54 protein-coding genes (2 of these 54 only partly in view) are annotated in these 55,976 nt (G+C 72.8%); 30 read left to right on the top strand and 24 right to left on the bottom strand.

The window, feature by feature from the left end; genetic code table 11:
- Positions 1-1,090, top strand: partial view of a glycosyltransferase gene (locus AC5R91_RS10860; protein ID WP_495397022.1) — the 3' portion only. It extends 248 nt beyond the left edge of the window; only the last 1,090 of its 1,338 coding nucleotides appear in the window; its start codon lies beyond the left edge, outside the window; it ends in the stop codon at positions 1,088-1,090.
- 17 nt (positions 1,091-1,107) lie between these two features.
- Here the strand turns inward: AC5R91_RS10860 and AC5R91_RS10855 are convergent, their stop codons facing one another.
- The 3 genes from AC5R91_RS10855 to AC5R91_RS10845 all read right to left on the bottom strand — a co-directional run bounded on the left by AC5R91_RS10855 (position 1,108) and on the right by AC5R91_RS10845 (position 5,077).
- Entirely contained in the window at positions 1,108-2,589 is a 1,482-nt protein-coding gene (locus AC5R91_RS10855; RefSeq protein WP_495397021.1) for an ATP-binding protein, read from the bottom strand.
- The gene (locus AC5R91_RS10850; RefSeq protein WP_495397020.1) at positions 2,586-4,304 is read right to left on the bottom strand and encodes an NAD(P)/FAD-dependent oxidoreductase; all 1,719 of its coding nucleotides are present in this window, start codon (positions 4,302-4,304) and stop codon (positions 2,586-2,588) included. Before AC5R91_RS10850 ends, AC5R91_RS10855 begins: the two co-directional genes overlap by 4 nt.
- A gap of 284 nt (positions 4,305-4,588) precedes the next feature.
- Positions 4,589-5,077, bottom strand: a complete 489-nt coding sequence (locus AC5R91_RS10845) for a pyridoxamine 5'-phosphate oxidase family protein (protein ID WP_495397019.1) — start codon at positions 5,075-5,077, stop codon at positions 4,589-4,591.
- Between AC5R91_RS10845 and AC5R91_RS10840 the strand changes: the two genes are divergently transcribed.
- Both AC5R91_RS10840 and AC5R91_RS10835 read left to right on the top strand, forming a co-directional pair.
- Positions 5,076-5,252, top strand: a complete 177-nt coding sequence (locus AC5R91_RS10840) for a hypothetical protein (protein WP_495397018.1) — start codon at positions 5,076-5,078, stop codon at positions 5,250-5,252. The genes AC5R91_RS10845 and AC5R91_RS10840 overlap by 2 nt on opposite strands.
- 135 nt (positions 5,253-5,387) lie before the next feature.
- Positions 5,388-6,416, top strand: a complete 1,029-nt coding sequence (locus AC5R91_RS10835; RefSeq protein WP_495397017.1) for a CE1 family esterase — start codon at positions 5,388-5,390, stop codon at positions 6,414-6,416.
- A 108-nt stretch (positions 6,417-6,524) separates the two neighbouring features.
- On the opposite strand, the gene AC5R91_RS10830 is transcribed toward AC5R91_RS10835, so the two are convergent.
- Entirely contained in the window at positions 6,525-6,821 is a 297-nt protein-coding gene (locus AC5R91_RS10830) for a hypothetical protein (protein WP_495397016.1), read from the bottom strand.
- Positions 6,822-7,042: 221 nt separating this feature from the next.
- Between AC5R91_RS10830 and AC5R91_RS10825 the strand changes: the two genes are divergently transcribed.
- Positions 7,043-9,238 carry a WD40 repeat domain-containing protein gene (locus tag AC5R91_RS10825; RefSeq protein ID WP_495397015.1) on the top strand — a complete coding sequence of 732 codons (2,196 nt, stop codon included), beginning with the start codon at positions 7,043-7,045 and terminating at the stop codon, positions 9,236-9,238.
- A gap of 18 nt (positions 9,239-9,256) precedes the next feature.
- On the opposite strand, the gene AC5R91_RS10820 is transcribed toward AC5R91_RS10825, so the two are convergent.
- On the bottom strand, positions 9,257-9,823 hold the full coding sequence (locus AC5R91_RS10820; protein WP_495397014.1) for a hypothetical protein: 567 nt from the start codon (positions 9,821-9,823) through the stop codon (positions 9,257-9,259).
- Positions 9,824-9,890: 67 nt separating this feature from the next.
- Here AC5R91_RS10820 and AC5R91_RS10815 point away from each other — a divergent pair, with 67 nt between their 5' ends.
- Positions 9,891-10,604 carry an MBL fold metallo-hydrolase gene (locus AC5R91_RS10815; RefSeq protein ID WP_495397013.1) on the top strand — a complete coding sequence of 238 codons (714 nt, stop codon included), beginning with the start codon at positions 9,891-9,893 and terminating at the stop codon, positions 10,602-10,604.
- Between the two features lie 130 nt (positions 10,605-10,734).
- Positions 10,735-11,535: a carbon-nitrogen family hydrolase gene (locus tag AC5R91_RS10810; RefSeq protein WP_495397938.1), complete on the top strand. Its 801-nt coding sequence runs from the start codon at positions 10,735-10,737 to the stop codon at positions 11,533-11,535.
- Positions 11,536-11,587: 52 nt separating this feature from the next.
- On the opposite strand, the gene AC5R91_RS10805 is transcribed toward AC5R91_RS10810, so the two are convergent.
- Positions 11,588-12,835, bottom strand: coding sequence for an ammonium transporter (locus AC5R91_RS10805; protein ID WP_495397012.1), 1,248 nt, complete (start codon positions 12,833-12,835; stop codon positions 11,588-11,590).
- Between the two features lie 226 nt (positions 12,836-13,061).
- Between AC5R91_RS10805 and AC5R91_RS10800 the strand changes: the two genes are divergently transcribed.
- Positions 13,062-13,481 carry a pyridoxamine 5'-phosphate oxidase family protein gene (locus AC5R91_RS10800; RefSeq protein WP_495397011.1) on the top strand — a complete coding sequence of 140 codons (420 nt, stop codon included), beginning with the start codon at positions 13,062-13,064 and terminating at the stop codon, positions 13,479-13,481.
- A gap of 146 nt (positions 13,482-13,627) precedes the next feature.
- On the opposite strand, the gene AC5R91_RS10795 is transcribed toward AC5R91_RS10800, so the two are convergent.
- A complete protein-coding gene (locus AC5R91_RS10795) occupies positions 13,628-14,515 on the bottom strand; it encodes a TetR/AcrR family transcriptional regulator C-terminal domain-containing protein (RefSeq protein WP_495397010.1) in 888 nt (295 codons plus the stop codon).
- 169 nt (positions 14,516-14,684) lie between these two features.
- On the opposite strand from AC5R91_RS10795, the gene AC5R91_RS10790 reads away from it, so the two are divergent.
- On the top strand, positions 14,685-16,253 hold the full coding sequence (locus tag AC5R91_RS10790; protein WP_495397009.1) for a DHA2 family efflux MFS transporter permease subunit: 1,569 nt from the start codon (positions 14,685-14,687) through the stop codon (positions 16,251-16,253).
- Positions 16,254-16,297: 44 nt separating this feature from the next.
- On the opposite strand, the gene AC5R91_RS10785 is transcribed toward AC5R91_RS10790, so the two are convergent.
- Positions 16,298-17,524: a sensor histidine kinase gene (locus tag AC5R91_RS10785; protein WP_495397008.1), complete on the bottom strand. Its 1,227-nt coding sequence runs from the start codon at positions 17,522-17,524 to the stop codon at positions 16,298-16,300.
- Positions 17,525-17,728: 204 nt separating this feature from the next.
- Between AC5R91_RS10785 and AC5R91_RS10780 the strand changes: the two genes are divergently transcribed.
- Positions 17,729-18,142, top strand: a complete 414-nt coding sequence (locus tag AC5R91_RS10780) for a DUF7715 family protein (RefSeq protein WP_495397007.1) — start codon at positions 17,729-17,731, stop codon at positions 18,140-18,142.
- Positions 18,143-18,422: 280 nt separating this feature from the next.
- Here the strand turns inward: AC5R91_RS10780 and AC5R91_RS10775 are convergent, their stop codons facing one another.
- Positions 18,423-19,361, bottom strand: a complete 939-nt coding sequence (locus AC5R91_RS10775; protein WP_495397006.1) for a PAC2 family protein — start codon at positions 19,359-19,361, stop codon at positions 18,423-18,425.
- A 400-nt stretch (positions 19,362-19,761) separates the two neighbouring features.
- Between AC5R91_RS10775 and AC5R91_RS10770 the strand changes: the two genes are divergently transcribed.
- Both AC5R91_RS10770 and AC5R91_RS10765 read left to right on the top strand, forming a co-directional pair.
- Positions 19,762-20,853, top strand: coding sequence for a hypothetical protein (locus tag AC5R91_RS10770; RefSeq protein WP_495397005.1), 1,092 nt, complete (start codon positions 19,762-19,764; stop codon positions 20,851-20,853).
- A 10-nt stretch (positions 20,854-20,863) separates the two neighbouring features.
- Complete coding sequence (locus tag AC5R91_RS10765) at positions 20,864-21,832, top strand: NAD-dependent epimerase/dehydratase family protein (RefSeq protein WP_495397004.1); 969 nt, start codon at positions 20,864-20,866, stop codon at positions 21,830-21,832.
- 107 nt (positions 21,833-21,939) lie between these two features.
- Here AC5R91_RS10765 and AC5R91_RS10760 read toward each other — a convergent pair whose 3' ends face one another.
- Positions 21,940-22,851 (bottom strand): 2-hydroxyacid dehydrogenase, encoded by a 912-nt coding sequence (locus tag AC5R91_RS10760; protein WP_495397003.1) that lies wholly within the window; start codon positions 22,849-22,851, stop codon positions 21,940-21,942.
- A 611-nt stretch (positions 22,852-23,462) separates the two neighbouring features.
- Between AC5R91_RS10760 and AC5R91_RS10755 the strand changes: the two genes are divergently transcribed.
- The gene (locus AC5R91_RS10755; RefSeq protein WP_495397002.1) at positions 23,463-25,025 is read left to right on the top strand and encodes an LCP family protein; all 1,563 of its coding nucleotides are present in this window, start codon (positions 23,463-23,465) and stop codon (positions 25,023-25,025) included.
- 43 nt (positions 25,026-25,068) lie between these two features.
- Here AC5R91_RS10755 and AC5R91_RS10750 read toward each other — a convergent pair whose 3' ends face one another.
- From AC5R91_RS10750 to AC5R91_RS10735, 4 genes are all read right to left on the bottom strand, one after another.
- A complete protein-coding gene (locus AC5R91_RS10750) occupies positions 25,069-26,232 on the bottom strand; it encodes an acyl-CoA dehydrogenase family protein (RefSeq protein WP_495397001.1) in 1,164 nt (387 codons plus the stop codon).
- Between the two features lie 112 nt (positions 26,233-26,344).
- A complete protein-coding gene (locus AC5R91_RS10745; protein WP_495397937.1) occupies positions 26,345-27,232 on the bottom strand; it encodes a 3-hydroxybutyryl-CoA dehydrogenase in 888 nt (295 codons plus the stop codon).
- A gap of 301 nt (positions 27,233-27,533) precedes the next feature.
- Positions 27,534-28,436, bottom strand: a complete 903-nt coding sequence (locus tag AC5R91_RS10740; RefSeq protein ID WP_495397000.1) for an AEC family transporter — start codon at positions 28,434-28,436, stop codon at positions 27,534-27,536.
- Positions 28,437-28,538: 102 nt separating this feature from the next.
- On the bottom strand, positions 28,539-28,763 hold the full coding sequence (locus AC5R91_RS10735; RefSeq protein ID WP_495396999.1) for a hypothetical protein: 225 nt from the start codon (positions 28,761-28,763) through the stop codon (positions 28,539-28,541).
- Between the two features lie 217 nt (positions 28,764-28,980).
- On the opposite strand from AC5R91_RS10735, the gene AC5R91_RS10730 reads away from it, so the two are divergent.
- Positions 28,981-30,144, top strand: coding sequence for an alkane 1-monooxygenase (locus AC5R91_RS10730; protein ID WP_495396998.1), 1,164 nt, complete (start codon positions 28,981-28,983; stop codon positions 30,142-30,144).
- On the opposite strand, the gene AC5R91_RS10725 is transcribed toward AC5R91_RS10730, so the two are convergent.
- The 4 genes from AC5R91_RS10725 to AC5R91_RS10710 all read right to left on the bottom strand — a co-directional run bounded on the left by AC5R91_RS10725 (position 30,141) and on the right by AC5R91_RS10710 (position 33,339).
- Positions 30,141-30,689, bottom strand: coding sequence for a hypothetical protein (locus tag AC5R91_RS10725; RefSeq protein WP_495396997.1), 549 nt, complete (start codon positions 30,687-30,689; stop codon positions 30,141-30,143). The two genes, AC5R91_RS10730 and AC5R91_RS10725, sit on opposite strands and share 4 nt — an antisense overlap.
- Before the next feature lie 129 nt (positions 30,690-30,818).
- Positions 30,819-31,496, bottom strand: coding sequence for a hypothetical protein (locus AC5R91_RS10720; protein WP_495396996.1), 678 nt, complete (start codon positions 31,494-31,496; stop codon positions 30,819-30,821).
- Between the two features lie 257 nt (positions 31,497-31,753).
- A complete protein-coding gene (locus tag AC5R91_RS10715) occupies positions 31,754-32,383 on the bottom strand; it encodes a hypothetical protein (RefSeq protein ID WP_495396995.1) in 630 nt (209 codons plus the stop codon).
- A 224-nt stretch (positions 32,384-32,607) separates the two neighbouring features.
- A complete protein-coding gene (locus AC5R91_RS10710; protein WP_495396994.1) occupies positions 32,608-33,339 on the bottom strand; it encodes a lysophospholipid acyltransferase family protein in 732 nt (243 codons plus the stop codon).
- A gap of 265 nt (positions 33,340-33,604) precedes the next feature.
- Here AC5R91_RS10710 and AC5R91_RS10705 point away from each other — a divergent pair, with 265 nt between their 5' ends.
- The 3 genes from AC5R91_RS10705 (at position 33,605) to AC5R91_RS10695 (ending at position 36,416) form a co-directional block, all read left to right on the top strand.
- Positions 33,605-34,297 carry a M50 family metallopeptidase gene (locus AC5R91_RS10705; RefSeq protein WP_095212088.1) on the top strand — a complete coding sequence of 231 codons (693 nt, stop codon included), beginning with the start codon at positions 33,605-33,607 and terminating at the stop codon, positions 34,295-34,297.
- Between the two features lie 123 nt (positions 34,298-34,420).
- Complete coding sequence (locus tag AC5R91_RS10700) at positions 34,421-35,425, top strand: SOS response-associated peptidase (RefSeq protein ID WP_495396993.1); 1,005 nt, start codon at positions 34,421-34,423, stop codon at positions 35,423-35,425.
- 196 nt (positions 35,426-35,621) lie between these two features.
- On the top strand, positions 35,622-36,416 hold the full coding sequence (locus tag AC5R91_RS10695) for a tyrosine-protein phosphatase (RefSeq protein ID WP_495396992.1): 795 nt from the start codon (positions 35,622-35,624) through the stop codon (positions 36,414-36,416).
- A 109-nt stretch (positions 36,417-36,525) separates the two neighbouring features.
- Here the strand turns inward: AC5R91_RS10695 and AC5R91_RS10690 are convergent, their stop codons facing one another.
- The 3 genes from AC5R91_RS10690 to AC5R91_RS10680 all read right to left on the bottom strand — a co-directional run bounded on the left by AC5R91_RS10690 (position 36,526) and on the right by AC5R91_RS10680 (position 38,090).
- Positions 36,526-37,089 carry an HdeD family acid-resistance protein gene (locus tag AC5R91_RS10690; RefSeq protein ID WP_495396991.1) on the bottom strand — a complete coding sequence of 188 codons (564 nt, stop codon included), beginning with the start codon at positions 37,087-37,089 and terminating at the stop codon, positions 36,526-36,528.
- 119 nt (positions 37,090-37,208) lie between these two features.
- On the bottom strand, positions 37,209-37,403 hold the full coding sequence (locus tag AC5R91_RS10685; protein ID WP_495396990.1) for a ferredoxin: 195 nt from the start codon (positions 37,401-37,403) through the stop codon (positions 37,209-37,211).
- 126 nt (positions 37,404-37,529) lie between these two features.
- Positions 37,530-38,090 (bottom strand): YceI family protein, encoded by a 561-nt coding sequence (locus tag AC5R91_RS10680; RefSeq protein ID WP_495396989.1) that lies wholly within the window; start codon positions 38,088-38,090, stop codon positions 37,530-37,532.
- Positions 38,091-38,384: 294 nt separating this feature from the next.
- Between AC5R91_RS10680 and AC5R91_RS10675 the strand changes: the two genes are divergently transcribed.
- Genes AC5R91_RS10675 through AC5R91_RS10660 form a run of 4 tightly spaced genes read left to right on the top strand, consistent with a single transcriptional unit; the run spans position 38,385 to position 43,575 of the window.
- Positions 38,385-39,584 (top strand): ComEA family DNA-binding protein, encoded by a 1,200-nt coding sequence (locus tag AC5R91_RS10675; protein WP_495396988.1) that lies wholly within the window; start codon positions 38,385-38,387, stop codon positions 39,582-39,584.
- Between the two features lie 7 nt (positions 39,585-39,591).
- A complete protein-coding gene (locus tag AC5R91_RS10670) occupies positions 39,592-42,198 on the top strand; it encodes a ComEC/Rec2 family competence protein (RefSeq protein ID WP_495396987.1) in 2,607 nt (868 codons plus the stop codon).
- Between the two features lies 1 nt (position 42,199).
- Complete coding sequence (holA, locus tag AC5R91_RS10665) at positions 42,200-43,210, top strand: DNA polymerase III subunit delta (protein ID WP_495396986.1); 1,011 nt, start codon at positions 42,200-42,202, stop codon at positions 43,208-43,210.
- Positions 43,207-43,575 (top strand): hypothetical protein, encoded by a 369-nt coding sequence (locus tag AC5R91_RS10660; RefSeq protein WP_495396985.1) that lies wholly within the window; start codon positions 43,207-43,209, stop codon positions 43,573-43,575. The genes holA and AC5R91_RS10660 overlap by 4 nt, the downstream gene beginning before the upstream one ends.
- A 150-nt stretch (positions 43,576-43,725) precedes the next feature.
- Here the strand turns inward: AC5R91_RS10660 and rpsT are convergent, their stop codons facing one another.
- Complete coding sequence (gene rpsT / locus AC5R91_RS10655; RefSeq protein ID WP_495396984.1) at positions 43,726-43,995, bottom strand: 30S ribosomal protein S20; 270 nt, start codon at positions 43,993-43,995, stop codon at positions 43,726-43,728.
- 323 nt (positions 43,996-44,318) lie between these two features.
- On the opposite strand from rpsT, the gene lepA reads away from it, so the two are divergent.
- Complete coding sequence (lepA, locus tag AC5R91_RS10650; RefSeq protein ID WP_495396983.1) at positions 44,319-46,166, top strand: translation elongation factor 4; 1,848 nt, start codon at positions 44,319-44,321, stop codon at positions 46,164-46,166.
- 84 nt (positions 46,167-46,250) lie between these two features.
- On the opposite strand, the gene AC5R91_RS10645 is transcribed toward lepA, so the two are convergent.
- A complete protein-coding gene (locus AC5R91_RS10645; RefSeq protein ID WP_495396982.1) occupies positions 46,251-46,415 on the bottom strand; it encodes a hypothetical protein in 165 nt (54 codons plus the stop codon).
- A gap of 229 nt (positions 46,416-46,644) precedes the next feature.
- Here AC5R91_RS10645 and hemW point away from each other — a divergent pair, with 229 nt between their 5' ends.
- The 9 genes from hemW to era all read left to right on the top strand — a co-directional run bounded on the left by hemW (position 46,645) and on the right by era (position 55,775).
- Complete coding sequence (gene hemW / locus AC5R91_RS10640) at positions 46,645-47,880, top strand: radical SAM family heme chaperone HemW (RefSeq protein WP_495396981.1); 1,236 nt, start codon at positions 46,645-46,647, stop codon at positions 47,878-47,880.
- 302 nt (positions 47,881-48,182) lie between these two features.
- Positions 48,183-49,202: a heat-inducible transcriptional repressor HrcA gene (gene hrcA, locus AC5R91_RS10635; protein ID WP_044882999.1), complete on the top strand. Its 1,020-nt coding sequence runs from the start codon at positions 48,183-48,185 to the stop codon at positions 49,200-49,202.
- Positions 49,202-50,347, top strand: a complete 1,146-nt coding sequence (gene dnaJ, locus AC5R91_RS10630) for a molecular chaperone DnaJ (protein WP_495396980.1) — start codon at positions 49,202-49,204, stop codon at positions 50,345-50,347. The genes hrcA and dnaJ overlap by 1 nt, the downstream gene beginning before the upstream one ends.
- A gap of 70 nt (positions 50,348-50,417) precedes the next feature.
- A complete protein-coding gene (locus tag AC5R91_RS10625) occupies positions 50,418-51,275 on the top strand; it encodes a 16S rRNA (uracil(1498)-N(3))-methyltransferase (RefSeq protein ID WP_495396979.1) in 858 nt (285 codons plus the stop codon).
- A gap of 148 nt (positions 51,276-51,423) precedes the next feature.
- The gene (locus AC5R91_RS10620; RefSeq protein ID WP_495396978.1) at positions 51,424-52,473 is read left to right on the top strand and encodes a PhoH family protein; all 1,050 of its coding nucleotides are present in this window, start codon (positions 51,424-51,426) and stop codon (positions 52,471-52,473) included.
- Between the two features lie 28 nt (positions 52,474-52,501).
- Positions 52,502-53,047, top strand: coding sequence for an rRNA maturation RNase YbeY (gene ybeY, locus AC5R91_RS10615; RefSeq protein ID WP_495396977.1), 546 nt, complete (start codon positions 52,502-52,504; stop codon positions 53,045-53,047).
- A gap of 19 nt (positions 53,048-53,066) precedes the next feature.
- Positions 53,067-54,428, top strand: coding sequence for a hemolysin family protein (locus AC5R91_RS10610; protein ID WP_495396976.1), 1,362 nt, complete (start codon positions 53,067-53,069; stop codon positions 54,426-54,428).
- Positions 54,425-54,829, top strand: coding sequence for a cytidine deaminase-like protein (locus tag AC5R91_RS10605; protein WP_495396975.1), 405 nt, complete (start codon positions 54,425-54,427; stop codon positions 54,827-54,829). Before AC5R91_RS10610 ends, AC5R91_RS10605 begins: the two co-directional genes overlap by 4 nt.
- A 1-nt stretch (position 54,830) precedes the next feature.
- Positions 54,831-55,775 carry a GTPase Era gene (gene era, locus AC5R91_RS10600; protein WP_495396974.1) on the top strand — a complete coding sequence of 315 codons (945 nt, stop codon included), beginning with the start codon at positions 54,831-54,833 and terminating at the stop codon, positions 55,773-55,775.
- A gap of 186 nt (positions 55,776-55,961) precedes the next feature.
- Here era and AC5R91_RS10595 read toward each other — a convergent pair whose 3' ends face one another.
- Positions 55,962-55,976, bottom strand: partial view of an NUDIX domain-containing protein gene (locus tag AC5R91_RS10595; protein ID WP_495396973.1) — the 3' end only. 1,164 nt of this gene lie beyond the right edge of the window; 15 of the gene's 1,179 nt are visible here — the last part of the coding sequence; its start codon lies beyond the right edge, outside the window; it ends in the stop codon at positions 55,962-55,964.

Raw genomic sequence — 55,976 nt, 5'->3', positions numbered from 1 at the left:
GTTCGAGATGGTCCACGGATTCGCCCTTCCCATGCTCGGACACGTCCGGGACCTGCACGCCCTGCTCGAGCTGGAATCCGCGGACGTCATCGTCGGCGACACCGCCTTCATCGCCGCGGCGCTGATCCAGGAACTCGGCGGCCCGGCGTTCGCCGGTTTCGGCATCACCGTGCTCGGCTTCCCGAGCCGGGAGCTGGCGCCCTTCGGCCTCGGGCTGGCCCCGTCCGCCGGCCTGGTCGGACGGCTGCGCAACCGCGCGCTCGACCAGCTCATGCGCCGGGTCGTGTTCCGGCCGATGACCGCCGCGGTCAATGATGTCCGCGGGCAGCTCGGCCTGCCGCCCACCGCCCAGATGGTGTTCGAGTATCCGCTGGTCTGTCAGATGTACCTGCAGTTCAGCCCGCCCAGCTTCGAGTATCCCGTCCCGGATCTGCCGCCCCAGGTGCGCTTCGTCGGGCCGCCGCGCCCGTTGGCCGACCCGACCTGGCAGCCGCCGGCCTGGTGGCACGAACTGACGGCGGGCCGCCGGGTCGTGCTGGTCAACCAGGGCACCGTCGCGACCGACGCGGACCAACTGATCCGCCCCGCGCTGGACGCGCTCGCCGGCGAGGACATCCTGGTGGTCGCCGTGACCGGCGGCGGCGACCCGGCCGAGCTCGGGACGCTGCCGGGCAACGCCCGGGTCGAACGCTTCATCCCCTTCGACGAGCTTCTGCCGCACGTCGACGTCTTCCTCACCAACGGCGGCTATGGCGGGACGCAGCTCGCGCTCTCTCACGGCGTGCCGATCGTCGGCGCCGGCCGCAGCGAGGACAAGAACGAGGTCAACGCCCGGGTGGCCTGGTCCGGCGTGGGCATCGACCTGCGTACCCAGACGCCGACCGCGGAGCAGATCCGTACGGCGGTCCGTCAGGTGCTGGCCGACCCCCGCTACGCGACGCAGGCGCGCCGCCTGCAGGCCGAGATCGCGCGCGCCGGCCGCGAGCAGAAGGCCGCAGACCTGCTGGAGCAGCTCGCGGACGCCACCGGCGCGGGCCAGGCGGCTCCTCCACTCCCGGTTCAGAATTCAAGTTTGGCGCCGAAAACTTGAAATCTTGGTGGACGAATTCAAGTCTGCTTGGACTGCGGCGGGCTGTCGGGCGGGCCCTCGGGTGGGCTGTCGGTGTCGGTGTCGGAGGGGGCTTCGAGGGGGAGGCGGACCTGGAAGCGGGTATCGCCAGGGGCGGAGGTGACCCGCAGGTCGCCGTGGTGCTTCTTCACCACGATCCGCCAGGAGATGTCAAGGCCGAGGCCGGTGCCCTCGCCGACCGCCTTCGTCGTGAAGAACGGTTCGAAGATCCGGTCCCGGATGGCGGGGTCGATGCCGGGGCCGGTGTCGCCGATCTCGACGACGCCGAAGTCGTGGTCCGCGAAGGTCCGCACCGTCAGCGTGCCGCGGTGATCCATCGCGGCGACGGCGTTGTCGATCAGGTTCGTCCAGACCTGGTTGAGCTCGGCGGCGTAGGCGGGGATCGCCGGCAGGGACCGGTCGTAGTCCCGGCGGATCTCGACGTCGTCGCCGATCTTGCGTCCCAGCATGATCAGGGTGCTGTCGAGCAGCTCGTGGATGTCGACGGTCTGGTACGGCGCCCGGTCCATCTGCGAGTACTGCTTGGCGGCGGTGACCAGAGTCGAGATCCGGGTGGTGGAGTCCTCGATCTCCCGCATGAGCAGTTCGCTTTCGACCGTGTAGGTCAGCCAGCGCACGGCGCCGTCGAGCACGCCCGACGGCACCGAGTCGGCCACATGGTCGAGCCAGGCGACGTCCAGGCCGGCCTGCACGAAGATCGGCGCGACGTCCCAGGCGTCGCCGATGTCGCGTTCGTCCAGCCAGTCGCCGATGAGGTCCTCGCGGTCCGAGACCTCGATCGGGGTGAGCGTCGGTGCCTTCGCCACCCGCTCCACCGCCTCTTCCTGCAGGCGGATGAGCACCTCCAGCTCGGTGCGCTCGTACGGACCGGCGGCGATCATGCCGAGCTTGTGTCGCATGCCGGCGACCCGCTCGCGCAGCGCCGAGGTGGCCCGCACGGCCGCGGCCGCCGGGTTGTTCAGCTCGTGGGTCAGCCCCGCGGACAGCGAGCCCAGCGCGAGCAGCCGCTCCCGCTGGCCGACCACCTGCTGGGTGTTCTGCATGCCGAAGAACAGGCCCTCGAGCATGTGCAGGGCCATCGGGAACCACTCGCGCATCACGGTGGCCACGTCGTCGGCGTCGAGGACGAAGAACCGGCTGGGCATGGTCACCCGCATCGAGTTCTTGTAGAGCTGGGGCACCCGGTCGCCGAGGTAGGCGTGCCAGGCGCCGGCGTACACCCCCCGTTGGGAGGAGCGCACGACCTCGACGTCGTCCGCGCCCACCCGGGTGGACATCACCAGCGCGCCGGAGATGAGCACGTAGAAGCAGCTCGCCGGCGCGCCCTCGCTGTAGACCGGGCCGGGTTCGAGCAGTTCGGCGTGCCCGCGTTCGCACAGCCAGTGGAGCTGGTCGTCGGTGAGCTTCTCGAACAGGAACAGGGTGCGCAGCTCGTCGACGTCGCAGGGAACCGGTGTCATCGCTTCTCCAGGTAACGGTGGACGAGCGCGATGGCCATGGCGCCCTCGCCGACCGCCGAGGCCACCCGCTTCACCGACTCCGCGCGGGCGTCGCCGGCGACGAAGACCCCGGGCACCGACGTCTCCAGGTGGTAGGGGTCGCGGTCGAGCGACCAGCCCGGCGGGCGGCGGCCGTCGACGACGAGATCCGGCCCGGCCAGGACGAACCCGCGCTCGTCGCGGGTCAGCACGCCGTCGAGCCAGCCCGTGCGCGGCGCCGCGCCGATGAAGATGAACAGCCACTGGGTGTCGACCGTCTCGGTCTCGCCGCTGGAGTTGTCGCGCAGCGTGAGCCGTTCGAGGTGGCCGTCGCCCTCCGCCGAGATGATCTCGGTGCAGGTCCGCACGGTGATCGCCGGGACCCCGGCGATCTGCTGGATCAGGTAGTGGGACATCGACGCCTCCAGCGACGACCCGCGCACCACCATGCTGACCCGCCGGGCGTGCCGGGCGAAGTGCATCGCCGCCTGGCCGGCGGAGTTCGCCCCCCCGACGATGTAGACGTCCTGCCCGGCGCAGGACGGCGCCTCGGTGAGCGCGGAGCCGTAGAACACCCCGCGGCCGGTGAACTCGTCCAGGCCGGGGGCGGTGAGCTGCCGGTAGGACACGCCGGTGGCGAGGACGACGGCGTGCGCGGAGATCTGCCGGCCGTCGTCGAAGTGGACCGTGCGCGCCGGGCCGCAGACCTCCAGCGCGACGGCGTCGCGGGCGGTGAGGACCTCCGCGCCGAACTTGATCGCCTGCCGGCGGGCCCGGTCGGTGAGCTGGGCGCCGGACACGCCGTCCGGGAAGCCCAGGTAGTTCTCGATCCGCGAGCTCTGGCCGGCCTGCCCGCCGGTGGCCGTGCGTTCGACGAGGACGGTGCGCAGCCCCTCCGAGGCCGCGTACACCGCCGAGCCCAGGCCCGCCGGGCCGCCGCCGATCACCACGACGTCGTAGAAGTCCTCGGCGGGGGAGGTGGTCAGCCCGACCCGGCCGGCGAGCTCGGCGTCGGTGGGATCGGTCAGCGTCACTCCGTCGGGAGTGATGACGACCGGCAGCGTGTCGGGGGACGCCTCGGCCGCGGCCAGCAGCCGCGCGCCCTCCGGCTCCTCGGACAGGTACCAGCGATACGGCACCTGGTTGCGGGCGAGGAAGTCACGTACCTCGTAGGAACGCGCCGACCAGCGGTGACCGACCACGCGGGTCTCGGTGACGGGGGTGTGGTCGGCGGCGAGCCAGGCGTCGAGCAGGCCGTCGACGACCGGGTAGAGCTTCTCCTGCGGCGGGTCCCACGGCTTGAGCAGATAGTGGTCGAGATCGACGATGTTGATGGCGTCGATCGCCGCGGTGGTGTCGGCGTACGCCGTCAGCAGCACGCGGCGCGCCGTCGGGTACAGGTCCATCGCCTGCTCGAGGAACTCGATGCCGTTCATCGCCGGCATCCGGAAGTCCGCGAGCAGCACGGCGACCCGGTCGCCGCGCAGCTTCATCTCCCGCAGCGCGTCGAGCGCCTGCGACCCGGACTCGGCGCGCACGATCCGGTAGCGCTCCCCGTACTGGCGCCGCAGGTCGCGGGCGACCGCGCGGGAGACGCTCGGGTCGTCGTCGACGGTGAGGATCGCCGGCCGGGCCGCCGGCCTCGAACCGGGCGCCGCCGCGGCGCCGGGCGTGGGCGGAGCCGATGCGGACGTCATGGTGCCCCCCGGGGAGATCGGTGGCTGGCGCAGTGCCGGTGGGTCGGTTGCGGAGCGATCGAGCCCGGGTCACGGGCCGGCGGGCGACGGGCGGACGGAACAGGACCGCGTTCCTGGTGGAGGTCGATCGGCCGAACGAGTCGCCCGCGCCGGCGGCTGGCCGCTCGCGGGCACGGGATTACCCCTCGGCGAGGAGGCGGGTCCGGTGTCGTCCGGGCACCTCCGCATTCCACCAGTCTAGGGTTTCGCCTGCCGGTGCGTTCGCCCGTGCGGAAATTCGCCGCTTACCGACCGAACCCTCGCGATTTCGGACCGTGGGCAGATCGGGGGTTGCCGTACGACCTCTGAATCGAGAAACCATAGGCCAGCAGCCCCCGCTCGCGGGCGTGCTCGAGATAGTCGGCCTCGGGCCACGGCTGGTCGCGGCCAAGCTGATCATCGTGGGCCAGCACCGTACCCGGCGGCGTCACGTCGCCGTGGCGGGCGCGCAGGAGGCGGACGAACAGTGCCGGGGTGTCCGGTCCCTCGTGGATCGTCGCCCGGGTCTCCAGCCCCAGCCAGTGCGGGTGCGGGCCGAAGACGAACAGCGAGCAATGCGGACTGCGGCGCAGGTTCTTCGTCCTTGCCAGTGCCGGGGAACCGGTTGCAAAGATCTCCCCGTCGAGAACAGCGAGTTCGATCCGCGCCATGTGCGCCGCGCCGTCGGCACGCTGCGTGATCATCGCCGCATCCGGGAATCGGGCGGCGAACGTCGCCGCCTGTACGTCGGTCATGGTCGTCCTCCTCGTCGTCGGTTCGCCTCCGGCGTGCGACGATCGTGCAGGTTCAAGCCGACAGGCCTGCGGCCTGCTCGAACACATCCTCGACCACCACCGCGACACCCCGCCGGACGGCTGCCAGCACTACGAGGCACTCCTGGGGGCCGGCGCCATGCCCAGCGATTCCTGAGGTGTGCGGTCCGCTGGGAGGCGGACGACCGCCCCCCGCACCTGTCCCGCGTCGGGGTGTCGGACGGTCGGGGTGTCGGGCAGATGTCCCCGGCTGATCGGCACATCCGTCCGGCCTCGTTCGTACCGTGGTCTGATGATCCGGACAGCGACGGCGGGTAGATGGCCGCTTGCCGTGATGGGCGTCGCGATCGCGGCGGCGGTTCTGTCGGTGGCCGTGGCGGTGCTGCCCGACCGTCCCGGCGTCGCCGCCGGCCCGGTCGGCGGTGCGCCGCCACTGCGGCTGGCCGCGGGCCCGGCCGGCCAGGCGGCCGGCGGCGCGTGCCCGGCGTCCACCGGCCACGTTCCGCTGCCCGGCGGGGTGCACGTTCTCGTACACGACGGGATGCGGCGCTCCTACCGGTTGGCGGTGCCGGCGAACTACGACGGGCGGTTGTCCTATCCCGTCGTGTTCGACTTCCACGGTTTCAAGGCGGACGCGGCGCTGGAGGAACAGCGGTCGCGGATGGGCGTCGTCGGCGCCGGGCGCGGCTTCGTCGTGGTGACCCCGGACGCGCTCGGCACGCCGCGCAGATGGAACACCCTGAGTGAACCGGGCAGGGCCGACGATGTCGGCTTCGTCGTCGCCCTGCTGACCGACCTCGCGTCCCGGTTCTGCGTCGACGGCCGGCGGGTGTACGCCACCGGGCATTCCAACGGCGCCGAGTTCGCTGCCGCGCTGGCCTGCCGGTCCGCCCGGTTCGCCGCGGTGGCCATGGTCTCGTCCACCTACGAGACCCGCTGCCCCGCCGGTCGTGCGCCGTCGACGATGGCCGTGCACGGCACCGCCGACCCGTCGGTGCCCTACGGCGGCGGCGTGGTGGCGGGCTCGTCGACCCGCGTGTCCGCGGCTTCGGACGTGGTCCGCGGCTACGCCGAGCGCTACGGCTGCGATCCGACGGCGCTGACCACCCAGCCCGCCCCCGGGGTCGTCGCCCGCCGCTACGGCGGCTGCGCGGACGGCGGCGAGGTGCTGTTCGACACGGTCGTCGGCGGCACCCACCTGTGGCCGGCGAGCCCGGAGGCCCGCCGCGACCCGCGCGACTCACCCGCGGGGCGGACCTTCGACGCCACCGGCGCCATCCTCGACTTCTTCACCGCCCACCGCGCCGCTCCACCCGCCTGACGGCGACCTCGGCCCCACCGCATGAGCCGGCCCCACCGCATGAGCCGGCCCCACCGCATGAGCCGGCCCCACCGCACGAGCCGGCGCCCTCGGCTGGTCCGGACGTCATCAGCGGCCGCTGGTCGCGCCGGCGTCCGGCGGCTCGATCTGCGGTGGCCGGCGGAAGGAAAGGCGTTCCTCGGCCACGCGCACTGTGAGGTTCGCCCACACCGCGGTGAGCAGGTCGCCGGTCGGAACCAGGCCGAGGCGAACCAGGACCATCCCCGCGACGACCACGACCGTCACCACGGCGGCCCCGTGCATCGCGAGGACTGCCGGATGGCGTGCCCGTGTCCCGCGCGTCTGGGTGCAGGCCAGCCCGATCGTCATGGACATCGTGACGATGAGCAGCAGTTCGGGCATCATGGCGAGGTCCTTCCGTGTCCGCGGCCGAGGTGAGGTCGTCTCGGTCCGACGCGTCGAGCGCCGTGCGATTCTTTTCTCGTGCGAAAACCGCTCGCGAGAAAGAAAGAACGAGGCTCGCCCGGCTGACCTCCAGGTCATCACAGATTATTTTTCGAGCTGGCTGCGAAAATTTTTCGCTGTGAGAATCCTGTGAAAATCCCGGATTTTCGCGGAGGGTGGCGGTGGTGTTGGGACCCGGCAGCAAGGGCTCGGTGCGGCGGGCCAGACGCGGCGCGCCCCCGAAGACGAGCAGCGATCCGCAGGTGAGCCCCGCTGTGCGGGCCCTGGTGGAGCGGCTGGACGAGCTGATCAGCTCAGCGCACGGTTCGCGCACGAACCTCTTCTCGCACGTTCGGGAGGTCCAGCCGGAGCTCTCGCTGGCCACGCTGGACGACAAGAAGCTGTCCCGGCAGTTCCGGGGGCGTCCGCCCTATGCCCGGGGCCCGGAGTGGCCCTACGTGCGGGACGTCGCGCATGCCTGCCTCCCCGCGGACGAGGTGGCGGAGGAGGTGGCCCACCTGGCCGGGTTGTGGCGGGCGGCCCGCGGGGGTAGCCCGCCACCGAGGTATCGCGGTCACATCCGGGATGTCCGGGTGCCCACCCCGCTCGAGGAGATCGACGACCTGACCGATGTCCGCCAGCAGAACGCTCGGTATCGGATGACCCTCGAACAGCTCGGCCACGAGCTTCGCGATGCGGCCCGGGGTGAGCAGGAGGCGGTCCGCCGCTGCGACCAGCTCACGGAGGACCGGGACGCCGCCGTCACGGAACTCGCCCGGCTGCGGGCGCGTGCCACGGATCAGAGCCACGAAGCGGTCGAGTTGCAGATGCATCTGTTCCGCGAGCAGGAACGGACCCGGGAGCTGGAGGACCAGGCCCGCCGGCTGGAGGCCGCCGTCGAACGCCTGCTCGACGCCTACGTGCCGACCGAGACGGCCCGAGCGACGATCCGCGCGGCGATCGCCTCCTCCGCGCGTCCGTCCCCCGCTCGCCCGGCGTCCCCCGCTCGCCCGGCACCCCCCGCCTGCCCGGCACCCCCCGCCTGCCCGGCACCCCCCGCGCCTGATCGACCCGGAGACCGGCCGGACTCCGCGATCGGGGCCGCCTCCAGCGGCGGCGGACCACAGCCGGCCGGGCTGGATACCGTACCCCCGGCCCGGGGCGAAACCATCGTCGAACGTGATGCGACGACCACGGCCGCGGTGGCCCAGCATCGGCTGCCGTCGCGCCCGCTGCTGTTCCTGGCAGTGATTCTCGCCGTCCTGGTGCCGGTGTCCGCCGGTGTCTGGCAGGCCGGTCTGCTGCGCGCCGACCACCGGGCGGCCGCCCCCGCCGTCGCGCTGCAGCGGTCCCCGGTCACCGGCTCTGGCCCGGTCGCGGCGGCGCCGATCACCGGCACCGCATACGAGCCGAGCAGTACCTCGGAGCGCTTCGACGTTCTCCCGCCGGCACCGACCGGCGGCGCGGTGACGCTCGTTCCGAGCGGCCCGGTGCGATCCGCCTCGTACTCCGCCGACGGGCGGATGGTGGCGACCGTCGGCACACGGGGAGGACTTGCCGTGTGGGACGTGGCGGAGGGGGGGCGACCCACCCGACTGGGCCAGGTCGACAATGGCCGTGCCCTGAACGTCGCGTTCATCCGCAGCGGCTCTCTGATCACCATCAGTTCGGACTCCGCCTTCCGCCTCTGGGACGTCCGCGATCCCCACCGGCCTCGGGCCGTCAGCCGCCAGGTGACGCCGAGCCCGCCGAACTCACTGGCGATCTCGCCGGACGGGGAGGTCGCCGCGATCGGCGCCGCCAACGACGAGGTGTGGTTGTGGGACATCGCCGACGTGTCCGCGCCCCGTCGGCTCGGCGTGGCGCTGACCGGTCATGCCGGTGCGGTGTCCTCGGTCGCGTTCAGCCCGGACGGGCGGACCCTCGCCAGCGGCTCCACCGACCACACCGTGCGGCTGTGGGACGTCGCCACGCCCGCGCGGCCTCGCCAGGTCGGCGTGGCGCTGACCGGCCATGCCGGTGCGGTGTCCTCGGTCGCGTTCAGCCCGGACGGGCGCACCCTCGCCAGCGGCGCCGACGACACCGTGCGGCTCTGGAACATCGGGGACGCGGCGCATCCACGGGCGCTCGGTGCCCCGCTGGCCATCCGGTCGGGGGCATTGCTCACGCTGGCTTTCGGTCCGGACAACCGCACCCTCGCCACGGGAGGGACGGAGGGATCCGTCGGGTTCTGGGACGTGTCGGATCCTGCCCTGCCTCGTACGCTTGGCGCGTCCCCCGCGCACGGTGGTCCGGTGTTCTCGGTCTCCTTCAGTCCCGACGGACGCATGGTCGCCAGCGCCGGCGGCGACCAGACCCGGCTGTGGACGGTGACCTGACGACCGGCCCGCCCGGGGTCACTGCGGTCGCTCGACGTGGTCCTGGACGGCGAGGAAGCGCCGGATCGCCTCGACGTCCGCCGGAACGATCGGCCTCGCCGCGGCGATCGGGTCCACCGGAGCGATCCGGCCCAGCGAACGGACGGGGGGCGCCGGGCGGTCGACCGTGGAGTGCGACGAGCGGGCGGACGGGGCGGACACGAGGGCGACGTCGATCGGGCGCAGGGGCAGCATCTCGTCGAGGACGAGCTGGCCCGGGCGGCGGTCGCCCTCCCAGCTTCCGTCGGCGTGCTGGATGTACAGCTCGTCCGCGTACACGGCGTAACGCGCGAGGTCGTATCCGGAGCCGCGTGTCGCGGCGTCGGTACGCGTGGCCGCGCGGTTGAGGGCGGCGCGGATGCGGCCGAGGCTGATCCCGGCCCGCCGCAGCGTCCCGATCATCCGGAGTTGGGCCAGGTCACGACCGTCGTCGCGGACCAGACCGGAGCGCCGCCAGCGCGCCACCTGGCGGGGAGTGACCCGGGTGTCGGGCGGCGGCGGGGGGCCGGCTGCGGGCGTTCGCGACGTGGGCTTGTCCCCCGTCATGTCGCCGAATGTAGCCCCACGCGCCCGCCTCGCCGCACCTCGGGGCGGACCTTCGTACGCTGAACGGATGACCGAGCGTCTGTACTTCCGCCAGCTTCTGTCCGGCCGCGACTTCGCCGTCGGCGACCCGGTCGGCACCCAGATGGTCAACTTCGTCTACCTCGTCGGGGACCGGGAGACCGGCGAGGCGATGGTCGTCGACCCCGCCTACAAGGTGGACGACCTGCTCGCCCTGCTTGCCGCCGACGGGATGCGGCTCACCGGCGCGCTCGTCAGCCACTACCACGCCGATCACGTGGGCGGCTCCGCGTTCGGCATCGAGATCGAGGGCATCCGCGAGCTGCTCACCCGCGTTGACGTGCCCATCCACGTCAACCGGGCCGAGGCCGAGTGGGTGCGCCGGGCCACCGAGGTCTCCGCCGCCGACCTCGTCGAGCACGACGACACCGACGTGGTCACGGTCGGGGAGATCCCGATCCAGCTCCTGCACACCCCGGGCCACACCCCCGGCAGCCAGTGCTTCGTCGTCGACAACCGGCTCGTCGCGGGCGACACCCTGTTCCTGGAGGGCTGCGGCCGGATGGACCTGCCCGGCGGCGATGCCGGGCTGATGTACGACAGCCTGCGCCGGCTGGCCGCCCTGCCGGACACCACCACCGTCTTCCCCGGCCACCAGTACTCGCCGCAGTCCTCCGAGGACCTGTCGGTCGTCAAGCGGATGAACCACGTCTTCCGGCCGACGAGCGCCCAGCAGTGGAAGTCGATGCTCGGCCTGGGCTGATCGACGACGCTTTGGAGACCCGCGCATGAGCCCGACGACTCCGGCTTCGACTCCGACCCCGGCTTCGGCCTGGACCCCGGCTTCGGCTTCGGCACCGGTGACCGCCCCGGCGGTCGGCCGGATCCGCACCGTGTGCCTGCAACTCGACTGCCCGGACGGCGAGAGCGCCGCCGACCGGGTGCGAAGGGTGCTGGCCGAACTGCGCCGGACCGACGCCGACCTCGTCGTGCTCCCCGAGCTGTGGGCCACCGGCTACTTTCATTTCGACGCCTACTGGGCGCAGGCGGAGCCGCTGACCGGTCCGACGCTGACCGCGCTGCGGGAGATGGCCCGGGAGCGCCGATTCCACCTGGTCGCCGGCAGCCTGGTGGAGCGGGCCGACGACGGCCGGCTGCACAACACGACCGTTCTGATCGGTCCCGGCGGCGACATCCTGCATACGTATCGAAAGATTCATCTGTTCGGTTACGGGTCCGACGAGGCCAGGCTGCTCACGCCGGGAACGACCGCCGACGCCGTGCGCACCGAGCTCGGCTGCATCGGCCTGGCCACCTGCTACGACCTTCGGTTCCCCGAACTGTTCCGGCTGCTCGGCGACGCCGGTGCCGATCTCGTCGCGGTCGTGTCGGCGTGGCCCGCGGCCCGGCTGGAGCACTGGCGGGTGCTCACCCGGGCCCGCGCGATCGAGAACCAGGTCCACCTCGTCGCCTGCAACGTCGCGGGCCGGCACGCGGGCCGCGACATGGCCGGGGCGAGCGTCGTCGTCGACCCGTGGGGGGTGGTGCTGGCCGAGGGCGGCCAGGGCCCCGCCCGGGTCCGCGCCGAGCTCGACCCGGCCCTCCCGGCCGCCGTCCGCGCCGAGTTCCCGGTGCTCACCCACCGCCGGCTCGACGTCACCGTCGTCGCGGGGACGGAGGGCGACCGGCATTGAATCCCGTCTTCTGCGACCTGGTCGCGGCCCTGGACTCCCCGCCGTTCGGGGGTCACCAGAGCCGGTAGGCGACCTCGCCGTGCTGGGTGGTGTCGAGCCCTTTGGCCTCCTCGTCCGCCGTCACCCGCAGCCGGTGGACCAGCCGCACCGCCCCGGCGATGATCAGCGAGGCGACGAACGAGTAGGCCACCACGGCCGCCACGGCGACGATCTGCTCGCGCAGCAGGCTGCTGCCGCCGCCGTAGAACAACCCGTCCCGGCCGCCGATGTCGCTGCTGCCCAGCAGGCCGATGAGCAGGGCGCCCAGCGCGCCGCCGACGAGGTGTACGGCGCCGACGTCCAGGGCGTCGTCGATGCCGACCTTGCCCTTGATGGCGGTGGCCAGGGCGCAGACGCCGCCGGCGAGCAGGCCGATGACGATCGAGCCGACCGGGGTGACGTACCCGGCCGCGGGGGTGATCGCCACCAGGCCGGCGACGGCGCCGGAGGCGGCGCCGAGCGTGGTGGCCATCCCGTCGCGCAGGCGCTCCACGAGAATCCAGCCCAGCATCGCGCAGGCGGCGGCGGTGTTGGTGTTCACGAACGCGCTGCCCGCCAGCTCGTTGGCGTGCAGCGCGGAGCCGGCGTTGAAGCCGAACCAGCCGAACCACAGCAGGCCCGCGCCGAGCAGGACGAACGGGACGTTGTGCGGGCGGAAGTCGCCGCTGGGCCAGCCACGGCGGGGACCCAGCACGACAGCCACCGCGAGGGCGGCGGCGCCGGCGTTGGCGTGGACGACGGTCCCCCCGGCGAAGTCCTCGGCGCCGTGCTCGTAGAGCCAGCCGGTGGGGGAGAAGACCCAGTGCGCGACCGGGCCGTAGACCAGCACCGACCACAGGGCGATGAACAGCGCGAAGGCGCTGAACCGGAACCGGTCCGCGCTCGCCCCCGTGATGAGCGCCGGCGTGATGATGGCGAACATGAGCTGGAAGCAGACGAACACGACCGGCGGGATGGTCTGACCCGCCGCGCCCGTGTACCCGGCGACCTGGACGTTCATGTGGGCGAGCCCGACGTGGTCGAACCCGCCGACGAACCCGTTCGCCCCGCCGAAGGCCAGGCTGTAGGTCACCAGGACCCACAGCACGCTGACGATGCCCATGCAGAAGAAGTTCTGCATGATCATACTCAGGACGTTCTCGACCCGGACCATCCCCCCGTAGAAGAACGCCAGGCCCGGCGTCATGAGCAGGACGAGGGCGGCGCTGGCCAGCACCCAGGCCGTGTCCCCGGTATCGATCGTCCTGAAGTCGAACGGCATGTCGCTCCTGTCCCTGCGCCGCCGTTGTGCGTTCCCCCGCGGTCCGTGGGCGGGCGTCGGTCCGGCGAAGATGCGTCGTGCGACGAGGGTCGACAGCGGTGCTTTCCGGCTCGTGTCGTGCGGGTATCGGATTGGTAAAGGCCCTGCTTTGGGTGCATATCGTGGCGGTGTTCGTCGGCTGGGTGGCCGCCGGACGGCCCCACCCGCCGCGTGACAGGCTGGCGGCATGTCGAACCAGTCCGCCCGGCCGCCCGATCTGACCGGTCGTGGCGGGGAGTTCCTCGACTTCTGGCGGGAGCGGCACCTGTGCAGCCTGACCACGGTGCGCGCCGACGGCAGCGCGCACGTGGTCGCCGTCGGCGCGACTCTTGACCCGGCGGCCGGGATCGCCCGCGTGATCACCTCCGGCCGCTCCCAGAAGGCGCGGCTGATCGCCGCGGGGCCCGCCGAGGGAACCGCCGTCGCGGTCTGCCAGATCGACGGGCGCCGTTGGTCGACGCTGGAGGGACTGGCCGTGGTGCGGGACGATCCCGCGAGCGTCGCGGAGGCGGAGCGGCGCTACGCGCAGCGTTACCGCGAGCCGCGGGCCAACCCGCTGCGGGTCGTCCTGGAGGTGCGGATCACCCGGGTGCTGGGCAGCGTCTGACCGCCGTGGGCGCGGATGGGCACATCGGGACGGTCGACCTCAACGCCCGCTTCTACCGCCCGGAACGACGCCGATCCTGGGGCCGGTCAGAGTAGTGCCGGTCAGGACGGTGCCGGTCAGGACGGTGCCGGTCAGGACGGTGCCGGTCAGGATGGTGCCGCGCCGATGGCGGCCGCTATCCCGTTCAGCAGCCACTCCAGGCCCTCGGCGAAGCTCTCTCGGGCGTCCTCGCCGACCAGGACGAGGTCCTGGCTGTGGAACTGGGCCAGGTGCGGGTACTGGCCGCCGTCGAGCACGCCGGTCAGATATCGCTGCACCTCCGCCCGGTCGGCGCCGCCGAGATAACCCTGGCGCTCCCGCAGCTCGGCGGTGACGTGACCGAGGGTGTATGTGTCGACGGCGCGCAGCAGCGCGCCCCGCCGGCGGGGCGGCAGCGGCAGAGCGGACACCGCCGCCGCGGACTGCTCGGCGTGGCGCAGCCCGTTCGGGCCGAGGCGAGGATGGCAGGCGAGTGTCTGCAGGACCCAGGGGTGACGCAGGCTGCTGTCCCGGGTGCGGTGGGCGATGGCGCGCAGGGCGTCCCGCCAGTCCGCCGGCAGCGGCCCGGGCACGATCACTTCGGCGGCCACCTGGTCGTTCATGAGCGCGAGCAGGTCGTCCTTGCGGTCGAAGTGGGAGTACAGGCTCATCGGCCGGGCGTCGAGCGCCGCGGCGACACGGCGGATCGAGACCGCCTCGAGCCCCTCGGCGTCGGCCATCGCGACGGCCGCGTCGACGATCGCCTCCCGGGTCAGCCGCGGCCGGCGGCGTTCGGCCGGCCGGGCCCAGACGATCCCGGACGACCCCCCCGCCGGCGCGGGGCGGTCTGCCGCGCCCGCCTCCCCGGCGAGCGTCGGGCTCGTGGGGGTCGGGCTCGTCGGGGTCAGGTTCGTGGGCGTCGGGCCTGCGGGTGCGGCCGGGCGGTGTGCGGGGGCCGGGGGGACGAAGGCCGTCGGTACCGCCGGGAGTCTCTCCGCGCGGGTGTGGTCACCCATACCTCGAGGTTACGTGGTCCTGCGACATCGTTACGGTGTACGGGTCGCGATGCGCCGTAGCGAAAGCGAGACGGTGTATCGTTCAGGCGTGGGTCGGCGAGTGCCGCTCATCCGCCGCGCTGGTGGCGCCGTGACGTGATCCCCTGAATCGTTCCGGAGGTGTGGGCCCATGGCTGTGCAGGCCGAGGCGTCGACGGCGGATGGCGCCGGCGGTGGCGCTGGCGACCGGTTGGATCCCGCGCTCGTCCGGCTGGCGCTGATCGTTCTCGTCGGAGCGGTCGTGGTGCAGCTCGACGCGACGATCGTGTCGGTCGCCCTCGACACCCTCGCGCGGTCCTTCGACGTGGGCGTGTCGACGATCCAGTGGGTCAGCACCGGCTACCTGCTGGCCCTCGCGGTGGTGATCCCGCTCACCGGCTGGTCGGTCGAACGCTTCGGGGGCAAGCGGATGTGGCTGGTGTCGCTGACGCTGTTCCTGGTGGGCTCCGTGCTCTGCGGGATCGCCTGGTCCGCGAGCAGCCTGATCGCCTTCCGGATCGTCCAGGGCGCGGGGGGCGGGCTGCTGCTGCCGCTGATGCAGACGATCCTCGCCCAGGCGGCCGGTCCCGCGCGGTTGGGTCGGCTCATGGCGACGGTGGCCGTCCCGGCCCTGCTCACCCCCGTGCTCGGCCCCGTCGTCGGCGGTGTGCTCATCGATGATCTTGGCTGGCGGTGGATCTTCCTCGTCAACGTGCCGGTCTGTGTCGTCGCCATCGCACTGGCCTGGCGCCTGATGCCCGAGATGCGGGTGGCGCAGCGCCATCCGTTCGACGGGGTCGGGTTCGCCCTGCTCTCGCCGGGGCTCGCCGTCGCGGTCTACGGCTTCTCCGAGGCGGGTCGGCGCGGCGACTTCGCCGACCCGAGGGTGCTGGTGCCCCTGATCGTCGGATTGGCGATGATCGCCGTGTTTGCCTGGCACGCGCTGCGGACCAGGATCGTCCCGTTGATCGATCTGCGCCTGTTCCGCTTCGCGTCGTTCTGCGGCTCCGCGGGGATGATGTTCCTGTTCGGGCTCTCGCTCTACGGCGCGATGTTGTTGCTTCCGCTCTACGAGCAGCAGGTGCGGGGGCGCAGCGCCATCGAGGCCGGGCTGCTGCTCGCGCCGCAGGGACTCGGCATGATGCTCGCGATGATCGTGGTCGGCCGGCTGGTCGATCGGACCAGCCCGCGGCTGCTCGTCCTGGTCGGGCTCGTGCTCAGTCTGCTGGGCTCGGTGGCCTACACCCAGGTCGGCACGCACACGAGCGAGGTCCTCCTCGGCGGCTCCCTGGTTCTGCGGGGAATGGGCCTCGCGGCCGCGTCGATCCCCGTCATGTCGGCGGCCTACCACGGACTACGTCCCACCGACATTCCCCGCGCCACCTCGGCGGTGCGTATCTTCCAGCAGATCGGCGGCTCTCTCGGTACCGCCGTGCTCGCGGTGGTCCTGGCCCATCAGCTACGCGGGACGGGGTCGGGTGGCGCCGCGGAGGATCTCGGCGCGCAGGCGCACGCCTACGCGGTGGCCTTCTGGTGGACGCTGGGATTCTCCGTACTCGCCGTTCCGATGGCCCTGCTGCTGCCGGGGCGAGCGGCCGGCAGCCCGCGGTCCGCGGCGCCACGGGACGGATCGGCCGCGGCGGAGTCGGCTGTCGGATCTGACCCGGGCACGCCGGGTCTCGCACCCGTCGAGCCGGGCCCGGTGGCGCGGCCGGTCTGACGGCCTCTCCTGAGCGGTGCCGCGGCAGTGGACGGCACCGAAGATCAGGGCCTGGAGTCGGGGTTGTCGGTGGCATCCCGCCAGGGCAGCGCGACGCTGACCAGCGTCGGGCCGCCGGGCGGGCTGTCGACGATCAGGGTGCCGTCGATGGCGTCCAGGCGTCCGGTCAGACCGGCGAGCCCCGTGCCGCAGCGGGGATCCGCGCCGCCGACGCCGTCGTCGCTGACCCGCAGCAGCAGGCTGGCCCCGTCGGGGCGGCGCAGCTCGATCGTGGCGGCGCTGGCCCGGCTGTGCTTGCTGATGTTGGTGAGCAGCTCCGACGCGGTGAAGTAGACGATGCCCTCCAGGGCGGCGGCCGGCCGGCTGCTCAGCTCGACGGCGGCCCGGGTGGGCACGGTGCACCGGGCGGCCAGCGAGGCCAGGGCCGCGGGCAGGCCGCGATCGGTGAGGATCGCGGGATGGATGCCGCGGGCGAGGTCGCGCAGCTCCTGCAGGGCGAGTTTCGCCTCGCCGTGCGCCTCGGCGACCATGAGGGCGGCGGCGTCAGGATCGTCGGCGAGCTTCTCCTTCGCCAGCCCCAGGCCCATGGCCAGCGCGACGAGCCGGGCCTGCGCGCCGTCGTGCAGGTCGCGTTCGATCCGCCGCAGGTCGGCGGCGGCGGAATCGGCGAGCGTGCCCCGGTCCGCCTCCAGTTCCCGGATCCGCCGCTCCACCCCCTCCGACGGAGAGAGCAGTCCGCGGATCATCGCCCGATCGACCGCGACGAGCCCGCGCGTGGCCGAGGGCAGCACCACCCAGCCCACGGTGAGTAGCAGCACCGCCGCCACGAAGCTGATGATGCTCCAGGGCAGGCGGATGAACAGGTACAACGCGGTGCGCCAGGACACCGGATCGGCCAGCGCGGCGAACATCGAGCCGAGCCCGCCGGCCCGCAGGCGTGGCCGCCGCGACGGCGCGTCGATCCGCAGGCCGAGCAGCCACCGTGCCCGGACCCGCTCGATGGTGCCCAACACGCGGCACAACTGCAGGCCGAACGCGAGCACGGGTATCCCGATCACCGTGACCACCAGGCCCGCACCGAGGGCCAGCGCCGTCGTCACGCAGACGAAGCCGATAATGCCCAAAGGGAGGTTCAGCAGCAGGAACAGAACACCCCGCCAGGTCGCGGCGCCCGCGGCGAGCCGTTGCCGGCGGGGCGCGGCGGCCTCGGCGGATCCGGCGCCTTCGGGGGTCGGGGCGGAGTCGGCCGTGGCGGCGACAGGCGCAGTCACCGGCTGCCGTCCTCCCACTGGATCTTCCCACCGGAATCGTCTCGGGCCGGTCCCCGCGGCCGGTCCGGGACGTGCGTCGAGAGTACCCCGATCATGGCTAAGCCGAGACTTTTGTCGGTGGGGGATGGTTGTCTTCTCGTAGATCCGGAGGGCATCCGCTTCCCACCCGGAAGCGGTCGGGCGACCACGAGGAGCTTGGGAGTCATGAAACTTCTCACGGCCACCGCGTACGCGCAGGGCCTGCGTGTCGACGATTTCCACTGGGCGGTGGAAGGTGAGCTCGTAACCATGCGTGCGTTCTGTGACATGCACCTGGACCGGCCGCACGGCCGGTGTGAGTGCGGCCGGGTCTTCGTCGGCCTGGGCTCTTTCTACGGAACGACGACGGCGATGGTCCGAGACCTTCCCGGAATCACGGAAACGGATTACCTGGAGGCATTGCGTAATAGTCTGGACGCGCAGGGGTGGGACGCCCGCCACGCCGACGCGGAGGCATCGCGCCTGCTCACAGAGGTCGACCGCTGGCCGGTGGGGGCGATCGTCGAGCGGTTCGTCGACGGGCTGTCGGTCCGGGCGCTGTCGGACGCGAGCATCGGCCGCGTGCCCGACCGCCACTGAGACTGCCCGGATCGGGTTCGGGTCTCCCGCCGTCGTGGCGGCGGGAGACCGATGCAAACCAGGGTGCCGGCGTGCCGGCGACTGGGTGACTCTCCCGGTGGCGAATCGGAATGGTGGAATTCCGCGGACGTCACCAGGAAACAGCAGGTACCGGAAGGCCGTGCGCGCTCAGGGATTTGGAGAGTACCTGCGCGATGTGCAACAAGAAATACAACCGGTCGACACCGGGTCGGCCGGTTCCGAGCGGTTGGTTCCGAGCGTCTGGTTCAGAGTGTCGGATTCAGGACAGCGGGTTCGGACCGCCCGGCTCGGACTGCTCGGCGAGGAAACGTTCGAGCGCCTCCCCGAGCTCATCGGCGGTCGGCAGCTTCTGCTCGGCGTCGATCGTGGGCAGGCTGGGGCCGCGCCGCCCCCGCTGGTAGGCGTCGTACTGCTCCTCCAACGCGTGGACGAGCGCCGCGGCCTCCCCGCCCTGGGCGATCTGGCTGTTGACCTCGTCCTGGACGGCGACCGCCGCGGAGCGCAGCCCGTCCAACGGAAGCATGAGGCCGGTCGCCTTCGACACGGACGTCAGCAGCACCTCGGTGGCCGCGGGGTAGGTCGTCTGGGCCAGGTAATGCGGAACGTGGACGGCGAAGCCCATCGCGTCCCGGCCGTCGCGGCCCAGCTCGTACTCCAGCAGGTGCCCGGCGCTGCCGGGGACCTGAAGCCGACGCAGCCACGGCTCGTAGCCGACGACCAGCTCCTTGCTGCTTCCGTGTGCCGTGATCGTCGCGGGGCGGGTGTGCGGAACCGCCATCGGCACGGCGTTGAGCCCAACAGTGAGGCGGACACCGAGCCGGGCCACCAGCCCGCGCACGGCCGCGGTGAAGCGCTTCCACTGCAGGTCCGGCTCGGGGCCGGTGAGCAGGAGGAACGGCGTGTCCGACTCGTCACGAAGCTGGTAGAGCGCGAGCACCGGGTCCGTGTAGCTCTCCCAGTGGTCCTCCGAGAAGATCATGGTCGGCCGCCGGGACCGGTAGTCCAGCAGTTGATCGATGTCGAACGTCGCGACGATGCGATGGTCGAGCGCGGTCAACAGGTGCTCGCCGGCGAGGCTGACCGCGTTGCCGGCGTCGACGACGCCGGTCAGCGCCTCCAGCATGATCGGGCGATGCGCGTCGATGGGGTCGTCGGACGCGTCCTCGGTGAGACTGTAAAGCTCCTGCGGATCAAGCACGATCGAGGTCCTCCTTACACCACCGGTCGCTTCCGTCACCTGAAAAGAAGCGCGGCAGGCGCCGCCGGCATTCCGCCGGGGCCGGGGACCACCGGACGACGGGCGTCGCCCGCCTCGGCCGCGCACCGGCCTGACGCCGCCCGGGTCTCATGCGCGATTTTACCCGCTTCCCGCCTCCTGTAGGGAGCCGACAACGAAGCCGTCACACGCTGCCGCTAGGCTCCCGGAAAAGTTTCGGCGCCCACCCGGATGCCTTTAGCAAGCCAGCCGGCTCGGTGCGGGAGCCCGACCCTGTCGACCAGGACCGCGGCCGCCCCACCTATACCGGTCCGGGACCGGTCCGGGACCGGAGTCGGCGCGCCCGATCGGGCCCGCGCCGCGTGGCGAGAGGCGGCACGCAATGACGGACACGCCGACGGGAACCGGGCCACGGCAGGGGCTGCAGCGGGGGCCACTGCGGGGCCCGCGGGGGGGCACCGTCACCGGACGCGGCGCTCCCGCGGCCATCGACGAGGTCGACGTCCGCCGCATCGAGGCCGTCTGTGCGCCGTTGCGGTCACTGAACACCGAGGGGCTGCTCGCCGGCCTGTTCGACGGGATCGACGGCGCCGCCGAACTGGTTGCGCTCGTCGCCACGTACTGCGTGCTCGACCACGCGGCGCTGCTGATCGCCGTCGACGACTTCGACGCCGCCCTGGCCGCGCTGGCCTCGCTCGGGCTCGAGCCCAGTGCGCTGGTCCCGAGCGTCATCGTGCGGGCCCGACTGGGCGAGCGTTACGGCGTGCGGTCGGACCTGCTCGACGTGCGCCTCACCCACGCGTCGCTGCGCTCCGATGCCGGCGCCGGCCGCACGGTCGAGATCTTCATGGTGCGGCGCACCCCCGAGCTGCCGCCCGGCCTCGTCGAGCAGGAGCGCGCCTTCGAGCTGGAACGGCACTTCGCGATGCGCCTGCCCGAGCCGAATCCGATCATCATCGAGGGGCTGCGCTGGGTGCTGCGGACCCGTGCGGAGTTCCACTGGGACGGCGGCGGTTACAACCCGCACGACCGGGCCGCCGCCGGCGGGACCAGCGTGCTGTACTTCCTGCGCCTCATCCCGGACGGGTCGGGCAAGATCCGCCGGGAACGCCTCGAGGTGAAGTTCTTCGGCGACTTTTCGGTGATCACCAGCACCCACACGACCACCCCGCCGGCGGGCGCGGACCCGCTGCTCGGTCTGCCCCGGCCCCGCGCCGTGCAGGACCGACCGGGGGTCGACGCCCCCGTGGTGCGCACCTCCTGGTACCGCACCTCCTGGTACCGCACTGGCTGGTACCGCACTGGCTGGTACATGGCACGCGGGATGGCCGAGGCCAGGCGTACCGCCGTCGACCGCTCCCGGCTGCTCGGCCGGGGGCGGCGGGACCCGGCCGACGGCTCGGGAGGCGGCCGGGCCGGCCGGGCCGGTGGGGGCGGCGGGTCGTGGCCCGGCCTGGGAGGCGACCCGACGTAGGCTCGCGCCGGTGAGGGTCCTGGTCACCGGCGCGACCGGCAAGGTCGGCGGAGCGGTCGTGCGGGCCGCGCTCGAGGCCGGCCTCCAGGTGCGGGCCCTGGTCCGCGACCCGGCCCGGGCGTCCGGCCTGCCGCGGCCGGTCGACGTCGTCGTGGGGGACGTCACCGACCCGGCAACGTTGCCGGCCGCCGTGGCCGGGACCGAGATCGTGTTCAACGCGATGGGCGTTCCCGAGCAGTGGCTGCCCGACGCAGACGAGTTCGACCGGGTCAACGTGGCCGGTTCGGACAACGTCGCACGGGCGGCGGCGCGGGCCGGCGTGCGCCGGCTGGTGCACACCAGCACAATCGACGTGTTCGACGCCCCGCCGGGCGGCCGCTTCGACGAGACCGCACTCGCCGCCGCCCCGAAGGCAACCCCGTACGAGCGTTCCAAGCAGCGCGCGGAACGGGCGGTGCTTGCCGCCGCCGGTGGCATGCAGGTGGTCATCGTCAACCCGGCCACCGTCTACGGCTTCCCGCCCTACGGGCCGACCTCGATGGAAAGCCGAATGTTCCGCCCGGCGCTGCGCGGGCTGCTGCCCGCCGTTCCACCCGGCGGGTTCGGGCTGGTCTTCACCGAGGGACTGGCTCGCGGCCACCTCGCGGCCGCCCGCGCGGGCCGCCCCGGCGCGCGGTACATCCTCTCCGACGCGCACGTCGGCCTGCGGGAGCTGACCGCGGCGGTCGTCGTCGCCGGGGGGCGTGGTCGCCCGCCGGCCGTCACCATCCCGGCCGCGGCGGCCTCGGCGCTCGCCGCGGGCGGCGAGGCGGTGGCCAGGCTGACCCGCCGACCGCCGCCGCTGGCTCGCGGCCAGCTCCACTACCTGCGGTGGAACGCGATCCCGGACGCCACCCGGGCCCAGACCGAGCTCGGCTGGGAACCGACCCCGCTGGCCGAGGGCCTGCGCCGCACCCTCGCGGAGCTCGACCGCGCCTGACCCGGATCCGCGGCCACCGGTGGCCAGCCGACGAGGTTCTCCGGCCAGCCGACGAGGTTCTCCGGCCAGCCGACGAGGTTCTCCGGCCAGCCGATGAGGCTCTCCGGTCAGTCGACGAGGTTCTCCGGTCGGCCGTCGCGGACGTACTGGTCGAGCTGACGGGCGATCACGTTCCAGATTCGCTGCGACACGCCGGTGGTCATGCCGCCCACGTGCGGGGTGAGCAGCAGGCCCGGGGCCCGCCACAGCGGATGTTCAGGCGGCAGCGGCTCCGGATCGGTGACGTCCAGCGCCGCCCGCAGCCGCCCGGACTCGAGCTCCGCCAGCAGCGCCGACGTCACGACATGGGCCCCGCGGGCGGCGTTGACCAGGATCGCGCCGTCGGGCATGCGGGCGAGGAAGGCGGCGTCGACCAGGCCGCGCAGCTCGTCGGCGAGCGGCAGCATCACCACCACGGCGTCGTGGTGGGGCAGCAGGTCCGGCACCTCGTCGAGGGTGTGCACGCCGGGCCGCGCCCGCCTGGCGACCATGCTGACCTCGGTCTCGAACGGTTCGAGCCGCCGACGCAGCGCGGTGCCGAGATCGCCCGCGCCTAGGATGAGCACCCGCCGGCCGGCGAGGGTCCCCGTCTGGCGCGGCTCCCAGCGGCCGGCGGCGGCGTCGGTGAGGAACCGCGGGATCTCGCGGTAGAGGGCGAGCAGCGCGCCCACTGCCCATTCGGCGGTGGAACCGCCGTGCGCGCCCCGGGCATTCGACAGGGCCACCCCCGCCGGCAGCCGGCCGTGCCACTGGTCGGTTCCGGCGCTGATGGTCTGCACCAGGCGCAGCTTCGGCAGCTCCCGCATCGCGTCGAGCTGGCGCTGCACCTCGCTCCCCGCCACGACCAGCACCTCGGCCTCGCGGGCCGCCGTCGGCAGGGAAGCGTCCGGGTCGTACCGCAGCGGCTCGATCCCGGGGACCGCCGACAGCGCCGCGACGCCGCCGTCGGTCGGGACGAGGACGAGGACGGGTCTGGACAAGAAGCCTCCCTGCACTGCGCCGTTATGACCCTTCTGTCGTACCAGAGCCCCGGGTCGGGCCCTACCCGCGGCCGCGCGTTACGGGCACGTACGCTCCGCCCCCTCTCTTTTCGCTGGAGGAAAGCCCTGCCACCTTGCAGGGACAAAACGGACACAGAGGGGATGGACGGACAGAAGATGAACGCGGATGCCCGCACCGGCGGGCAGGGCGGTTCCGCCTGCGTGGCCGACATGGTGCGCCCGGTGCAGATTTGCGCAGGTAAGCGCGGCCGTCGTCACATAGCGCGGTCCAGGGCGCCGATGGGCGGGAAATACCGCTTATTGTGGTAGGTCTATCCGGTCATTTCGCCGGCATCATCGCGGGGAGGGGCGGCGACGTGAAGCGACCGGTGCCCACCTCAGCCTCCCCTGACGCTCCGCCTGCGGAAGGCCGGTCCAATCCGCCCGCTGCTCGGGGGAATGCCGGGTCCGCCGCGGCGGGGGCGGTCGATCCTCCGACGGCCGCCGACCCGAGATCGCCGGCCACCGATGCGGCGGTAGGCACCGACGACGCCACGGCGCCGACCTACCGTGGGCCCTCGGCCGCGTCCACCCGGCCTGTCGCGTCGCCGTTGTCCGCCGTCCCGGGCGGGCCGGTCGCCGGCGGACCCGGGGATCCGACGGGTGGTTCGGGGGACCCGGGCGGCGGGTCCGGGGTCGAGCCGGCCGCGCGGGGTCCTGGCCGCCGCCGCGGCGTGGGGTCCCGGATCACGCTCATCCTCGCGGCCGTGCTGAGCGTCGCCGTCCTCGCCGCGACGGTGTCGGGCTGGGTGGTCCTCACCGTCTACGACCGCAAGATCGCGCGGGCGAGCATCGCCCTGCCGCACGTCGACGTCTCCCGGCCCCCGGCGCTGCCGGCGGGGACGGAGAACTGGCTGCTCGTCGGCTCCGACGTGCGGACCGGCACGGACGCCGCGAAGGTCGGCGGGGCCCGCTCCGACACGATGATGATCGCGCACCTGTCGTCGGACGGCACGACCCAGATCGTCTCGATCCCGCGGGACCTCTACCTGCCGATCCCCGCCTACACCGACGGCGACGGCGGCACCCACCGCGCGCGCCGCGACCGGGTGAACAGCGCCTTCAACAGCGGCGGCCCGGCCCTGCTGGTCGCGACCCTGGAGCAGCTCACCGGGGTGCGCATCGACCACTACGCCGAGATCGACTTCGGCGGCTTCCAGCAGATGACGACCGCCATCGGCGGGGTCGACGTCTGCCTGACCGCCTCCCCGTACGTCGAGACGGTCACCCTCGACAACGGCCGGCGGGTCCACTCGACCAACCTCAACGATCCCAGCTCCGGGTTCGTCGGGCAGCCGGGCAACAACCACCTCGTCGGCGCGCAGGCCCTCGCCTTCGTCCGCCAGCGCCACGGATTCATCGACGGCGACCTGTCCCGCATCCACCGCCAGCAGGCGTTCCTGGCGGCGGTGTTCCGCAAGGTGTCCTCCGGCGATGTGCTGCTGCGTCCCGCCAAGCTCGCCGCGTTCCTCGGGGCCGTCACCCGGTCCACGGTCCTCGACGACGCCACCGACCTCGCCGACCTGCGCCGGCTCGCCAGCCGGCTGCGCGGCATGAACAGCGGTGCGGTGACCTTCGCGACGATCCCGGTCACCGGGCAGGTCGCCCACCCGGCGTTCTACTTCCTCTACGATCCCGACGCCGTGCGCGCCTTCTTCGCCCGCACGATGGGCGACGGCGACAGCGAGGCCGGCGCCGTGGGTGCCGGAGCGTCGCCGGGCACCGACCCCCTCGCCTCACCCGGCGCCACCCCGCAGCCCGGTCCGAGCCCCTCGGCCACCGCCCCGGCCACCGCCCCGGCCACCGCCCCGGCCGCCGGCACGGACGAGGCCGCCGCCGTCCAGACCGCCGCCGTCCAGACCGCCGCCGCCTCCTCCTCGTCGGCGTCGGCGTCGGCGTCGGTCGGAGCTTCGCGCACCTCCGGCCGGGTCAGCCTGGCGGGCTCCGGCCTCGTCGTCGCCGGGCCGTCCCTGCCGGGCGCTGCCATCACCCCCCGGATCACGACGCCGGGTTCCGCCCCGAGTGCCAAGGCCGCCGGGCCGGCAGGCGCGACCGCGACGGCAAGCCCGACGGCCGTGCCGACGACGACGGCCGTAGCCTCCTGCATCCAGTGATCGTGCCCGCCGGGTGATCGTGCCCGCCGGGCGGCCCGTTGCTCTAGCCCTTGAGTAGCGCGCGGGACATGACGACGCGCTGGACCTGGTTGGTGCCCTCGTAAATCTGGGTGATCTTGGCGTCGCGCATCATCCGCTCGACCGGGAAGTCGCGGGTGTAGCCGGCGCCGCCGAAGAGCTGCACCGCGTCGGTGGTGACCTCCATCGCCACGTCCGAGGCGAAGCACTTGGCGGCGGCGGAGACGAATCCGAGGTTGGGCTCGCCGCGCTCGGCCCGGGCGGCCGAGACGTAGACGAGGTGGCGGGCCGCCTCGATCTTCATGCCCATGTCGGCGAGCATGAACTGGACGGCCTGGTTGTCGGCGATCGCCCGACCGAACTGGCGGCGCTGCTTGACGTAGGCGATGGCGGCGTCGAGCGCCCCCTGGGCGATGCCCACGGCCTGCGCGCCGATCGTCGGCCGGGTGTGGTCGAGGGTGGCGAGCGCCGTGCGCAGGCCGGTACCCGGTTCGCCGATGATGCGGTCGGCGGGGATCGTGCAGCCGGTGAAGTGGACCTCCCGGGTGGGGGAGCCCTTGATGCCGAGCTTGCGTTCCTTCGAGCCGACCTCGAAGCCGGGGTCGTCGCGGTGCACGACGAAGGCGGAGATGCCGTCGGCCTTCTTCGCCGCGTTCTGGTCGGTCACGGCCATCACGGTGTACCAGGTCGACACGCCGGCGTTGGTGATCCAGGTCTTGGTGCCGTCGAGGATCCAGTGGTCGCCGTCGAGGCGGGCGCGGGTGCGCATCGAGGCGGTGTCGGAGCCCGCCTCCCGCTCGGAGAGCGCGTAGGAGATCATCGCCTCGCCGCTGGCCAGGGAGGGCAGCACGAGGCGCTTGAGCTCCTCGGAGCCGGCGAGGATGATCGGCATGCTGCCGAGCTTGTTCACCGCGGGGATCAGCGAGCTCGACGCGCAGACGCGGGCGACCTCCTCGATGACGATGCAGGTGGCCACCGAGTCCGCACCCTGGCCGCCGTAGCTCTCCGGCACGTGCACCGCGGCGAACCCGGCCCGGTCGAGCGCCTCCTGCGCCTCCACCGGGTACCGCTCGTGCTCGTCGACGTCCCCGGCGAACGGCGCGATGTCCTTCTCGGCCAGGGTGCGCACCGCCTCGCGCAGCGCGGTGTGCTCCTCGGCGAGCCGATAGAGGTCGAAGCTCGGGTTCACAGCAGGCCGCCTTGGTCGTCGGGTCCTCGGATGGCACGGAGGGTCAGGCCGCGCACGGGATTCAGGCTGCGTCGTTGTTGAGGCTGCGTCGTTGTTCAGGCTGCGTCGTTGTTCAGGCCGCGTAGTTGTGGAAGCCGCGGCCGGTCTTCTTGCCGAGCAGCCCGGCGTCGACCATCCGCATGAGCAGCGGCGGCGGCGAGTACAGAGGCTCCTTGAACTCCTCGTACATCGACTCGGCCACCGCCTTGATGGTGTCGAGGCCGATGAGGTCGCACAGGCGCAGCGGGCCCATCGGGTGGGCGCAGCCGAGCACCATGCCGCGGTCGATGTCGTCCGCGACGGCGAAGCCGGACTCCAGCATCCGCACCGCGGCCAGCAGGTAGGGAACGAGCAGCGAGTTCACCACGAAGCCGGCCCGGTCCTTGGAGCGGATGACCTCCTTGCCGAGCCGGCCGGTGACGAAGCCCTCGGCGGCGGTCTCGGTCGCCGGCGCCGTCAGCAGCGACGGGACGATCTCGACGAGCTTCTGGACGGGCACCGGGTTGAAGAAGTGGATGCCGACGACCTGCTCCGGCCGGGACGTCGCCATGCCCAGCTTCATGATCGGAATGGACGAGGTGTTGGAGGCGAAGATCGCGTCCGGCCGCGTCACGACCTTGTCGAGTGCCCCGAAGATGTCCGCCTTGAGCTGCTCGTTCTCGGCGACCGCCTCGATCACGACGTCGCGGTCGGCGAAGTCGCCGAGATCGGTGGTGAAGCTCAGCCGCGCGAGCACCGCGTCCCGGTCCGCCTCGGTCAGCTTGCCGCCGCGGACCCCGCGGTCCAGCGAGGACGTCAGCCGCTTGCGACCCGCGCTCAGGGCCGGCTCGTCGATCTCACGGACGGCGACGTCCAGGCCCGCGCGGGCGGCGACCTCGGCGATCCCGGAGCCCATCAGCCCGCACCCGATCACGCCCAGGCGGGTGAACGTGGAACCCGGGTCGGCCTCGGTGGCGGCCACCTGGTCGGCGGCCACCTGGTCGACGTGGCCCGCTGTCTGCACCGCATCCACCGAAGTCACTCCTCGCGCTCGCCTGATCCCGGATCTGCTGGGGGACATCGACGGTGCCGGAACCGCGGCAGCCACGACGATCGGCCACGCGGGCGCGGCACGTCAACCGCAGGCGGCGCGCGACGGATCTCGGCCCGCTTCCACGAGGCGTCAGGCGGCTGGGGCGACGGCTCCGGACACCGCTTCCGTGTCCGCGGCCCAGCGTAGTCCGTGCGCCTGTTCCGCTCATCAGATCGAACGTCGGCCCAGGTCAGGACTTCAACAGCAACGACCAGACCGGCAGCGTGACGAACGACAGCGGCACCCCGACTCCCACCAGCAGGCTGGGCAGCGGGGTGGCGAGATCGTGCCGGGCGGCGATGAGCGCGCCGGCGACCATCGGTGGCATCGCCGCCTCGAACAGCGCGATCGTCACGTCGTGGTCGCCGAGCGTCCCGGTCAGCGCGTAGACCCCCACCACCAGCGCGGGGGCGACGGCCAGCTTCACCCCGAGGCCGAGCGCCAGCTCGCGCCACCACCGCCGGACGGCCCGCACCTCCAGTTGCATGCCGATCGAGAACAGTGCGAGCGGCGTGAGGGTCGCGCCGAGCGAGGCCAGCGCCGAGTCCAGCCAGCCGGGGAAGGCCAACGGACGCAGCGCCAGCGCGGCCACCAGGGCGAACAGCGCCGGCGCGGTCAGGACGCGGCGAGCCAGCTCCGCGCGCGGCAGGGAGGCCCCGGCGATGATCGTGACGGCGCCGAGCACCACGGTGTTGAGCAGCAGGAACGAACCGAGCTGGTCGACGAGTACGGCGATCGGCACCGACGACGCCCCGAAGAAGACCGTGACCATCGGGAAGCCGACGAAGCTGGTGTTGGCCACCGCCGTCGCGGCGACCAGGGCCGTCACCGTCTGGCGGGACAGCCCCATCGGCCGCGCCGCGAGCAGGTACAGCGCCGTGGACAGGACGAACAGCAGGTAGGGCGCGGCCACCACGAGCGCGAGGTTGCCCGGGAAGGTCACGGTATGCATGGCGCGCAGGACGAGCGCCGGCAGTGCGATGTCGAGCAGCCAGGTGTTGACGACCGAGGCGGCCTGGGCGGGCAGCCGCTGCCGGCGCCGGACCACGATGCCCGCGACCAGGCCGACGAGCAGGACGACCAGGGCGGACATCCGGCCATCGTGGCAGTCGGCGCCACCGTGCAGGGCCGCACGTGGGCGAGCCCACGTCGGCCGGGCCCCGGGCAGCCCCAGGGGCGGGCAGCTCAGCCGCTGTCAGCGGCGGCGCTCCGCCCGGCGCCGGCGTGCCCATCGCACCCGGCGCAGCAGCCGGGGGAACGCGATGTTCGCGGCGAACAGCGCCGCGGCGAGCAGGTAGTTGCCCTCGCCCAGGCGTTCCTGACCGGGCAGGGGCAGCAGCGTGTAGGTGATCAGGACGAGGGCGGCCAGCAGCAGCGTGCCGACCATCACCCCGCCGATCCAGGGCGGCGAGTCGCTCATCGACCGCGACCGCCGGCCCGCCGGCCGGGAACGCGCACCGTCCATCGCCACCGCCGAGTTACTCCTCACGGGTCGTTGTGGCGGACATCCTGTTGTCATTGTGGAGGACGGCTGGCAGATTGACGGATCAGTTCTGCCGAACCGTCGGATGCCCGTTTCGTGCCTGCATTGGCCCGGTCGGTGACCTGCCGGTCGGCCCGGCGGATCGGAGGTGCCGGTGGCGGCTCCCGTGCTCACCGCGCCCGGCGGGATTGCCTGGCGTGACGGTAAACGGTATATGTGGCTGACCGCCATCATCGTGCCACTGCTGGCGATCGTGAGCTATGGGCTGTGGCACCGTACGGGCCTCGGGGTGCATTGGTGGATCACCCCGCTGTTCGTCTTCGTCCTTGTCCCGCTGCTGGACATATCGACCCCGGCGGATTCGGTGAATCCTCCCGAAGAGATCCGGGCCGCTCTCGAAGCGGATCGTTTCTACCGCCGGTGCACCTACCTCTACCTGCCGCTGGCCGGCATCGCTCTGGTCCTCGGCGCCGCGGCCTGGGCGGGCGGCGAACTGTCGGCGGCCGCCCGCGTCGGCGCGGTGGTCTCGGTCGGCACGGTGACCGGGGTGGGCATCACGACGGCCCACGAACTGGGCCACAAGCGGGCTCGACTCGAACGGTGGCTGGCGCGGCTGATGCTCGCCCCCACCTGCTACGGCCACTTCTACGTCGAGCACAACCGGGGTCATCACGTTCGGGTCGCGACGCCGGCCGACCCGGCCAGCGCCCGTCTCGGGGAGGGCTTCTGGCGCTTCTGGCCGCGCACCGTGGTGGGCGGCCTGCGGTCGGCCTGGTCGTTGGAGAGCCGCCGGCTGCGGCTGCGCGGCGCACGGGTGATCTCGCTGCGCAACGAGGTGCTGCTCGGCTGGCTGCTCACCGCCGTCCTGTTCGGCTCGCTGGCCGCCGCCTTCGGGCCGTCGGTGCTCGTCTTCCTCGCCGCGCAGGGGGTGTTCGGGTTCACCCTGCTCGAAGGCGTCAACTACATCGAGCACTACGGGTTGGCCCGGGCCCGTACCGCAGACGGGCGCCACGAGCCCGTCACCCCGCGACATAGCTGGAACAGCGACGCGGTGACCAGCAATCTGGCGCTCTACCAGCTCCAACGGCACAGCGATCATCACGCCCATCCCACCCGGCGCTATCAGGTCCTGCGTTCGTTCGAGGAGTCGCCGCAACTGCCGGCGGGATACGCCACGCTGCTGCTCGCCGCCTACCTGCCCCCGGTGTGGTTCCGGCTGATGGACGGCCGCGTCGTCGCCCACTACGGCGGCGACCTGAGCCGGGCGAACGTGCATCCGCCGCGGCAGCGCGCTCTGGCGGCCCGTTACCGGGCTTAGCGGATCCCGTCCCACATCGCACCCGCCGGCGCGATCCGCGACCGCGACGGTTCCATCGGGATGGGCGTCCGGGGCCGCTCCTCGTCCGAGGCCGGCCGGGCCGGGGCGGCGGCCGACGCCCGGGAGTCGGCGGAGGCCCTCGCGGCGGGATCGGCAGCGCCGTCCGGCCCGGCGGCGGCCCGGCCCGCGTCGGGCGCCACCAGCGACGCCGACCCCGCCGACGCGAAGCTGCGGGACTCCCCGCGGTCGTAGGCGAGCAGATCCTGGCAGAGATCGCGGTAACCGCGCAGCGCCATGCGCAGGTCCTCCGTCGACGCCTCGCCGCGGGAGCGCCACGCCTCGCGCAGGTCGCCGCGCTGCGCCTCGATCCGATCCTGCAGGGCGCGCACCGCCTCGTCGACCAGACGGTCGGCCTGCTCGACCGCGGCCCGAGGATCGTCGACGAAGCCGAGCAGGATCTCCCGCCACCGGTCGGCGTCGCGCCCCTGGCCGGGCCGGGAGTTCGCCGCGGGGCGGCGGTCGTGCCTGATGCCGTCGAGGCTCATGACGGTCCTTCCTGTCGTGCTACGAGGGGGGCCGGCCACAGGGCGGCATTGGTGCCGTCGGCGGGGTGACCGCGGAGGCCACCGGGCCGAGAGACGAGCTCTGGTGGGTGAATCTGGGTTCGCGGCGGATCACGCCTCCCGCTGACCGGGCGTGGCGGCGAGGCCGGGCGCGGCAGGCCGGTCCGGGCGGTCCTGCTTGTTCGTCCGGTCCTGCTTGGCTGTCCGGTCGTCGGTGGAGCCGGCGTGGCCGCCGGCGCCGGCGGCCACGCCGACAAGCTGGTTGAACACCTCGCGGTAGCGCACGAAGGCCGAGCGCAGGCTCTCGGTGTCCCGCCGGCCCGCGGCACCGTTCCCGTCCGCCTTGGCCGCGGTCCGCTGATGCGCCTCCCGGTAGCCGGCGACGACGCGCGGATGGTCGGCGGACAGCAGCTCGGCGCGTTCGGCGAAACTGCCGGCCGGATAGCCCCGGGCCCGCATCACCTCGCCGACGAGGGCGTCCGCCAGGCTGGTCGCCTCGGCGGGATCGTCCACGAAACGGGTCTGCAGCGTCTCCCAGCGGGCCGTGTAGGTCGCCCGGTCGGTCTGGGTCAGCGGGTTGATGGTGAGCGCGTCGCGCCGGTCGGCGATCTGCCGGAGCTGACGTTCCGCCGATCGCCGGTCCGCATGCTCGGCGAGCACGCGGTCGTACTCGGGACCGAATCGCCGCTGCAGCCCTGCCCGTCGGCTGTCACGCTGCCCGAGGAGCATGACGCTGGCGAGGACGGCGACGGCGCAGATCACCAGTAAAATCCAGCCTACGGTGAGCACGGGAAAACCTCCGCCTGACGTCCCTCTTCCGCATCATGATCCGCCCGGTCGGGTACCCAGGTGCCTTCACGGTAAACGCGGGGAAAGCGGAACCGGGCGTGCCAGGCCCCCGATAGTGCCGTCGGTGACCCGGCGACGCGCCTCGTTCCGCCTCGCCGCATTCCAGGCCAGGGCCGTTTCGGCGAGTTCGGCGAGTTCGGCGCGCAGGACCGCCCGCCCCGGCTGCGGCAGGAACGACGTGTCGACGACCGACCAGATCAGCGCGACCCGATTCGCTCGAGCCAGGCCCAGCACCCGCAGGGCATGCAGGTACGCCCGGCGCCGATCCCGATCCCGATCCCGATGACGGCTTCGCGGCCGAGAGTCAGCGCGAGTTCCACGGTGCACTCCGCCGCGACGCGCTGCCCGCGGGCGGGGGCGTCGGGCACTTTGGCGATCCGACGGATCTGGATGCCCGTCTCGTCCCTGGCCTCGCGCCGGCCGCGGTCGAGGCCGGCGAACAGGGCCGCGGGCCGAAACCCCCGACGGAGGTAGGTCCAGCGGACGATGGTGATTTTGGCATTGCGCACCCGCTGATCGGCCAGGAGCAGGGCTGCGCCGTGCATGAGGGAGGCGAAATACTTCTCGTCACCGGATGCGTTTACCTCGGCCGGCATTCTCGCCCATCCGGTGCTGCCATCCCGCCGGTGCTGCGATCTCGCCGGTGCTGCCATCTCGCCCGGTCTGGGAGAATGGCGGGGCCGATGCGGATTACCGGGCGGGCGGCCGGGGCCGGCGGGAGAGGCTTCGCAGGTCGATGCGGGCTCCAGCCGGATGTGCAGATCGACCTTGGGTAGCGCGTCGACGAACATCTCGTGATCGCCGGTCTGGAACACCTCGGTCGCCATCGCCCCGCCGTCGCCCGCTCGGCGGTGCCGAGCCCGAATTCCTCGGCTCGAGATTTCCGGCGGCACCTGCCGGCGGTCAAGAAAGGTGACCAGGACCCGTCAGTCTCGGATGATTCAATGCGACGCAGGCCGCGGCCGGTCGAGGCTGCGGGCCACGTCGCCTGCCCGTGGTCGGTAAGCCTGCGCGGTCAGGGCCATGCGCCGGTCCGGGGGCTGTGGGCCGCTCACGCCTCCGGGTCGTCCGGCTCGGTGGGCGGCCGCGGGGCCGACCCGCCAAGGTGCGCGGGCACCCACCAGTCGGGCTCGCCGGGCGCGGGGCGCGGATAGCTTCGCTGCGCCTCGTCGAGCAGCTCCGTCATCACCTTGTGCAGGACGTCCGTCCCGGTCCGGCGGTCGCTGAGCTCGGCCGGGGGGACCGGGCGGCCCACCGTGATGGAGATCGGGGTGCCTATCGCGTCCCGCAGCTTGAACGGATGCCCCTTCGTGAGGACCCGCTGACTGCCCCAAAGGATCACCGGGATAACCGGGACGTTCGTGTGCGCCGCCATCCGGGCCGCACCGGACTTGAACGAGGCCAGGCAGAAACTCGGGCTTATCGTCGCCTCGGGGAAGACCCCGACGAACTCGCCGGCGCGCAGCGCCTTCAGCGCGTCCCGCAGCGACGCGGCCCCGGCCTGCCGGTCGACCGGGATGTGGTGCATCCCGCGCATCAGCGGACCGGAGATCCGATGGTCGAAGACCTCCTTCTTGGCCATGAAACGGACGAGCCGCCCCCGGGCGGTCCAGAACGGCAGGCCGGCGAGCGCGAAGTCGAGATAGGAGACGTGATTGATCAGGACTATGCCGCCCCCGGACGCGGGGATGTTCTCCGCACCCCGCACATCGAGCCGCAGGCGCAGCGCGCCGAACAGCCCCCTCGCCACAGTGATAACCGGCCGGTAGACGTATTCCGCCACGACGGGCCACTCCTCAGCTTGTCCTCGCGGTCTCCCCCAGGCACCCAAACGCGTTCCCGACCCTACCGCCGCCCGCCGACCACGGGGGCGCCTGACAGGGGAGCGCTCGCCCTTTCGAGGACCCCGCCGGCACCTTCGCGCTCCCCCGGCCGGAGGATCGATGATGACCGAACGGACGCCGTCGCCGGTGTGGGGCCAACGGCCACGTATCGGGAGAGGCGGCGACGCATCGGGCGACGCGCACGCATCGGGAGGGAGCGGCCGGATGGAGATCCTGAGGCGCAGCATCGAGGCGCAGGCGGCGCCGCCGCAGTGGGTGTTCGTCGTCGCCGCCGTCCTCGCGGCCGTGACGGTACTCAGCGATCGGCTGTGGCCCGTCGCCCGACACGTGATCACGATTGCGCACGAGGGCGGGCACGCCCTGGCCGCGGTCGCGAGTGGCCGTCGTCTGGCAGGCGTCCGCCTGCACTCGGACACCTCCGGGGTCACCGTCTCCTCCGGGCGACCGACGGGCCCCGGCGTGATCGCCACGGTCGCCGCCGGTTACCCCACGCCCTCGCTGATCGGACTCGGCGCCGCGGCCCTGCTGGCCACCGGTCGCACGAGCCTGGTGCTCCAGCTCTGCGTGGCGATGCTGCTCGCGATGCTCGTCGTGATCCGAAACGGCTTCGGGGTGATGTCGCTGCTGGTCAGCACCGCGGCGATCCTGGCGGTCTCCTGGTTCGCGCCGCCCACCGCACGCGCCGGGTTCGCCGCCTACGTCGCCTGCTTCCTGCTGTTCGGGGCGCTGCGGCCGGTGGTCGAGGTGCAGCGGCAACGGCGGCGTCGCCGGGGGAGGGATTCGGATCCGGATCAGCTCGCCCGGTTGACCGGGCTACCGCCGGGCTTCTGGGTGGGCCTGTTCGGCCTGACGGGCCTCGCGTGCCTCGCCGGCGGGGGCGGTCTGCTGTTCGGCTGAGCGCCAGGACCTCGTCGGGCATGACGGCGTCGGCGGACGCCGACGTCACCGGCGCTGGCGGATCGTGGGGCGCTGGGGATCGTGGGGTGCTGGGGATCGTGGGGTGCTGGACGCTGCCAGGAAATGTCGGACCCGGCTGCCACACTGGTCGGCATGTGCGGTCGTTACACGCAGAAGCTGAAGGCCGACGATCTGGTCGCGGCCATGTCCGCCCGCGACGAGACCGGCGGCGGGATTGCGGAGAGCCACAACGTCGCCCCCACGTCGACGATGCCGATCGTCGTCGCGGAGCCGCCCGCGGCCGGCGGCGGACCGGGTGGCGCGGCCGGCGGCGACTCGGGTGGCCCGCCGGGTGACGACCGGTCGGGACGGGCGCCGGCCGGCCGGGTCCTGCGGCTGGCCACCTGGGGGCTGGTGCCGTCCTGGGCCAAGGACCGCGCCATCGGCGCCAAGATGATCAATGCCAGGGCGGAGACGGTGGCGACCAAGCCGGCGTTCCGCGCGGCCTTCGCGGCCCGGCGCTGCCTCGTGCCCGCCACCGGGTTCTACGAGTGGTTTCATCCTGGCGGCGGAGCCCGGCGCGGTCAGCCGTTCTACATCTACCCGGGAGGTCATCCGGCGAGTGGGGGGATCTTTGCCTTCGCCGGTCTCTACGAGGTGTGGCGCAAGGGGGAGACGCCGCTGGTGACCTTCACGATCCTGACCACCGGGGCGGCCGAGGGCTTGGCGTTCCTGCATGACCGCTCGCCGGTGATCCTGCCCGCGGCGGCCTGGGACCGGTGGATCGATCCGGCGGCCGACCCCGCCGCGCTCGCCCCGTTGCTGCGTCCGGCGCCGGTCGGGGTACTCGCCGCCCATCCGGTGGGCGCGGCGGTGGGCAACGTCCGCAACAAGGATCCCCGGCTGACCGACCCGGTCGACCTCGATCCGGCGGTGGCGGAGGCGGTGGAGCTGGCGGGCAGTCCCACGGTCGCGGCTGTGGACCTGGCCGCCTGCAGCGGTGCCGCGGGCGGCCGAGCGGGGTCGGCCGAGGCGCACCCGGCGGGAGCCCCTGTGGACCTGTCGCTGTTCTCACTCGATCCCGCCGAGGCGGTGACCGGCGACCCCACCGCCCGCGGCGGGCGGTGAGTGGACGGACGCATCATGTGATTGCAGGTTCATCCGGCGGAAATCCGCGAGGATGGGGGACGCCGCCGGCGGCGGCGTCACGGGCGGACGGGCCCGCCGTCTGGGTCCGATGCGACTCGGGCCGGCCGCGGTCCAGCTCGACCGGCGCCGACCGGCGCCGACCATAACCAGGCACGCACGGCCGGAGGAGAACCCGATGACGTCCCTCACCGATCCGACCGACGCGGCGGGCGCCGGTTCCGCCCCGCCACTCGAGGCGCCGGCGCCGGCGGACGTCGCCGGGCTGGTCAACCTCCGCGACGTCGCAGGCATGACGACCGCGGACGGCCGTCGCACCCGCGCCGGCGTGCTCTATCGCAGCGAGATGCCCAAGGCCGGGGACCGCCCGCCGCCGGAGTCGATGACCTGGCCGCCGCGCACGGTGATCGACCTGCGCTCGGCCGTCGAGCGCGGGCCCGATCCGCACCCGCTCGCCACCCTCGGCGCCGAGATCAGGGTGTTCCCGCTGCTCGGCGACGAGGCGGCGCCCGGCCGCCACACCGCCACCTCGGGTGCGATGGAGGGTGGCCTTCAGACGCTCTACGTGGCGATGGTCGAGCACGCCGCACCCCAACTCGCCGCGATCGTCGATGTCGTGGGGGAGGCGCCGGGCCCGGTGCTCGTGCACTGCGCCGCCGGCAAGGACCGCACCGGCGTCACGATCGCCGTGCTGCTGCGCCTCGCCGGCGTCGTCGAGGAGGATGTCCTCGCCGACTATGCGGCCACCGAGCAGAACATGGGCGGTGTGGTCAAGCGGCTCAAGGGGCACGCCCTGCTGCCCGGCGTGAGCGACCCGAAGCGGGGCCGCGAGCTGGTCAAGACGTCACTCGCCGCCGCGGAGGCGGTCATCGCCACCACCGACGCTCATCCCGGCGGGGTGGCCGGCTGGGTCCGGGACCACGGCGCCAGCGATGAGTCGATCCGCCGCTGGCGCGACCGCATCCTCGCCTGAGCGGACCGGCAACGCCTGAGCGGGTCCGGCAACCCGCGGGTGGCGGCCCATCTGCCGACGGTCCGGCCAGCGGCGGCCGGACCGTCGGCAGCAGCCACCCAGGCCCGCGTCAGGCCGGCGCGCGTCGCCGCAGCGCCAGCCCCTGCGCGATCTCGGTGACTCCGGTGACGACGAGCTGGATCCCGAAGATCACCGCAAGCGCCACGATCGTCGCGTCCGGCCAGACGAGGGCAAGCACACCCAGCACCACGCTGACGGCCGCCACTGCGTAGCTGGGCACCGCGCCGCGGGCACCGGTCTCGGACGACTGCAAAGCCCGGGTGACCAGCACCCGCGCGACGCCGGTGATGATCAGGATGGCGCCGACAAGCAACGCCAGCACCCGCAACGTCACTCCCGGCCACAGGAGCACGACGACGCCGCCGAGGATGAGCAGGATCCCGAAGAAGGCGGTGCCTGCGGAGTTCTCGGCCCTGGCGGCGGCCAGCGTCTCGCCGATCCCGGAAAGGACCAGAGCCACCCCGGCAAGCAGGGCCAGGGTGCCGGCCGTCGCGAACGGATTGAGGATCAGCAGAAGTCCCAGCACAGTGACAGCCAAACCAACGACGAGCAGCGCCGGCCAGAGGGGGCTGGGCGTCTGCCGGTGTCGCTGGTGCCGGTAGATCGTCGCCATCGAGGCACCTCCTGTGCCGACCCGCACCACCCGTGCGGATCCGCACCGAGTTCCTACCCGGTGTTGGTCCGACCGCACCGCTCGGCGGCCCTCGACCGCTCCGCAGTCCGTCGGGCCCGTCAGCCGTCGCTGATGCTGATCGCCTCCGTCGGGCAGGAGTCGGCTGCCTCCTGAAGGTCGTCCCACCGCGCGTCGTCCGGCTCCTCGATCAGCAGATAGAGGTAGCCGTCGTCCCGGATCTCGAACACATCCGGAACGAGCTGGACACACGTGCCGCTGCTGGCGCAACGGTCGAAGTTGACGGTCACGCGCATCGGCGCACCTCCCGTGATGCTCCCAGAATGTCGGCGTCGCGTGGACCTTACCGCTGGGCCCGGCGGAGGAACAGAAGCGTCACCTCCGCAGGCCACAGTGGCAATGCGCCGCTCCCAGGTGGGCCGTCAGGACGCCTTGATCGCGGAGATGTCCAGCTCGACCTTGACCTTGTCGCTGATGAGGACGCCGCCGGTCTCCAGCACCGCGTTGAAGGTCAGGCCGAAGTCCTTGCGGTTCAGGGTCGTGGTGCCGGTGAAGCCAGCCCGGACGTTGCCGAACGGGTCCTTGGAGCTGCCCTCGAAGGCGATGTCGATGTCGACCGGGTGGGTGACGCCGCGAATCGTCAGATCACCGGTGAGCACGTACTCGTCGTCGCCCTTGCCGGCGACCGCGCCGGTGCTGACGAAGGTGATCGTCGGGTAGGCCCCGACGTCGAGCAGGTCGGCCGACTTCACATGGCCGTCGCGGTCCGGCACGCCGGTGTCGAACGAGCCGGTCTGGATCGTCACGGTGGCGGTGGACGCGGTCGGCTCGGCGCCGTCCAGGTTCAGAGCGCCCTCGATGGCGGTGAACTGCCCCCGCACGGTCGTGACCATGGCGTGCCGCGCGGCGAAGCCTATCCGCGAGTGGGCGGGGTCGATCGTCCAGGTGCCGGTCAGGTCGGTCACGGCGGTGGTCGTGGTCATCGCGTCCTCCAGAGGGGAGCCGCCGAACATGTCGGTCGCCCGGCGACGGAGCGGTGTGGCGTGCTCGACCAGTCGGCAGGTTCCGCCGCCAGGTCGTTGCGTGTGCAACTTACAGCTCGGGTCAACGTTCCGGCGGGGGACGTATTCCGGGAGCCGCCTGCTGATCTGTGACGACCGTAACGAGATCTCGGTCGTCCGCCCAGAGCCCCGAGCCGATCTGTGGACAACCCGCCGTTATCCACAGATCGCCATCTGGCCCGGCGAATCGACCGCAGATCGATCTACGGTCCGGGCATGGTCACAACCACCCCCGGTCCCGGGTGCCCGTCACCATCCCCCCTTCTCACGGCTCGGCTCCCCGAGCCCTTCCCGCCCGATCCGCCTCCACCGGCGTCCGCGGGCGAGCCGCAGCCACCCGGCGTGGTGCGCGAGGGCGTCTTCGCCGACGACGAGGAGTGGCTCGACGCCATCGCCGACGCAGCCGTCCCAGGCTGGGTCGACCGCCACGACGGCGATGGCGACGGGAGACCCAGCTCGCGTGGCACCGACTGTGGCGTCATCGCCGGCGAGGCAAACCTGGACGCCCCTCCGGGGACGGGACACGGCGGCTCGTTGCGCGCCCCGGACAGGTCGGCCGCCCGTCCATCCGCGGCGCCGGGCGTGGACGACGCGGCCGGGTGGACGGGGCGCGGTGCGCCACCGGAGGGTGGCTGGCGGGCGGTTCGTGAGCGACTGGCGCGGCGGTTCCCGGCCAGCCTGCGTGGTGTGGTGACGGCGCCGGCCGCGAGCGCCACGCTGGTCCTGGCCCTGGTCGCGCTCGCCGCCGCGATCCTGGCGACCTGGTTCGCCTGGCAGCACCGGCCGGTGTCGGTCGCCGCGCCGATCGGCCGGCCCTCGACCGTGGTCGCCGCGCCGAGTGCAACCGCGGACGGCGGTCTCGTCGACGCCGCCAGGACGGACGCCGGCCAGACCCCAGCGGCGGGTGCGGCCGTGGGCGTGGCGGCCACCGCGGCCCGCTCCGGCGCCGCCGGTGAGGTGGTGGTCGACGTCGCCGGGCGGGTGACGCGGCCCGGTGTTGTCCGGCTGCCTACCGGTTCTCGGGTGGTCGACGCGATCGACCGGGTCGGGGGAGTGCTTGCCGGCACCGACACGACGGGTATCGGCCTGGCCCGGGTGCTGGTCGACGGTGAGCAGATCCTCGTCGACGGCCGCCCCGGGCCGCCACCCGCCGCGGCCGCCCCGGCGCCCGTCGCGGCCGCGTCCCCCGCCGGCGGTGGTGGTGGTGGCGGCGGTGCACAGAACGGCCCGATCGATCTCAACAGCGCCAGCTCCGAGCAGCTCGACGGCCTGCCCGGGGTCGGTCCGGTGCTTGCCGGGCGCATCGTCCAGTGGCGCACCGAGCACGGGCCCTTCCGGTCCCCGGAACAGCTCGGGGAGGTCACCGGCCTCGGCGACAAGCGGCTGGCGGATCTGCTGCCGCTGGTGAAGGTGTGACGCGGCGATGGTCGCCGTGGGCATGGAGACCGGCCTCGCGCTGCCCCAGCGGCCGTCGCCTGCGGCTGGGCCGGCCGATGCCCGGCTGGTCACGCCCGCGCTGGCGGCCTGGGTCGGCGCGGCGGTCGCGGTCCACTGGTCCCTGCCGGACGCCGCACTCGTCCTCGCCGCCGCGACAGTCCTGACGGTGCCTGCGGGCCTGCTGACCCGGGCCCGCCGCGGGCGCCGGCGCCATACCGGCAGCGGGCGCGTCGCGGCTCCGACGCCGATCGGTGACGGTGACGGCGACGGCGACGGCGACGGCGATCATGACGGCATCCTGCCCACGGCTGTCAGGGTGGTACTGACAGCCGTGGTGTTCCTCGCCGCCGGAGTCCTCGCCGGCGGGTTGGCGACGCGTCCCGGCGACCGGGGCCCGCTCGCCGACCTGGTGCGGCGGGGGGTGCCGATGACCGCCCGGGCCGTGGTCACGGACGATCCGCGGCCGGCCGCCACGGCCGCGCCCGGAGTCGGTCCGCCGACGGCTACCGCCACGACCTTCGTCGTGCCCGTCCGGTTGGAGCGCGTCACCGCCGGGCCCGTCGTGGTGCGGCTGCGCGCCTCGGCCATCCTGCTCGGGCGAGGTACCGGCTGGGGTGGTCTGCTGCCCAGCCAACACCTGGAGGTCGTGGGCCGGTTCGCCGTTCCCCGGGCGGGTGACACCGTCGCCGCGGTCGTGCTGGCCACCGGAGCGCCGCGCCTGAGGGGCGATCCCGATGCGCTGCAGCGCCTGGCTGGGCGGCTGCGGGCCGGCCTGCGCGATGCCTCCGCCGGCCTGCCCGAACCGCGGCGCGGCCTGCTGCCGGCGCTCGTAGTCGGGGACGTCTCCGGACTCGACGAGGACCTGCGCGCCGACTTCCGCCGGGCCGGGATGTCGCACCTGACCGCCGTCTCCGGCGGCAATGTCGCCGTCGTGACCGCGTCCGCCCTGGTCGTGGCGGCACGGGCGCGGCGTGGTCTGCGCGGGCGGGCGGTGGGCGGCGCGGCCGCACTGGTCGGGTTCGTCGTCCTCGCCCGACCCTCCGCCAGCGTCCTGCGCGCCGCCGTGATGGGGCTCATCGGGCTGGCAGCGTTCGCTGCCGGGCGACCTCGCGCGGTCCTGCCGGCCCTGGCCGCAAGCATCACCGTGCTCGTCCTCGCGCAGCCCACCCTCGCGGTCTCCGTCGGCTTCGCCCTGTCCGTCCAGGCCACCGCCGGAATGATCGTTTTCGCGGCGGGCTGGCAGGCCGCCCTCGCGCGGTGGCTGCCCGACCGGCTCGCCGAGGTGCTCGCGGTGGCGGCGGCCGCCCAGCTTGCCTGCACGCCGCTGCTGGCGTGGATCGGCGGGGGCGTGAGCCTGGTCGCGATCGGCGCGAACGTCCTCGCCGTAGCGGCGGTGCCCGCGGCGACCGTGCTGGGCGTCCTGGTCCTGGTCGTCGCCGCCGTGTCGCCCCCGCTGGCCCGGATGCTGGCGCACCTTGCGGACCTGCCGTGCTGGTGGTTGGTGACGGTCGCGCGCCGCTGCGCCCACCTCCCGGCGGCCACGGTCGGCTGGCCGGCAGGGGTGCTGGGCGCCGGCGCGGCGGCGCTCGCCGCCCTCGTCGCGGTGGCGGTACTGCGCCGGCGGTGGGCGCGCCGGGTGGCTGCCGCAGCCGTCGTCGGCCTGCTGCTGGCGCGCTGCGCCATCGTCGAGCGGTTCGCCTCCTGGCCGCCCGCCGGCTGGCGGCTGGTGGCCTGCGACGTCGGGCAGGGCGACGCGCTGGTGCTGTCGGCCGGGCCCGGCAGTGCGGTGCTGGTCGACGCGGGACCCGATCCGGACCTGCTTGCCCGCTGCCTCGACGAGCTCGGCGTGCGCCGCCTGCCCGTGATCGTCCTGAGCCACCTGCACGCGGATCACGTCGACGGGCTCCCCGGCGTGCTCGGCCGGCTGCCGGTGGGCGAGGTGCTGGTCGGCCCGTTGCGGGAACCGGCGGGTCAGTGGCGTTCGGTCCGTCGGTGGGCGGACCGGGCGCGCGTGCCGCTGCGCACCATCGGCGCGGGTGCCTGGGGTCGGGCAGGCGCGGTCTGCTGGACGGTGCTGGCGCCCCGGATCGTCCTGCACGGCACGGACAGCGATCCCAACAACGACAGCCTGGTGCTCTCCGCCAGGGTCGGTGCCGCGACCATCCTGCTCACGGGGGACGTGGAGGCAACCGCCCAACGGCTGTCGCTCGGCCGTCCGCAGGACCGGGCCGGGCTGCGGGCGGACGTCCTCAAGGTTCCGCACCACGGGTCCGCCAACCAGGACCCCGGGTTCCTCGGGGCGAGCGGGGCCCGCTTCGCGCTGATCAGCGTCGGGACGGGCAACGACTACGGTCATCCGGCGGCATCGACGCTGCGCGCGCTGAACCGGGCCGGGATGGCCGTCGCCCGGACCGACCGCGACGGGGCGCTGGCGGTGGTCGCACCCGCGGCGCCCTCGGCCGGTCAGCTCGGCGAGCCCGATCAGCCCGGCCAGCATTGCCCCGGGCCTGGGACGGATCGGCCGGACCGGCTCACCGCGCCGGCCCGCAACCCGGTCTCGGTGGTGCGCCGCCGGTCGGGGGAGGGATCGTGACATGCTCACCCGCGTGCCAGCTTCTCCAGCGCCCCCGCTCGTTCTCGTCTCCGGCGACGAGGACCTGCTCGTGGGGCGAGCCGTCCGCGAGGTCCTCGACGCGGCCCGCGCCCGCGATCCCGAAGTGGAGATCGTGGACCGGGCAGCCGCCGAGCTCAGCGAGGCGGACATGGTGGACCTCGGTGCCACGTCGATGTTCGGCGGTGGCCGGGCGGTCGTCGTCCGGGGGGTCCAGGACCTCGGCGAGGAGCTGCGCGACGCGCTGCTGGCCTACATCAGCCATCCCCTCGACGACGTCGTGCTCGTGCTCGTGCACAGCGGCGCGGTGAAGAACCGCAAGCTGGCCGACGCCATGAAGGCGGCAGGCGCCCGTGTCGTGCCCGCCGCGAAGATCACCAAGCCCCGGGAGCGACACGACTTCGTGGTCGCCGAGGTCCGTCGCCTCGGTGGGCGGATCAGCGACGGCGCCGTGCGGGCCCTGCTCGATGCCGTCGGTGGCGATCTGCGTGAGCTCGCCGCGGTGTGTGACCAGCTCGTCGCCGACACCGAGGGCGGCATGCTGGACGAGGCCGCGGTGGCCCGGTTCCATCGGGGGCGCGCCGAGGCGAGCGGATTCGCCGTCGCCGACGCGATCATCGGGGGTGACCTGCCGCAGGCGCTGACGCTGCTGCGCCAGGCCATCGAAGGGGGGACCGCGGCCGTGCTGATCTCCAGTGCCGTCGCCGGCGGCCTGCGGGATCTCGCGCGGGTGTCCTCGGCCGGCCCGGGGACGAAGTGGGACCTCGCCCGCGCGCTCGGCATGCCCGACTGGAAGGTCGAGAAGGCGCAGCGTTCGGCGCGCGCCTGGTCCGATCCGGGCCTGGCGCTCGCGCTGCGCGCGTCGGCGACGGCGGATGCCGGTGTGAAGGGGGCGTCCGTGGACGCGGGCTACGCGCTGGAGAAGCTCCTGCGCGAGGTGGCCGTGGCGCGGTCCTTCCCCCGGGACCGCGCCCACCGCGGCGGGCGTCGATGAGCGAGACGCAGCGGCCGCATGGGCCGCATGGGCCGTCTCCGGCGGGCGGGGCGGGTGGTCGGCCAGGGCCGGCCCGGGGGCACGGCGCCGATCCCGACGAAACCGATGCGCCGCCGCCGGGAGGCTGGTTCGGGCTGCAGGTCCTGCCCGCGGGCTGGATGCGCGGGCTGCTCATGACCGTCACGGCGCTGGTCACGGTGGTCGTCGCGCTGGGAGACCTGGCGAGCGCCTGGGTGGTGGGAGTCCTGCCGGTGACCGTCGCCGCGATGGTCGCCTACCACGAGGTGCTCGAACGGCTGATCCATCCGGCGGACACCGATCCGGCGGATGCGCAGAACCCGCCGGGCGACCCGGCTCCCCGCTAGGAACGCTCCGGTCCGCTGGGGCCGCTCCGGTCGCATCCGCACCGCACCTCGCGGCGGGCGGTACAGCAGGCGGGCACAGCAGGCCCACAGGCGACGCGGACACGCAGAAAAGCCGGAGCACCCCTGGCGCCCCGGCTCCGCCGCGCGGTTTCAGCTAGCCGTCAGGTCCGCGTGCGCGCGAGCCAGTGCCGACTTCTTGTTGGCGGCCTGGTTCGGGTGGATGACGCCCTTGCTGACAGCCTTGTCCAGCTTGCGGGAGGCGACCCGCAGGGTCTCGCTGGCGCGCTCGGCGTCGCCGGCCTCGACCGCGTCGCGGAACCGACGCACGTGCGTCTTGAGCTCGGACTTGACAGCCTTGTTGCGCAGCCGCCGCTTCTCGTTGGTGAGGTTGCGCTTGATCTGCGACTTGATGTTGGCCACGCGGAGGAACCTCTGGTTGTCGAGTCGGGATGGTGCGGACACGTCATCATACGGATACCGGCCGCGCGCGGCGGCCAGGGATACCGACGCCTCGGAGGCCGGCCACCTGCGCCGAAACCGGTGTGACGCGGAGTCGGAGGCGGCCGGACCGTTCGGGACGACGACGCGGCCCACCAAGGCGGCGCCCAGAATATCAAACCGCTGCCGGCCGGTGCACCGGCGCAACCACCGCGCCGCCTCCTGGCACGATGAAGGGAGGTCGACCCAGATCTCGGCACGGGACGGCTCCCGTGACCACCGCGAGCGAAACGAGAACTCTCCGCGTGTCCGCAGCCCCGCACCTGGCGCCCGGCGCCGACCCCGCGATGATCCGCAACTTCTGCATCATCGCCCACATCGACCACGGCAAGTCGACCCTTGCCGACCGGATGCTCGGTGTGACCGGAGTCGTGGAGGCGCGCAACATGCGCGCCCAGTACCTCGACCGGATGGACATCGAGCGCGAGCGTGGGATCACCATCAAAGCCCAGAACGTGCGGCTGCCCTGGCGGGCGCAGGACGGGCAGGACTACATCCTGCATCTCATCGACACGCCCGGCCACGTCGACTTCAGCTACGAGGTGAGCCGGTCGCTGGCCGCGTGCGAGGGTGCGGTCCTGCTGGTCGACGCGGCGCAGGGGATCGAGGCCCAGACGCTGGCGAACCTCTACCTCGCGATCGAGAACGACCTGACCATCGTCCCCGTCCTGAACAAGATCGACCTGCCGGCCGCCCAGCCGGAGAAGTACGCCGAGGAGATCGCGGCGATCATCGGCTGCGACCCGGGTGACGTGCTGCGCGTCTCGGGCAAGACCGGCCAGGGCGTGCCGGAGCTGCTCAACGAGATCGTCCGGCTGGTGCCCGCGCCGGTCGGCAACCCCGCCGGACCCGCCCGAGCGATGATCTTCGACAGCGTCTACGACATCTACCGCGGCGTCATCACCTACGTCCGGGTCATCGACGGCACCCTGACCACCAGGGACCGCTGCCTGATGATGTCGACGGGCGCCAGCCACGAGACGCTCGAGGTCGGGGTGATCTCGCCGGACCCGCACCCGACGGGCTCGCTGTCGGTCGGCGAGGTCGGCTATGTCATCCCCGGGGTCAAGGACGTCCGCCAGGCTCGCGTGGGCGACACCGTCACCACCACCCGCAATCCGGCCACGGAGATGCTCGGCGGCTACCGCGACCCGCTGCCGATGGTGTATTCGGGGCTGTATCCGATCGACGGCAGCGAGTACCCGGCGTTGCGCGAGGCGCTCGACAAGCTCCAGCTCAACGACGCTGCCCTGACCTACGAGCCGGAGACGTCGGCGGCGCTCGGCTTCGGCTTCCGCTGCGGCTTCCTCGGCCTGCTGCACCTGGAGATCGTCCGGGAGCGCCTCGAACGCGAGTTCAACCTGACCCTCATCTCCACCGCGCCGAACGTCGTCTACCGGGTGGTGATGGAGGACCTCTCCGAGGTCACCGTGACCAACCCCAGCGACTGGCCCGGCGGCAAGATCGCCGAGGTGTACGAGCCGATCGTCGACGCGATGCTGCTGCTGCCCACCGACTTCGTCGGCGCGGTCATGGAGCTCTGCCAGGGCCGGCGTGGCGTGCTCAAGGGGATGGACTACCTGTCCACCGACCGGGTCGAGCTCAAGTACACCCTGCCACTCGGTGAGATCATCTTCGACTTCTTCGACGCGCTGAAGTCCCGGACCCGGGGGTACGCGAGCCTCGACTACGAGCCGGCCGGCGAGCAACTCGCCGACCTGGTCAAGGTCGACATCCTCCTGCAGGGCGAGACGGTCGACGCCTTCTCGGCGATCGTGCACAAGGAGAAGGCCTACTCCTACGGCGTGGCGATGACGACCAAGCTGCGCGAGCTGATCCCGCGCCAGCAGTTCGAGGTGCCGATCCAGGCGGCGATCGGCAGCCGGATCATCGCTCGGGAGAACATCCGGGCCATCCGCAAGGACGTGCTGGCCAAGTGCTACGGCGGTGACATCACCCGCAAGCGCAAGCTGCTGGAGAAGCAGAAGGAGGGCAAGAAGCGGATGAAGACCATCGGGCGTGTCGAGGTCCCGCAGGAGGCGTTCATCGCCGCGCTGTCCACCGACACCGGGAAGTCCACGACGAGCAAGTGACCCACCCCCGGTCGGGGGAGATCGGGCGGGTCGACCCCGGGGGAGACCGCCGATCACGGCCACCCCCCGGGAGGTCCCGCGTCGTCAGCTTGTAGGCAGCGGACTCGCCGGCAGGCGGATCGGTTCGGTCGCCGGTTCGGCGAGCGAGAGGTCGCCGGCGGGCGCGGCGGCGCCGGAACGATACACGGTGGTTCGGGGCGGGAGCAGTTCGGAGATCTCCTCGAGAACGGCCCTGACGTCATCGTCCATGGCCGGATCTTTTCGCATCGGGCTCGACCGGTCGACGATGGTCCGCCCATATCTGATCTTCCGTCCACAACGGGGGCAAAACGTGCCCGGCATCTCGTCGGCGCCGAAGGGGACCCCCGTTTCCGGTGCTTATCCCGGCGTGGTCCCGGCGTGGCCATCTTCGGCCCGCTCGTGCGCTTGACAAACGTGGCGTTGCTGTAACCCCATCCGTTGGGGGCACACTGGGGGCATGCCACAAAAGCCTCCCGACGGGTCACCTCCGCCCGACGACGGCGCTCTCCCGCCGGCCGCCCTGGCCGAGCTGACCGAGCGCGCGTTCGGGGCGTACGTGCACGTGCCCTACTGTGCGGCACGCTGCGGCTACTGTGACTTCAACACCTACACGGCGGCGGATCTGGGCGGTGCCCTGATCTCCTCGGTGGGCCTGACGACCTTTGTCGACATCGCGACGAAGGAGATCCGGCTGGCCCGGGCGGTGCTGGGCGACACCGACCTGCCGATCTCCACCGTGTTCGTCGGCGGTGGCACGCCGACCCTGCTCTCCGCGGGCGACCTCGCCCGACTGCTGCGGGCCCTGGACGCCGAGTTCGGACTCGCCGCCGACGCGGAGGTCACCACCGAGGCGAACCCGGAATCGGTCGACCCGGCCCAGCTCGAGCAGTTGCGGGCGGCCGGCTTCACCCGGGTCTCGTTCGGCATGCAGAGCGACCGGCCGCACGTGCTGGCGGCGCTGGACCGCCGGCACACCCCCGGGCGGGTCTCCGAGGTGATGCGCTGGGCGCGCAAGGCCGGGTTCGAGCAGGTGAGCCTCGATCTGATCTACGGGGCGCCGGGCGAGTCCGAGGCCGACTGGGCGGCGAGCCTGCGGGCCGCGGTGCAGTTGGGGCCGGACCACGTCAGCGCCTACGCGCTGACCGTCGAGGAGGGCACCAAGCTGTCGCGCCGGGTGCGCCGCGGCGAGCTGCTCGAGCCCGACGACGACCTGCTTGCCGACCGGTACCTGCTCGCGGACGAGATCCTCACCGCCGCCGGGCTGACCAACTACGAGGTCAGCAACTGGTCGCGCGGTTCGGCCACCCGCTGCCGGCACAATCTGGGCTACTGGCGAGGCGACCACTGGTGGGGCTTCGGCCCGGGCGCCCACAGCCACGTCGGCGGCGTGCGGTGGTGGAACGTGCGCCACCCGGCGGAGTACGCGGCCCGCCTTGCCGCGCAGCGCAGTCCGGCCGCGGCGCGCGAGGAGCTCGACCCTTCCACCCGCCGGGTCGAGCGGGTGATGCTGGGTGTGCGGCTCGCAGAGGGGCTCGGCGTCGCCGAGCTCGACGAGGCCGGGCTGGCGGCGTGCGCGGATCTCGCTCGCGCCGGCCTGGTGGAACCGGGCGCGCTCGAGTCCGGCCGGGTGCGGTTGACTCGCCGTGGCCGCCTGCTCACCGACACGGTGGTCCGGGCTCTGCTACCCGACTGACCCCTGGCCGACCGACTGACCCCCTGGCCGACCGACCGGCCCCTGGCCGACCGACCGGCCCGTACTCGATCGGGCGAGCCGCCGCGGCGCGGAACCCGGGTGCCCCGGTAGTCGTTCTGTTGGAAGGATGTCGCCGACTCCTCACCGGCCATTCGTGGAGCGGCCCATGTTGTGTGCTTCATGCTTGGCCGACGGCTACACTTGGCACTCACTGCGGCCGAGTGCCAGGCCTGGTGTCCGTCGGTGCAGGTGCACGCACCGTGGCCCGGCCACGTCCCGCTTGGTGAAGGGGGTGCGACCGCGTGCTAGAGGATCGGCGGCTCGAAGTCCTTCGGGCGATCGTGGAGGACTTCGTCCTGAGCAATGAGCCGGTGGGCTCCAAGGCGCTGGCGGAGCGTCATAATCTCGGTGTCTCGCCGGCTACTGTCCGCAACGACATGTCCGCGCTGGAGGAAGAGGGCTACATCACGCAGCCCCACACCAGCGCCGGGCGGATTCCGACAGACAAGGGCTACCGGTTGTTCGTCGATCGGTTGTCCGGGGTCAAGCCGCTGTCCCGGGCCGAGCGTCGGGCCATCCAGAGCTTTCTGGAGGGTGCGGTCGACCTCGACGACGTCGTCCGCCGCTCGGTCCGCCTGCTCGCTCAGCTCACCCGCCAGGTGGCGGTGGTGCAGTACCCGTCGCTGTCGAGCAGCAGTGTCCGGCACATCGAGGTTGTGACCCTCGGTCCGCGCCGGATGCTCATGGTGATGATCACCGATACCGGCCGGGTGGAGCAGCGGATCATCGACAGCCTGACGCCGGTGGACGACGAGATCGCGGGCGAGCTGCGGGCGACCCTCAACTGCGCGCTGGCCGGCCAGCGGTTGGCCGATGCCCCCGAGGTCGTCGCCACCCTGCCCGACCAGGCCCGCCCCGAGCTGCGGCCGTGCCTGGCGACGATGACCGGGGCGGTGCTGGAGTCCCTGGTGGAGCGCCCGGAGGAGCGTCTCGCCATGGCCGGCACGGCGAACCTCACCCGGGCCTCGGTCGACTTCGCCGACTCGCTGCGGTCGATACTGGAGGCGCTCGAGGAACAGGTCGTGTTGATGAAGCTCATCGGCTCGGCCCGCGAGACCGGTACTGTAACGGTACGCATCGGTCGAGAGACGGACGTGGACGCCCTGCGGACGACAGCAGTGGTGGCCACCGGCTATGGCCGCGGTCCTTTCGCCCTGGGCGGAATGGGAGTGGTCGGCCCGATGCGCATGGACTATCCGTGGACGATGGCGGCCGTCCGGGCCGTCGCCAAATACGTGGGTGAACTCTTGGGTGCCGACTGATGGCCGTGGACTACTACGCAGTTCTGGGCGTACGCCGAGACGCGTCGAACGACGAGATCAAACGGGCCTACCGCAAGCTCGCCCGGGAACTGCACCCTGACGTCAACCCCGACCCGGAGGCGCAGCAGCGCTTCCGCGGGGTAACCGCGGCCTACGAGGTGCTCTCCGACCCGGAGAAGCGCCAGATCGTCGACCTGGGCGGCGACCCGCTCGCGCCCGGCGGCGGTGGCGGGGGCGCCGGCTCGCCGTTCGGCGCCGGCTTCGGTGGTCTCGGCGACATCATGGACGCCTTCTTCGGCGGCGGGACGACCCGCGGGCCCCGCTCCCGGGTCCGGCGCGGCAACGACGCGCTGCTGCGGATCGAGCTGGACCTGGCCGAGACCGCCTTCGGTGCCACCCGTGAGATCACCGTGGACACGGCGGCCGTGTGCTCGACCTGCACCGGCGCCGGGGCGGCTCCCGGGACCCATCCCTCGACCTGCGGCACCTGCGGCGGTCGGGGGGAGGTCCAGCAGGTCACCCGCTCTTTCCTCGGTCAGATGGTCACCTCTCGCCCCTGCCCGCGCTGCTCGGGCACCGGCACGGTGATCGAGCATCCCTGCCGCGACTGCGGCGGGGACGGCCGGGTCCGCAAGCGCCGTACCCTGACGGTGAAGATCCCCTCCGGGGTCGAGGACGGGATGCGCATCCGGTTGTCCGGGGAGGGCGAGGTCGGTCCCGGCGGCGGGCCGCCCGGCGACCTCTACGTCGAGGTCTCCGAGCGCCAACATCCGGTGTTCACCCGTGAGGGCGACGACCTGCACTGTGAGCTGCCGCTGCCGATGACCTCGGCGGCGCTGGGCACCTCCGCCACCCTGGAGACCCTCGACGGCACCGAGACCATCGCGGTGAAGCCGGGCACCCAGCCGGGCGAGGTCATCAAGCTCGCCGGCCGCGGCGTCCCGCACCTACGGGCCGCCGGGCGGGGGCACCTGCACATCCACATCAACGTGGAGACGCCGACGAAGCTGGACGCGGAGCAGGAGCGGTTGCTGCGGGAGCTGGCGAAGATCCGTGACGAGGAGGCGCCCGCGGTCGTGGGCGGTTCCATCGGCGGCGGCGCGAGCGGGCTGTTCCGCCGTCGCGGGTCGCGGCGCGGGCGCTAGCTCGTCGGCACGGCGGATACCCGGTCCGCCGGCTCGTTCTCCGCCGAGAGGATCCCCACTGACCAGCGCGTTGTTCCGGTTGTCCCCGCTGCCCACCGCGGACGTGTTCACCCTGTCCGGTCCGGAGGGACACCATGCGGCCACGGTGCGCCGGCTGCGCCCCGGCGAGCCGGTGGACGTCACCGACGGTCGCGGGCAGGTGTTGGAGTGCGCCGTCGTCGCCGTCCGGCGCGACGAGATCGACTGCGCGGTGCGCCGGCGGGTCGGCGCGGCGGCGCCGCATCCGCGCCTCGTCGTCGCGCAGGCGCTGGCCAAGGGCGACCGCGGCGAGCGGGCGGTGGAGATGCTGACCGAGGTCGGCGTCGACGAGATCGTGCCGTGGTCGGCGGCGCGCTCGGTGGTCCGCTGGGAGGGCGAGCGTGGCGGGCGGGCCCGGGAACGCTGGGTCCGGGCCGCGGCGGAGGCGTCGAAGCAGTCCCACCGCCTGCACTGGCCGGTGGTCGCCGACCTGGTCGGAACGGCGGAACTGACCCGGCGGGTGGCATCGGCCGCCCTCGCCGTGGTGCTGCACGAGCAGGCCGATGACCCCCTGGTGGGCTTGGCCCGCCGCAGCGCCGCGACCCTCGACGGGGCGACGGTGGCGGCACCGGCGACCTCGACGGCACCGGCGACCTCGACGGCACCGGCGACTCAGTCGAATCAGCCTGCTCGGGCGGCGGTGCAGACCGTGCGGGCGGCCGAGATCCTGCTGGTCGTCGGGCCCGAAGGGGGCATCGCCGAGGCCGAGGTGGACGCGCTGCGTCAGTCCGGCGCCGCGGTCGCACGCCTGGGTCCGACCGTGTTGCGCACCTCCACCGCCGGCGTGGTGGCGTCCTCGGTCGTCCTTGCGGATCTCGGCCGCTGGGACGCTCGGCGTGATGATGGATAGACTGGCGGGGTAGCGCCTGCGGCTGGCGTTCGGTGGGCGTCTCCTGCCCCGGCAGGGCGCTGACCTGAACGCCCGTCCTCCACGCGCCGCACCACCCACCACGGTCATCGATCCTGAGAGGTGCCGCGGCCGTAGCTGGCCGCTCTCTATGCCCGATTCCGTCACGCCATCTGCCGCGTCGGCCGCCCCGGTCACGACGCGCATCGTCGTTCCCGGCCCGCACAGCATGGTGAGCCTGCTGGGCCACCAGGACGAGTTGCTGCGCACCGTCGAGCGGGCCTTCTCCGCGGACATCCACGTGCGCGGCAACGAGATCACCATCACCGGCCCGTCGGCGGAGAACGAGCTCGCCGCGAAGCTGTTCGCGGAGCTCATCGCCCTGCTCGACGCGGGTACCGAGCTCAGCCCGCAGCATGTCGACCATTCGTTGGCGATGCTGCGCAGCGGCTCGGAGGAGCGGCCCGCCGAGGTCCTCACCCTCAACATCCTGTCGAACCGGGGTCGGACGATCCGACCCAAGACGCTCAACCAGAAGCGTTACGTCGACGCGATCGACCAGCACACGATCGTGTTCGGGATCGGGCCCGCCGGTACCGGCAAGACGTACCTGGCGATGGCGAAGGCGGTTCAGGCCCTGCAGGCCAAGAAGGTCAACCGGATCATCCTGACCCGGCCGGCGGTCGAGGCGGGGGAGCGGCTCGGCTTCCTGCCGGGCACCCTGTACGAGAAGATCGATCCGTACCTGCGCCCGCTCTACGACGCGCTGCACGACATGATCGACCCGGACTCGATCCCGCGGTTGATGCAGGCCGGGACGATCGAGGTCGCCCCGCTGGCCTACATGCGCGGCCGAACCCTGAACGACGCCTTCATCATCCTCGACGAGGCGCAGAACACCTCGCCCGAGCAGATGAAGATGTTCCTCACCCGGCTCGGCTTCGGGGCCAAGATCGTGGTGACGGGTGACGTCACCCAGGTCGACCTGCCCAGCGGCACCCGCAGCGGGCTGCGGGTCGTCCGGGAGATCCTCGACGGCGTCGAGGACGTGCACTTCGCGTCCCTGACCAGCTCCGACGTCGTTCGCCATCGGCTGGTGAGCGAGATCGTCGACGCGTACGCCCGCTGGGACGCCGCCGGGGACCATGCCGGTTCCGCGGCCGCGGCGCCCGCCCGGCCGAGCCGCCGCGAGCGACGGTGACCGTGTCGGGGCTCGGAGAGGACTGCTGATGGCCGTGTTCGTCGCCAACGAGTCGGGCGCGAACGACGTGGACGAGATCCGGCTCACGGCGCTCGCCCGCTTCGTGCTCGACGCGATGAAGGTGAACCCGCTCGCGGAGCTGTCGGTGATGCTGGTCGAGGAGAAGGCCATGGCCGACCTGCACGTGCGGTACATGGGCGAGGAGGGCCCGACCGACGTGCTCTCCTTCGCGCAGGACGACGCGTTTGACGCCTCCTGGTCGGAGTCGGCCGACGACGACCCCACGACGCTGCTCGGCGATGTCGTGCTCTGCCCCGACGTCGCGCGCCGCCAGGCGGAGCAGGCGGGGCACTCCTACGAGCGCGAACTGCACCTGCTGTGCACCCACGGCATCCTGCACCTGCTCGGGTACGACCACGCCGAGCCGGACGAGGAACGCGAGATGTGGAAGATCCAGAACAAGCTGCTGGCGTCCTGGGACGTCGCGGTGAAGGCCGTCGGAGGGAAGCGTCCCGCCGGCGGTGCGGGCGGTGCGGACGGAGCTGGAGAGCCCGGCCCCACCGCCGCGCGCTGACCCCGGCCGGGGGGAGCCCATGAGCTCCGGCGATCTTCTGCTTGTCTTCATCGCGGTGGTCGCGTCCCTCGCCGCCGCGGGTCTCGGCTGCGTGGACGCGGCCCTGACCCGGGTGTCGCGGGTGTCGGTGGAGAACTTCGCGCGCCACGGTCGCGCGGGCGCGGCGAACCTCGCGACCGTCGTCGCCGACCCCGGCCGCTACCTCGCGTTGCTGCTGCTCCTACGGGTGGTCGGCGAGATGCTCGCCGCCGCCTGCCTGACGATCCTGTTCGCGCACGCCTACGGGACGGGCTTCGCCGCGATCGGACTGGGCACCCTGGTGGCGACCCTGATCGCCTACATCCTCGTCGGGGTGATGTTCCGGACGCTCGGCCGCCAGCACGCGCCGGCGGTCGCGCTCGCCACCGCGGGGCTCACCGTCCGCCTCGCCCGGATCTTCGGGCCGCTGCCTCGGCTGCTCATCGCCCTGGGCAACGCCGTCACCCCCGGTCCCGGGTTCCGGGACGGGCCCTTCGCCTCCGAGGCGGAGCTGCGTGACCTGGTCGACCTCGCCGAGGAGAACGAGGTCATCGAGCGCGAGGAACGCGACATGATCGCGTCGGTGTTCGAGCTGGGGGACACCCTCGTCCGGGAGGTGATGGTGCCGCGGCCGGACATGGTGTTCATCGAGTCGACCAAGACCGTTCGCCAGGCTCTGGCGCTCGCCCTGCGCAGCGGCTTCTCCCGGATCCCGGTGATCGGGGAGAGCGTCGACGACGTCGTGGGGATCGCCTTCCTCAAGGACATGGTCCGCCGCGAGCGCGAGGGCGACGAGGACGGCACCGTCGCCGAGATCATGCGCGCGCCCGTGCTCGTGCCGGAGAGCAAGCCCGCCGACGACCTGCTGCGGGAGATGCAGGCCTCGCGGACCCACATGGCGATCGTCATCGACGAGTACGGTGGGACCGCCGGGCTCGTGACCATCGAGGACATTCTCGAGGAGATCGTCGGCGAGATCACCGACGAGTACGACAGCGAGGTGGCACCGGTGGAGTGGCTCGATCCCGACACGGCTCGGGTCACCGCCCGGCTCGACGTGGACGACCTCGCCAAACTCTTCGACTTCGACGTCGACGCGCTGCCCGGCGCGGACGACTCGGTGACCGTCGGCGGTCTGCTCGCCACGGCCCTGGGTCGGGTGCCCATCCCGGGCGCCACCGTGACGGTCGGCGGCCTGCGGCTGTCCGCCGAGCGGGCGGCCGGCCGGCGCAACCAGATCGGCACGATCGTCGTCAGCCGCCCGCCGCGCCCGCCGGCCGACGCCGACGACCCGGCTCCGGGTGGAGCAGACGGCGGTGAGCCGGCCGGGCGTTCACCCCAGCACGGAAAGGTGATCTCGTGACCGCTGACCCGACCCCGCAGGCGACGGCGCCCGCCGGGGCGGCCCTCGACCTGGCCGCGGAGGACGCGAAGCTGCTCGTCCTGGCCCGCTCGGCGCGGCTGCGCGCCTACGTGCCCGACGGCCGGCCCGCCGAGGGCGCGGCCCTGCGCGACACCGACGGCCGCACCTACGCCGCCGCCACCGTCGGGCTGAGCCGGCCGGAGCTGGCGATCTCGGCGCTGCGGGCAGCCGTGGCCGCGGCGGTCTCCAGCGGGGCGCGCCGCTTCGAGGCCGCGGCCGTCGTCACGGAGGGTGATGTGATTGCGGGGGATGACCTTGCCGCTCTCGCCGAGTTCGGCGCCGGCGTCCCCGTCTTCCTCGGCGGCACCGACGGCGTGGCTCGCAGCAGGACGACCAGCTAGCGTGTCGACTCCGAGTCCCGCCCCCGGCGGCACGACCCCGGTGGAGTTCCGGTCCGGGTTCGCCTGCCTCGTCGGCCGGCCCAACGCCGGCAAGTCGACGCTGACGAACGCCCTCGTCGGCACCAAGGTCGCCATCACCAGCGGCCGGCCGCAGACGACCCGGCACGCCATCCGGGGCATCGTGCACCGCGCCGACGCCCAGCTCGTCCTCGTCGACACGCCCGGGCTGCACCGGCCGCGCACGCTGCTCGGGCAGCGCCTCAACGACGTCGTGCGCGCCACCCTGTCCGAGGTCGACGTCGTCGGGTTCTGCATGCCCGCCGACGAACCCGTGGGACGGGGCGACCGCTTCATCGCCGAGGAGCTGTCCCGCCTGCCGAAACGGACCCCGGTGGTGGCCATCCTGACCAAGACCGACAAGGTCGCCGACGCCGACCGGATCGGCGCGCGGCTGCTCGACGTGGCCGGCCTCGGCGAGTTCAGCGACATCGTCCCGGTCAGCGCCATCCGCTCCTACCAGGTGGACGTGCTCGCCGACGTGCTGGCCGCCCGGCTGCCGACGGGCCCGGCGCTCTACCCCGGCGGCGAGCTGACCGACGAGCCCGAGCAGGTCATGGTCGCCGAGCTGGTCCGGGAGGCGGCGCTGGAGGGGGTCCGCGACGAGCTGCCGCATTCGCTGGCGGTGGTCGTCGAGGAGATGATCCCCCGGGAGGGCCGATCGCCACAGAACCCGCTGCTGGACGTGCGGGTGAACGTCTTCGTCGAGCGGCCCAGCCAGAAGGCGATCGTCATCGGTTCCGGCGGTTCCCGGCTCAAGGCGGTCGGCACCCGGGCCCGCGGGCAGATCGAGGCGCTGCTCGGGACGCCGGTCTTTCTGGACCTGCACGTCAAGGTCGCGAAGGACTGGCAGCGAGACCCCCGCCAGCTACGCCGCCTGGGTTTCTGACCCCGCGGCCGGGACGGGTCCCCACCGTCGACCGGCGGCGCGGCGCGTGCACGGCAAGTTGCGCGTGTCGCGGTGCGGTACGTGTGGGGCGTCGCGGCGAGATACGTGTGGCGCGTTGGGGTGCGATGGGCACGGTTTCGGCAGACCGTGCCAAACGCACCGCAACGCGGTGGGCGTCGGCACCGGTCACCGGCGCAACGG

Source organism: Frankia sp. BMG5.60 (assembly GCF_059428125.1).
Note: the sequence above shows the minus strand (reverse complement) of the source record. Positions and strands in the feature narration are given on the sequence as shown.

Excerpts from the sequence above, each read along its gene's own strand:
- AC5R91_RS10705 (WP_095212088.1), top strand. The coding sequence starts at position 33,605 with ATGGAGATCCTGAGGCGCAGCATCGAGGCGCAGGCGGCGCCGCCGCAG.
- AC5R91_RS10660 (WP_495396985.1), top strand. The coding sequence starts at position 43,207 with ATGAGCGAGACGCAGCGGCCGCATGGGCCGCATGGGCCGTCTCCGGCG.
- AC5R91_RS10830 (WP_495397016.1), bottom strand. The coding sequence starts at position 6,821 with ATGATGCCCGAACTGCTGCTCATCGTCACGATGTCCATGACGATCGGG.
- AC5R91_RS10790 (WP_495397009.1), top strand. The coding sequence starts at position 14,685 with ATGGCTGTGCAGGCCGAGGCGTCGACGGCGGATGGCGCCGGCGGTGGC.
- AC5R91_RS10670 (WP_495396987.1), top strand. The coding sequence starts at position 39,592 with ATGGTCGCCGTGGGCATGGAGACCGGCCTCGCGCTGCCCCAGCGGCCG.
- AC5R91_RS10780 (WP_495397007.1), top strand. The coding sequence starts at position 17,729 with ATGAAACTTCTCACGGCCACCGCGTACGCGCAGGGCCTGCGTGTCGAC.
- AC5R91_RS10675 (WP_495396988.1), top strand. The coding sequence starts at position 38,385 with ATGGTCACAACCACCCCCGGTCCCGGGTGCCCGTCACCATCCCCCCTT.
- AC5R91_RS10815 (WP_495397013.1), top strand. The coding sequence starts at position 9,891 with ATGACCGAGCGTCTGTACTTCCGCCAGCTTCTGTCCGGCCGCGACTTC.
- AC5R91_RS10725 (WP_495396997.1), bottom strand. The coding sequence starts at position 30,689 with ATGAGCCTCGACGGCATCAGGCACGACCGCCGCCCCGCGGCGAACTCC.
- AC5R91_RS10735 (WP_495396999.1), bottom strand. The coding sequence starts at position 28,763 with ATGAGCGACTCGCCGCCCTGGATCGGCGGGGTGATGGTCGGCACGCTG.
- AC5R91_RS10850 (WP_495397020.1), bottom strand. The coding sequence starts at position 4,304 with ATGACGTCCGCATCGGCTCCGCCCACGCCCGGCGCCGCGGCGGCGCCC.
- ybeY (WP_495396977.1), top strand. The coding sequence starts at position 52,502 with ATGGCCGTGTTCGTCGCCAACGAGTCGGGCGCGAACGACGTGGACGAG.
- holA (WP_495396986.1), top strand. The coding sequence starts at position 42,200 with ATGCTCACCCGCGTGCCAGCTTCTCCAGCGCCCCCGCTCGTTCTCGTC.
- AC5R91_RS10800 (WP_495397011.1), top strand. The coding sequence starts at position 13,062 with ATGTCGAACCAGTCCGCCCGGCCGCCCGATCTGACCGGTCGTGGCGGG.
- AC5R91_RS10795 (WP_495397010.1), bottom strand. The coding sequence starts at position 14,515 with ATGGGTGACCACACCCGCGCGGAGAGACTCCCGGCGGTACCGACGGCC.
- AC5R91_RS10680 (WP_495396989.1), bottom strand. The coding sequence starts at position 38,090 with ATGACCACGACCACCGCCGTGACCGACCTGACCGGCACCTGGACGATC.
- AC5R91_RS10610 (WP_495396976.1), top strand. The coding sequence starts at position 53,067 with ATGAGCTCCGGCGATCTTCTGCTTGTCTTCATCGCGGTGGTCGCGTCC.
- AC5R91_RS10805 (WP_495397012.1), bottom strand. The coding sequence starts at position 12,835 with ATGCCGTTCGACTTCAGGACGATCGATACCGGGGACACGGCCTGGGTG.
- AC5R91_RS10715 (WP_495396995.1), bottom strand. The coding sequence starts at position 32,383 with ATGGCGACCGAGGTGTTCCAGACCGGCGATCACGAGATGTTCGTCGAC.
- dnaJ (WP_495396980.1), top strand. The coding sequence starts at position 49,202 with ATGGCCGTGGACTACTACGCAGTTCTGGGCGTACGCCGAGACGCGTCG.
- AC5R91_RS10820 (WP_495397014.1), bottom strand. The coding sequence starts at position 9,823 with ATGACGGGGGACAAGCCCACGTCGCGAACGCCCGCAGCCGGCCCCCCG.
- AC5R91_RS10645 (WP_495396982.1), bottom strand. The coding sequence starts at position 46,415 with ATGGACGATGACGTCAGGGCCGTTCTCGAGGAGATCTCCGAACTGCTC.
- AC5R91_RS10685 (WP_495396990.1), bottom strand. The coding sequence starts at position 37,403 with ATGCGCGTGACCGTCAACTTCGACCGTTGCGCCAGCAGCGGCACGTGT.
- AC5R91_RS10845 (WP_495397019.1), bottom strand. The coding sequence starts at position 5,077 with ATGACCGACGTACAGGCGGCGACGTTCGCCGCCCGATTCCCGGATGCG.
- AC5R91_RS10620 (WP_495396978.1), top strand. The coding sequence starts at position 51,424 with ATGCCCGATTCCGTCACGCCATCTGCCGCGTCGGCCGCCCCGGTCACG.
- hemW (WP_495396981.1), top strand. The coding sequence starts at position 46,645 with ATGCCACAAAAGCCTCCCGACGGGTCACCTCCGCCCGACGACGGCGCT.
- AC5R91_RS10770 (WP_495397005.1), top strand. The coding sequence starts at position 19,762 with ATGACGGACACGCCGACGGGAACCGGGCCACGGCAGGGGCTGCAGCGG.
- AC5R91_RS10855 (WP_495397021.1), bottom strand. The coding sequence starts at position 2,589 with ATGACACCGGTTCCCTGCGACGTCGACGAGCTGCGCACCCTGTTCCTG.
- AC5R91_RS10690 (WP_495396991.1), bottom strand. The coding sequence starts at position 37,089 with ATGGCGACGATCTACCGGCACCAGCGACACCGGCAGACGCCCAGCCCC.
- AC5R91_RS10740 (WP_495397000.1), bottom strand. The coding sequence starts at position 28,436 with ATGTCCGCCCTGGTCGTCCTGCTCGTCGGCCTGGTCGCGGGCATCGTG.
- AC5R91_RS10840 (WP_495397018.1), top strand. The coding sequence starts at position 5,076 with ATGGTCGTCCTCCTCGTCGTCGGTTCGCCTCCGGCGTGCGACGATCGT.
- AC5R91_RS10835 (WP_495397017.1), top strand. The coding sequence starts at position 5,388 with ATGATCCGGACAGCGACGGCGGGTAGATGGCCGCTTGCCGTGATGGGC.
- AC5R91_RS10695 (WP_495396992.1), top strand. The coding sequence starts at position 35,622 with ATGACGTCCCTCACCGATCCGACCGACGCGGCGGGCGCCGGTTCCGCC.
- AC5R91_RS10700 (WP_495396993.1), top strand. The coding sequence starts at position 34,421 with ATGTCGGACCCGGCTGCCACACTGGTCGGCATGTGCGGTCGTTACACG.